General features: G+C 64.2%; 51 protein-coding genes, 2 tRNA genes, 2 pseudogenes and 1 riboswitch (1 of these 56 running past the window's edge). Of the genes and pseudogenes, 35 read left to right on the top strand and 20 right to left on the bottom strand.

The annotated features are described in order from the left end of the window. Positions 1–2985, bottom strand: the 5' portion of a protein-coding gene (locus FCK22_RS08940) for a DUF11 domain-containing protein (RefSeq protein ID WP_248646484.1). The gene continues 426 nt to the left of window position 1, outside the view; the window shows 2985 of its 3411 coding nt (coding positions 1–2985); its start codon is at positions 2983–2985; its stop codon lies off the left edge, out of view. Positions 2986–3113: 128 nt separating this feature from the next. Then, complete coding sequence (locus tag FCK22_RS19290) at positions 3114–4793, bottom strand: hypothetical protein (protein ID WP_136720378.1); 1680 nt, start codon at positions 4791–4793, stop codon at positions 3114–3116. A gap of 271 nt (positions 4794–5064) precedes the next feature. Here FCK22_RS19290 and FCK22_RS08930 point away from each other — a divergent pair. Both FCK22_RS08930 and cueR read left to right on the top strand, forming a co-directional pair. Beyond that, positions 5065–7573 (top strand): annotated as a pseudogene (locus tag FCK22_RS08930) (heavy metal translocating P-type ATPase). Between the two features lie 9 nt (positions 7574–7582). After that, entirely contained in the window at positions 7583–7975 is a 393-nt protein-coding gene (cueR, locus tag FCK22_RS08925; protein ID WP_067260948.1) for a Cu(I)-responsive transcriptional regulator, read from the top strand. A gap of 67 nt (positions 7976–8042) precedes the next feature. Here cueR and choV read toward each other — a convergent pair whose 3' ends face one another. From choV to dctP, 14 genes are all read right to left on the bottom strand, one after another. Continuing rightward, positions 8043–9059 carry a choline ABC transporter ATP-binding protein gene (gene choV, locus FCK22_RS08920; protein ID WP_067260946.1) on the bottom strand — a complete coding sequence of 339 codons (1017 nt, stop codon included), beginning with the start codon at positions 9057–9059 and terminating at the stop codon, positions 8043–8045. Further along, positions 9056–9889 (bottom strand): choline ABC transporter permease subunit, encoded by an 834-nt coding sequence (gene choW, locus FCK22_RS08915; RefSeq protein WP_067260944.1) that lies wholly within the window; start codon positions 9887–9889, stop codon positions 9056–9058. Before choW ends, choV begins: the two co-directional genes overlap by 4 nt. An 86-nt stretch (positions 9890–9975) precedes the next feature. Further along, positions 9976–10896, bottom strand: coding sequence for a choline ABC transporter substrate-binding protein (gene choX / locus FCK22_RS08910; RefSeq protein WP_067260942.1), 921 nt, complete (start codon positions 10894–10896; stop codon positions 9976–9978). 128 nt (positions 10897–11024) lie between these two features. Next, a complete protein-coding gene (locus tag FCK22_RS08905) occupies positions 11025–12641 on the bottom strand; it encodes a caspase family protein (protein ID WP_136720377.1) in 1617 nt (538 codons plus the stop codon). 118 nt (positions 12642–12759) lie between these two features. Then, a complete protein-coding gene (gene mnhG / locus FCK22_RS08900; protein ID WP_067260938.1) occupies positions 12760–13155 on the bottom strand; it encodes a monovalent cation/H(+) antiporter subunit G in 396 nt (131 codons plus the stop codon). Then, positions 13152–13439, bottom strand: coding sequence for a K+/H+ antiporter subunit F (locus tag FCK22_RS08895; protein ID WP_067260936.1), 288 nt, complete (start codon positions 13437–13439; stop codon positions 13152–13154). Before FCK22_RS08895 ends, mnhG begins: the two co-directional genes overlap by 4 nt. Next, complete coding sequence (locus FCK22_RS08890) at positions 13436–13936, bottom strand: Na+/H+ antiporter subunit E (protein WP_067260934.1); 501 nt, start codon at positions 13934–13936, stop codon at positions 13436–13438. The genes FCK22_RS08895 and FCK22_RS08890 overlap by 4 nt, the downstream gene beginning before the upstream one ends. 1 nt (position 13937) lies before the next feature. Continuing rightward, positions 13938–15482 (bottom strand): monovalent cation/H+ antiporter subunit D, encoded by a 1545-nt coding sequence (locus FCK22_RS08885; protein WP_067260933.1) that lies wholly within the window; start codon positions 15480–15482, stop codon positions 13938–13940. Then, positions 15479–15826, bottom strand: coding sequence for a Na+/H+ antiporter subunit C (locus FCK22_RS08880; protein WP_067260931.1), 348 nt, complete (start codon positions 15824–15826; stop codon positions 15479–15481). Before FCK22_RS08880 ends, FCK22_RS08885 begins: the two co-directional genes overlap by 4 nt. Before the next feature lies 1 nt (position 15827). Continuing rightward, on the bottom strand, positions 15828–18686 hold the full coding sequence (locus FCK22_RS08875) for a monovalent cation/H+ antiporter subunit A (RefSeq protein ID WP_067260930.1): 2859 nt from the start codon (positions 18684–18686) through the stop codon (positions 15828–15830). A gap of 174 nt (positions 18687–18860) precedes the next feature. Further along, positions 18861–20378, bottom strand: coding sequence for a malonyl-CoA synthase (locus FCK22_RS08870; RefSeq protein WP_067260928.1), 1518 nt, complete (start codon positions 20376–20378; stop codon positions 18861–18863). Between the two features lie 397 nt (positions 20379–20775). Continuing rightward, positions 20776–22080 (bottom strand): TRAP transporter large permease, encoded by a 1305-nt coding sequence (locus FCK22_RS08865; RefSeq protein ID WP_331710974.1) that lies wholly within the window; start codon positions 22078–22080, stop codon positions 20776–20778. A gap of 13 nt (positions 22081–22093) precedes the next feature. Beyond that, complete coding sequence (locus tag FCK22_RS08860; RefSeq protein ID WP_231886257.1) at positions 22094–22576, bottom strand: TRAP transporter small permease; 483 nt, start codon at positions 22574–22576, stop codon at positions 22094–22096. A gap of 19 nt (positions 22577–22595) precedes the next feature. Continuing rightward, positions 22596–23567, bottom strand: coding sequence for a TRAP transporter substrate-binding protein DctP (gene dctP / locus FCK22_RS08855; protein WP_136720376.1), 972 nt, complete (start codon positions 23565–23567; stop codon positions 22596–22598). A 227-nt stretch (positions 23568–23794) separates the two neighbouring features. On the opposite strand from dctP, the gene FCK22_RS08850 reads away from it, so the two are divergent. Beyond that, positions 23795–25030, top strand: a complete 1236-nt coding sequence (locus tag FCK22_RS08850; protein ID WP_067260920.1) for a putative DNA modification/repair radical SAM protein — start codon at positions 23795–23797, stop codon at positions 25028–25030. Next, on the top strand, positions 25030–26460 hold the full coding sequence (locus tag FCK22_RS08845; protein WP_067260919.1) for a UdgX family uracil-DNA binding protein: 1431 nt from the start codon (positions 25030–25032) through the stop codon (positions 26458–26460). Before FCK22_RS08850 ends, FCK22_RS08845 begins: the two co-directional genes overlap by 1 nt. Here the strand turns inward: FCK22_RS08845 and FCK22_RS08840 are convergent. Continuing rightward, positions 26457–27095, bottom strand: coding sequence for an SOS response-associated peptidase family protein (locus tag FCK22_RS08840; protein ID WP_067260918.1), 639 nt, complete (start codon positions 27093–27095; stop codon positions 26457–26459). The genes FCK22_RS08845 and FCK22_RS08840 overlap by 4 nt on opposite strands. Before the next feature lie 145 nt (positions 27096–27240). Between FCK22_RS08840 and FCK22_RS08835 the strand changes: the two genes are divergently transcribed. The 13 genes and pseudogenes from FCK22_RS08835 to FCK22_RS08775 all read left to right on the top strand — a co-directional run bounded on the left by FCK22_RS08835 (position 27241) and on the right by FCK22_RS08775 (position 40444). Next, a complete protein-coding gene (locus tag FCK22_RS08835; RefSeq protein WP_231886256.1) occupies positions 27241–27975 on the top strand; it encodes a hypothetical protein in 735 nt (244 codons plus the stop codon). After that, positions 27923–29410: a DNA polymerase Y family protein gene (locus tag FCK22_RS08830; RefSeq protein WP_082851918.1), complete on the top strand. Its 1488-nt coding sequence runs from the start codon at positions 27923–27925 to the stop codon at positions 29408–29410. Before FCK22_RS08835 ends, FCK22_RS08830 begins: the two co-directional genes overlap by 53 nt. Continuing rightward, positions 29410–32738: pseudogene (locus FCK22_RS08825) on the top strand (error-prone DNA polymerase). The gene FCK22_RS08830 and the pseudogene FCK22_RS08825 overlap by 1 nt, the downstream one beginning before the upstream one ends. A 111-nt stretch (positions 32739–32849) precedes the next feature. After that, a riboswitch (TPP riboswitch) is annotated at positions 32850–32946 on the top strand. 66 nt (positions 32947–33012) lie between these two features. Next, a complete protein-coding gene (thiD, locus tag FCK22_RS08820; RefSeq protein ID WP_067260913.1) occupies positions 33013–33816 on the top strand; it encodes a bifunctional hydroxymethylpyrimidine kinase/phosphomethylpyrimidine kinase in 804 nt (267 codons plus the stop codon). After that, positions 33809–34789: an FAD-dependent oxidoreductase gene (locus FCK22_RS08815; protein ID WP_067260911.1), complete on the top strand. Its 981-nt coding sequence runs from the start codon at positions 33809–33811 to the stop codon at positions 34787–34789. The genes thiD and FCK22_RS08815 overlap by 8 nt, the downstream gene beginning before the upstream one ends. Then, on the top strand, positions 34779–34976 hold the full coding sequence (gene thiS / locus FCK22_RS08810; RefSeq protein ID WP_067260908.1) for a sulfur carrier protein ThiS: 198 nt from the start codon (positions 34779–34781) through the stop codon (positions 34974–34976). The genes FCK22_RS08815 and thiS overlap by 11 nt, the downstream gene beginning before the upstream one ends. A 3-nt stretch (positions 34977–34979) precedes the next feature. After that, on the top strand, positions 34980–35741 hold the full coding sequence (locus FCK22_RS08805) for a thiazole synthase (protein ID WP_067260906.1): 762 nt from the start codon (positions 34980–34982) through the stop codon (positions 35739–35741). Next, positions 35738–36334 (top strand): thiamine phosphate synthase, encoded by a 597-nt coding sequence (locus FCK22_RS08800; RefSeq protein WP_136720375.1) that lies wholly within the window; start codon positions 35738–35740, stop codon positions 36332–36334. Before FCK22_RS08805 ends, FCK22_RS08800 begins: the two co-directional genes overlap by 4 nt. Continuing rightward, entirely contained in the window at positions 36331–37293 is a 963-nt protein-coding gene (locus FCK22_RS08795) for a HesA/MoeB/ThiF family protein (protein ID WP_067266306.1), read from the top strand. Before FCK22_RS08800 ends, FCK22_RS08795 begins: the two co-directional genes overlap by 4 nt. A 37-nt stretch (positions 37294–37330) precedes the next feature. Then, the gene (locus FCK22_RS08790) at positions 37331–38278 is read left to right on the top strand and encodes an ABC transporter substrate-binding protein (protein ID WP_067266308.1); all 948 of its coding nucleotides are present in this window, start codon (positions 37331–37333) and stop codon (positions 38276–38278) included. Beyond that, positions 38275–38958 (top strand): TenA family protein, encoded by a 684-nt coding sequence (locus FCK22_RS08785; protein ID WP_136720374.1) that lies wholly within the window; start codon positions 38275–38277, stop codon positions 38956–38958. Before FCK22_RS08790 ends, FCK22_RS08785 begins: the two co-directional genes overlap by 4 nt. After that, positions 38955–39692, top strand: coding sequence for an ATP-binding cassette domain-containing protein (locus FCK22_RS08780; RefSeq protein WP_067266313.1), 738 nt, complete (start codon positions 38955–38957; stop codon positions 39690–39692). Before FCK22_RS08785 ends, FCK22_RS08780 begins: the two co-directional genes overlap by 4 nt. 32 nt (positions 39693–39724) lie before the next feature. Further along, on the top strand, positions 39725–40444 hold the full coding sequence (locus FCK22_RS08775; protein ID WP_067266315.1) for an ABC transporter permease: 720 nt from the start codon (positions 39725–39727) through the stop codon (positions 40442–40444). 21 nt (positions 40445–40465) lie between these two features. On the opposite strand, the gene FCK22_RS08770 is transcribed toward FCK22_RS08775, so the two are convergent. Then, a tRNA-Ser gene (locus FCK22_RS08770) sits at positions 40466–40555 on the bottom strand. A 247-nt stretch (positions 40556–40802) separates the two neighbouring features. Between FCK22_RS08770 and FCK22_RS08765 the strand changes: the two genes are divergently transcribed. From FCK22_RS08765 to FCK22_RS08735, 7 genes are all read left to right on the top strand, one after another. Further along, a complete protein-coding gene (locus tag FCK22_RS08765) occupies positions 40803–41696 on the top strand; it encodes an SPOR domain-containing protein (protein WP_067266460.1) in 894 nt (297 codons plus the stop codon). A gap of 22 nt (positions 41697–41718) precedes the next feature. After that, positions 41719–42909: a D-alanyl-D-alanine carboxypeptidase family protein gene (locus FCK22_RS08760; RefSeq protein ID WP_067266316.1), complete on the top strand. Its 1191-nt coding sequence runs from the start codon at positions 41719–41721 to the stop codon at positions 42907–42909. Next, the gene (tmk, locus tag FCK22_RS08755; RefSeq protein WP_067266319.1) at positions 42906–43550 is read left to right on the top strand and encodes a dTMP kinase; all 645 of its coding nucleotides are present in this window, start codon (positions 42906–42908) and stop codon (positions 43548–43550) included. The genes FCK22_RS08760 and tmk overlap by 4 nt, the downstream gene beginning before the upstream one ends. A 52-nt stretch (positions 43551–43602) precedes the next feature. Continuing rightward, positions 43603–44715 carry a DNA polymerase III subunit delta' gene (locus FCK22_RS08750; RefSeq protein ID WP_067266321.1) on the top strand — a complete coding sequence of 371 codons (1113 nt, stop codon included), beginning with the start codon at positions 43603–43605 and terminating at the stop codon, positions 44713–44715. A gap of 13 nt (positions 44716–44728) precedes the next feature. Beyond that, entirely contained in the window at positions 44729–45535 is an 807-nt protein-coding gene (locus FCK22_RS08745; RefSeq protein ID WP_067266324.1) for a TatD family hydrolase, read from the top strand. After that, positions 45535–46344, top strand: a complete 810-nt coding sequence (locus FCK22_RS08740) for an MBL fold metallo-hydrolase (protein ID WP_067266327.1) — start codon at positions 45535–45537, stop codon at positions 46342–46344. Before FCK22_RS08745 ends, FCK22_RS08740 begins: the two co-directional genes overlap by 1 nt. A gap of 63 nt (positions 46345–46407) precedes the next feature. Beyond that, positions 46408–47337, top strand: coding sequence for an AEC family transporter (locus FCK22_RS08735; RefSeq protein ID WP_067266328.1), 930 nt, complete (start codon positions 46408–46410; stop codon positions 47335–47337). A 49-nt stretch (positions 47338–47386) separates the two neighbouring features. Here the strand turns inward: FCK22_RS08735 and FCK22_RS08730 are convergent. Further along, positions 47387–47470: transfer RNA gene (locus tag FCK22_RS08730), tRNA-Leu, on the bottom strand. 134 nt (positions 47471–47604) lie between these two features. Between FCK22_RS08730 and FCK22_RS08725 the strand changes: the two genes are divergently transcribed. Continuing rightward, positions 47605–48126: a Hint domain-containing protein gene (locus FCK22_RS08725; protein ID WP_067266333.1), complete on the top strand. Its 522-nt coding sequence runs from the start codon at positions 47605–47607 to the stop codon at positions 48124–48126. Here FCK22_RS08725 and FCK22_RS08720 read toward each other — a convergent pair. Beyond that, a complete protein-coding gene (locus FCK22_RS08720) occupies positions 48123–48977 on the bottom strand; it encodes an NAD(P)H-hydrate dehydratase (protein ID WP_067266335.1) in 855 nt (284 codons plus the stop codon). The two genes, FCK22_RS08725 and FCK22_RS08720, sit on opposite strands and share 4 nt — an antisense overlap. A gap of 211 nt (positions 48978–49188) precedes the next feature. Between FCK22_RS08720 and FCK22_RS08715 the strand changes: the two genes are divergently transcribed. The 10 genes from FCK22_RS08715 to FCK22_RS08670 form a co-directional block, all read left to right on the top strand. Beyond that, positions 49189–49527, top strand: coding sequence for a P-II family nitrogen regulator (locus tag FCK22_RS08715; protein WP_067266338.1), 339 nt, complete (start codon positions 49189–49191; stop codon positions 49525–49527). 49 nt (positions 49528–49576) lie between these two features. Further along, on the top strand, positions 49577–50983 hold the full coding sequence (gene glnA / locus FCK22_RS08710) for a type I glutamate--ammonia ligase (RefSeq protein ID WP_067266342.1): 1407 nt from the start codon (positions 49577–49579) through the stop codon (positions 50981–50983). 138 nt (positions 50984–51121) lie between these two features. Next, positions 51122–51712, top strand: coding sequence for an exopolysaccharide biosynthesis protein (locus FCK22_RS08705; RefSeq protein WP_067266344.1), 591 nt, complete (start codon positions 51122–51124; stop codon positions 51710–51712). An 82-nt stretch (positions 51713–51794) separates the two neighbouring features. Beyond that, positions 51795–52025, top strand: coding sequence for a hypothetical protein (locus FCK22_RS08700; protein ID WP_067266347.1), 231 nt, complete (start codon positions 51795–51797; stop codon positions 52023–52025). 141 nt (positions 52026–52166) lie between these two features. Further along, a complete protein-coding gene (locus FCK22_RS08695) occupies positions 52167–52922 on the top strand; it encodes a lytic murein transglycosylase (protein WP_197470946.1) in 756 nt (251 codons plus the stop codon). A gap of 285 nt (positions 52923–53207) precedes the next feature. Beyond that, a complete protein-coding gene (locus FCK22_RS08690) occupies positions 53208–53825 on the top strand; it encodes a hypothetical protein (protein WP_067266352.1) in 618 nt (205 codons plus the stop codon). Continuing rightward, a complete protein-coding gene (locus FCK22_RS08685; protein ID WP_067266354.1) occupies positions 53822–54220 on the top strand; it encodes a phage holin family protein in 399 nt (132 codons plus the stop codon). Before FCK22_RS08690 ends, FCK22_RS08685 begins: the two co-directional genes overlap by 4 nt. Then, entirely contained in the window at positions 54210–55481 is a 1272-nt protein-coding gene (locus tag FCK22_RS08680) for a DUF3618 domain-containing protein (protein ID WP_067266356.1), read from the top strand. Before FCK22_RS08685 ends, FCK22_RS08680 begins: the two co-directional genes overlap by 11 nt. Positions 55482–55555: 74 nt before the next feature. Then, the gene (locus FCK22_RS08675; protein WP_067266359.1) at positions 55556–56503 is read left to right on the top strand and encodes a YihY/virulence factor BrkB family protein; all 948 of its coding nucleotides are present in this window, start codon (positions 55556–55558) and stop codon (positions 56501–56503) included. A 10-nt stretch (positions 56504–56513) separates the two neighbouring features. After that, a partial coding sequence (locus FCK22_RS08670; protein WP_136720386.1) for a Ku protein occupies positions 56514–57207 on the top strand: 694 nt, incomplete at its 3' end.

Raw genomic sequence — 57207 nt, 5'->3', positions numbered from 1 at the left:
CACTTGGTAGACGTAAGTACTCCCCTGCCCAGCGCCCGAACCGGCTGACACCCGTGAGACGATACAGATGGTCTGCCCCGTGGTGACGGCGATGGGGCCGGTGATCGGCCCATCGACGCTATCGTCACAGCCGATATCTTGGAACAGCGCCGCGCTGAACGCGCCGGTGGGGGTCGAAGTGGCACCGGCGTAGGAGAAGGTCACCTGCCCGTCTGAGGTGGCGGTATAGATATGCGGCAGGGTCGCAACCTGCCCCTGCGCGACGGTCGTGGTCCGGTCGTTGGTCAGACTGGGCAGTTGCAGCAGACCGATGTCCAGCCCCATGCGATTGCCGAAAGCCTCAGGTGTGAAGGTGAATTCGCCGTCATGCGGGTTGGTGTCGACCAAATCGGGCAGTCCGGTCGTCGCTTCCGAGATCGCCCGGTAATCATTCGCCGGGATCGCGCGGATCGTGATCGGGCCGCTGTAGCTGCCAGAGAGCCCATAGCTCCAAGTGCCATCCGTCGCGAGACCGGGGGTGGCCAGTACCGCACCACCACTGTCGAGGATCTCCAACACCGCCGAAGATGCCCCCCCTTCGCTGCCATTGCGCAGGGCGTCATGGGCGGTGCCGCCGTCTGCCCCGTTGTCGATAAAGACACGGCCCGTTAAAATCCGCTCTCCGGTGACGAGGGTCACGGAATAGGAGGCTTCGTCATCGTCGGGCAGTTGGTCGAACAGGTCATCGGTCAACGGCCCCGTGCTGGGATCGCTGTCGGGATCGGGCAGAGAGCTATAGATGATCTCGGCCTGATTGGTGAAATCACCGCTGCCCAGTACCGTGGTGGTGATCGTCAAGGTCTCGCTCTCTCCGCTCAGCAATTCATCCACGAACCACAAGCCCGTGTCGGGGTCATAGGTATCCCCCGTCGCGGGCGCATCGTCCGAGACATAGGCGAAACCGCTAGGGATCTGGTCGATCACCTTGACCCCCGAGGGCGAGCCGCCGCTGACATTGGTGATGGTGATGATCCAATCGATGGTATCCCCCTCCGATACATTGGTGATCGGTGTCGTCGTCCCTGTAGCGGCGGCGATTTTGCTGAGTTCGAGGTCACTGCCTGCCGGATCGAAGCCAAAGTCTTGGTCACTGGTCACGCTATTGCCAGAGACAGGAACGCCAAGCAGCGGGTTGGAGGTGCCGATGGTCAGGCCCGAAGGCAGATCGGGGTCCGCCTCGTCCAATGCGACACGGTAGGTCGTGTTCACCATCAACTCCCCCACCGCATAGGTGCCATCGGCCAAGGTATCCGTGGTCACCAGAAAGATGTCATCGGCGGTATTGGCCGGGGTGCCATTGTCGGCATAGACCGAAATGCCCACGCCCGCGCCGAAATTGCTCTCCCCATTGTCTTTCACGTCCGAAGCATCCGCGTCTTCATAGATATTGCCCGAGATGCCCCCCAATGGGATCGGTGCAGGCCCCCGGCAGGAGATGCCATCGCTGCGCCCGCCCTCATCGACGGGAATGCCGGATACCAGTTGCGGCACACCTGTCGCCGTTGAAATGACGAAGAGGTTGTTGGTGGTGTTGGAATAGCCATAGAGCCTGCCGTCACGGTCGAACCACAGCGCGTCGAACATGCCCGCATAGACGGCAGGACCGATCGCTTGGGGTGTCACGCTCCCCGGGGTGCCGTTGTTGACCGCTGCGCGGAACAGGAAGCCCGAGTTTCTGTCGATCCCATACATGATGCCATCCACGGGGTTGAAGGCGAGATCTTCGGGATTGACGCCGATGGAGAGGCTGATCTCGCCCAAGGCGATCGGCGTGGCGGGATTGCTCAGATCGACGATCTGCCATGTATTCAGATTCACTTCGTAAATCAGCCGCCCATTCGGCAGAATATCCCCCGCGTTCAACGCATCCCCCGCGCCGGAGATACTGCCGAAATCCGTGATGTCGCCCGCCCCGTCGATCCGGTAGAGCCGCCGACTGTTCTCATCTACGCCGTAGATATAGCCGTCCAGCGCGTTGTAGCCCCAAGCGCCGTCGCGGTTCTGTCCGGTGCTGCCCGAGGTCTCAACCGTTGTGGCATAGCTCCCCCCGCCGTCGCGGAAGGTCATACGCCTCAGCGCTGAGGGGCTGTCGACGATGGCATAGAGCGAGGCATCGCAGACCAGCGGCGGCGGATCGCTTGAGATGGTGAGCGTATAATCCTCCACCTCCCCCTCAAAGGCTGTGACAAGGCCAGTGCTGTCGGTCGACCAGCGAAAGCGGGCATAGGTGGGCAGTGTCGTGGCCCCCGCGGGGACCGCCACTTCGAAAAGGATCGTGCCATTGCTGAGACCATCCTTATCCTGCGGGCCGCCGTCTTGCAGGTTCACCGCCACCTGCTCCCCGGCTTGGTTAAAGGTGCCATCGCCATCGAAGTCGATAAAGGCCTGCAGATAGGACGACCCCGGCGCGGCAATCAGATCACTGACTGTCACCGTGATCTCGGCCAGACCACCACGGTAGAATTGCGGCAGGATCACCCCGTCTTCATCATCCGACCCGTCTGCATCATCCCCCGTGGCCCCGATGGAGTTCTGCGTCAGCAGATCGATATCCGGCGGGGTGCTGCCCAGATAGACCTCAGGCGCGCCCGGGCCTTCGATGATGTGCTGCGGATCGCCATAGCTCGCCGGGGCATCGCCCCGGTCGGCGTCTGGCGGTGTCTTGATGGTGATGCCATAGTCTTCGACCTCCCCATCCGGGGCGGGGGTGATCGCATCGAGCCCCGCGGTCGAGGACCAGCGCAGTCGGACAAAGGTCGGCGTCAGAACGGCGGTAACCGGCACGCTGACGGGGAATGAAATCTCACCATTCACCACCCCGTCGAGGTCTTGCGCCCCGCCGTCTTGGATATCCGTCGCGACCTGATCACCAAGGAAGAGGCCATCGCCGCCGAAATCGACGAAAGCCTGCAAATAGCCGGTGCCGGGGGTGGGTTCGTTGACCACCACGGTCACCGTGCGGGTCAGATCGCCATAGAGCTGGGGAAAGCTCTCTTCGCTTTCGTCATCCTTACCGTCGAGGTCATCGCCGGTGCCATCGACGGAATGCTGCGCCGAGCCATCGCCGTCACCATTCAGCGCGCCGATCCAATATTGCGCGGTGTCCGCATGCTGCGGATCGCCATAGGTGACCGGCGCATCCCCCCGGTCGGGGCCGGAGCCTGCGTAGATCGTCGTGGGATCATCACGCCCTTCGCCCGGCCCGTTCGACGCCACGCCATCCCCGTCACCAGGGTTCTCCGAATCCGACAGGTCCGAGACTGCCGTCCCCCCGGTGTCTCAGCCGTGACCTGCGCTTGGTTGCTGATCGTGGTGTCCAAGTCCTCAGGCACCAGCGTGTAGGTCGCCGTATAGACGGCCTTCTCCCCGACCAGCAGCGTGCCTTCGGGCGACAGCGACGTGGCGGCCTGAAAGGTGATCACCGGGGGCACGCCCTTGCCGCTGAACTGCGTCTCGGCAAGCTGCACATTGGTCAGATCAACATTGCCGAAGTTCTCAGCGGTAAAGACATAGGCGATTGTCTCACCCGGATCGGCATAGCCGTTGAGGTTGGTATCGACCAATTGCGCCAGTTTCAGCAGCCCGACAGAGCCCACATCGATTGAGACCTGCGCGGGCGCGGAATAGGCCCGCGGCTCATTCGGCAGGATGACGGGCGATTGATAGCGATAGCTGATTGGCGTCGGCGCGGCAAAGAAGGCGACGAAGGGGGTGAAGGTCAACTCCCCGGTCAGGTCGTCATAGCTCCATGTGCCCTCCCCCAGAATGTCAAAACCCACCCGATGGCCTTCGGAATCGGTCACGATGTTCTGCGCCCCGGCAGGGGGGATCAGATCGACAGCCTGTCTCGCATATTCGCTGGGCTGGCCCGAATTATTGGCCGGCGCATTGTTGTTTTCCGTCGCGACACTGTCGTTGAACAGGATGTTGACCACCACAGGCTCGCTCAGCACCTGCTCTTTCAGATCGTCCTGCAAAACGGGTGCTTTGAAGTCACCGCATTGCAGGTCATAGGTCTGCGCTTCGTCATAGGTCGGATTGGCCAGCCGGACGAGAAAGCCCCTGTTGGCAGTTCGACCAAAGCGAAAGGTCGAAGTCTGCGGGTAGAAGATTTCAAGCCCAGATACCGGCTGGTTGCTATAGTTGCGGTCCCCGGCGAGATAGAACACCTCTGTCCCAAGGTTCGCATCCGGCCCTTCGATATAGCCGCGATAGGTTGTGGCGCTGCGGTCAATGCGGACATATTCGACCGTGCCGTCGCAGATATTCACATAGACCTGCTCATTCAACGGACCGTCAATGTCATTGATCTGAAAGAAAACATCCGCCACCACCGGCACCCCGCCGGTATTGGTGGTGATGTTATGGGTGCCTGCCTCATAGAGGTAGAAATCCATGAAATGCGGGTCTTGTCCGGTCGAGGTAATCTGGATTTGCCCATTGCCCGAGGCGAAAATATGATCCCGCCCGGCAAAGGCCATTTCACCGACGATATCGACCGACACCCCGCCAACCGTGCCCGCGTTGCGCCACAAGGCCCGCTCGCCCACGCCCGCCCCGACCACGGTGGGCGCGGCCACGGGATTGAGAATTAGCTGCTGCGCCAAGGCGGCTCTGGTCAGCAAAGCCAGCAAGAACAATGTCCAAAACGATGCCGCGATCATCCGAAGCCAAGGCCCCTGCCCTGCCAAGGCCGAAAGGTGGCGCAAGCGCTGCGCCGTGAACGTGCTGAGAAAATAAGTGTAAAAATGCATATCTTTGCTCACAACCTTTTAAGACACAGCCTAGCGACGAAGCGGGTTCTGAGGACTTACGCAGAAAGGTATTAAGATATGCTTCCGGTTATACGGGCGGTGAAGGGATAGGTGGTGGTCGCCCTTGTGCATATGCCTCTGTGCCCTAGCGGGCCGCAAAGCTGCCGCGCCTATGCCGCCGCGCTGCCAAATCAATTTTCCGAAAATGACCTATTGACCCTCCAGCAACTGGAAGCCCCATATTCAACGCAAGACGAATAGAGGGCGTGAAATGGGCAAAGCGGAAAAACTCACTTTTGGCGTGCAGAACATGAGCTGCGCGTCCTGTGTGGGGCGTGTTGAAAAAGCGCTAAACGCGCTGGACGGGATCGGTGAGGCCCGGGTGAATCTTACGGCAGAGACCGTGCGCGTGACGGCACATCCTGAGTTTAACGCGGGCGAGCTCGATGCCGCCTTGGTGCAGGCGGGCTACCCGGCGCGCAAGACCACCCACCGTTTGCGGCTGTCGAACATGAGCTGCGCCTCCTGCGTGGGCCGTGTGGAACGCGCGCTGCTTGCGGTGCCGGGGGTGCTCTCGGCCACGGTGAACCTCGCCAGCGAAGAGGCCCGGGTCGAAACCTTGGAAGACGCCGATCTTTTGCCCGCCCTGCGCGATGCGGCGGCAAAGGCGGGCTATCCCGCCAGCGTCGACGCGCCCGAAGCGCCCCCCCCCCGACGCCGCGACGCGCAAGGAAGCGGAGGCCATCCACCTCAAACGGATGACCCTGCTGGCCGCCGCGCTCACCCTGCCCGTTTTCGTGCTTGAGATGGGCGGCCATCTGGTGCCCGCATTCCACCATTGGATCGCGGCGAGCATTGGGATGGAGACAAGCTGGCTCATCCAGTTCCTCCTCACCACCCTCGTGCTGGCATGGCCGGGGCGGCATTTTTATGGCAATGGCCTGCCTGCGCTGGCGAAGGGTGCGCCGGATATGAACTCTCTCGTGGCACTCGGATCGGGGGCGGCGTGGCTCTACTCGGTCACCGCGCTCTTCGCGCCGGGGCTACTGCCCGAAAGCAGCCGCGTGGTCTATTTCGAAGCCGCCGCCGTGATCGTCACGCTGATCCTGCTGGGCCGCTATCTGGAGGCCCGCGCCAAGGGGCGCACCGGGGCCGCGATTGCCAAGCTCATGGGCCTGCGCGCCACTAGCGCACGGGTGGAGCGGGACGGCGCTATCATCGAACTGCCCTTGGAAAAGATCGAAACCGGCGACATCATCTACCTCCGCCCGGGCGAGAAGATCGCCACCGACGGCATCGTCGTCGATGGGCAATCCTATGTCGATGAAAGCATGATTACCGGTGAGCCTGTGCCGGTGGAAAAGACCGGCGGTGCGGCTCTCGTCGGCGGCACGGTCAATGGCACCGGCAGCCTGACCTAACGCGCCACCAAAGTGGGCGGCGACACGGTTCTGGCGCAGATCATCCGCATGGTCGAAGAGGCCCAAGGCGCGAAACTGCCCATTCAGGACTTGGTCAACCGCATCACCCTGTGGTTCGTCCCCGCGGTGATCGCTGTGGCGCTGGTGACCTTTGGCGGCTGGCTGGCCTTTGGCCCCTCGCTCAGCCACGCGTTGGTGGCGGCGGTGGCGGTGCTGATCATCGCCTGCCCCTGTGCCATGGGGCTGGCCACGCCTACGTCGATCATGGTCGGCACCGGACGCGCGGCGCAATTGGGCGTGCTGTTCCGGCAAGGCGATGCGCTGCAAAGCCTGCAGGGGGTCACGACCGTTGCCTTGGACAAGACCGGCACCCTGACCAAGGGCACCCCCGAACTTACCGACCTCGTGCTGATGAACGACATGACCGAGGAGAGGCTTCTGCCGCTGATCGGCGCGGTCGAGGCGCGCTCGGAACATCCCATCGCCCAAGCCATCCTGCGCCGGGCCGAAGCGGCTGGCCCCGTGCCGCGCGAGGTGAGCGATTTTCAATCCCATACCGGCTACGGCGTCAGCGCATTGGTGGCGGGCCGCCGTGTCACGCTGGGCGCCGACCGGCTGATGACCCGCGAGGGGATTGATCTGGGCAATGCCCAGCGGATCAGCGCGGATCTGGCCAAGGCCGGCAAAACCCCACTTTTCGCCGCGATCGACGGCAAATTGGCGGCGGTCATCGCCGTAGCGGACCCGATCAAACCCGGCACGCCCGAGGCCATCGCGCGGCTGCATGACCTCAACCTCGAAGTGGCGATGATCACCGGCGACAACCGCGGCACGGCAGAGGCCATCGCGGCGCAACTGGGCATCGACCGCGTCGTCGCCGAGGTGCTGCCCGATGGCAAAGTGTCCGCCATTGACGACCTGAGAAAAGGCGACAACCGCATCGCCTACGTGGGCGACGGGATCAACGACGCGCCAGCGCTTGCGCAGGCCGATGTCGGGCTGGCCATCGGCACCGGCACCGATGTGGCGATCGAAGCGGCGGATGTGGTGCTGATGTCGGGCGATCTGCGCGGCGTGGTCAATGCCATCGACGTAAGCCAGCGCAGCATGGCGAATATCCGGCAAAACCTCTTCTGGGCCTTCGGCTATAACGTCCTGCTGATCCCCGTCGCCGCTGGCGCCTTCTACCCGCTGACCGGTTGGCTCTTGTCGCCCGCGCTGGCTGCCGGGGCGATGGCTTTGTCGAGCGTTTTCGTTCTCAGCAATGCCCTGCGCCTGCGCTGGATCGCCGCCCCTCTGAATGAGAGCGCCACCCCATCCCATGGCCCCCGGACCGCCGCCCCCGTAGCCGCAAAATAGGATCGTCCCATGAACATCGGAGAAGTCTCACAACGCACCGGGCTGCCGCCCAAAACCATCCGCTATTACGAGGATATCGGGCTGGTCAAACCGCTGCGCGACGCCAATGGCTACCGTGCCTTCCGCGAAAGCGAGATGCACAAGCTCGCCTTTCTGGGCCGCGCCCGCACGCTGGGGTTCAGCATCGAAGATTGCCGCAACCTGTTGGCGCTTTGGGAGGACAAGAACCGCGCCAGCGCCGATGTGCGCGCCATCGCCAAGGACCATCTGGCCCAGATCGAGGCCAAGATCAGCGGCCTGCAAGAGATGCGCGACACGCTCAGCACGCTGGTCCGCGATTGTGCGGGCGATGACCGGCCGGATTGTCCGATTTTAAAAACACTTGGGACAGCCGCGAACTGACCCTACTAACCACGGAGGGCAGCGCTGCCCTTCGTGAGACAGCGCTGCCGGGCGGGTGGACCCCGCCCTAGCGTTTCAGCCGTTCCACGATGCTATGCGCCGTCACCGTGCCAATCTGCCTGCCCTCTTCCATCACAGCGAAACCCGCCTCCGGGCCGCGCAGACCGTCCATCAGATCCCGCACCGGCGTCTCGGCGCTGGTCTCTGGATGGGCGGCCCCATCGGCTGGCCCCATCACATCGCGGGCGGTCAACACCTCAAGCGGGTTCATATTGGCCACGAATTCCGCCACATAATCCGAAGCGGGGTTCGAGAAAATCTCGCGCGGGGTGCCGATCTGCACGATGCGCCCGCCTTCCATGATGGCAATACGCCCGCCCAGTTTGAACGCCTCATCAAGGTCATGGCTGACGAAAATAATCGTGCGGTTAAGATCGCGTTGCAGATCCAACAACTCATCCTGCAACCGCGTGCGGATCAGCGGATCGAGCGCCGAAAAAGGCTCATCCATCAGCAAGATCGGCGCTTCGGTGGCAAAGGCACGGGCAAGGCCCACACGCTGCTGCATGCCGCCCGAAAGCTCCCCCACCTTGCGGTCGGCCCAATCGCTAAGCCCCACCAGCTTCAACTGCCGCTCGGCCCGCTCCAACCGCTCGCCCTTGGGGACATTGGACAGTTCCAACCCAAGCGCCACGTTGTCACGCACCGTGCGCCAAGGCAGCAGGCCGAACTGTTGGAACACCATCGAGACGCCTTCACGGCGCACCCGGCGCAGCTCTGCCGCATTGCTCTCATGCACATCGCAGGACCAGCCCTCGGCATGGACCCGCACGGTGCCGCGCACCATCGGGTTCAGCCCGTTCACCGCCCGCAATAGCGTTGATTTGCCCGAGCCCGACAGGCCCATCAGCACAAGGATCTCACCATTCTCAACCGTGAGCGAGCAATCATGCACGCCCAGCACCTGCCCCGTCGCCGCTTCGATCTCGGCGCGGCTTTGGCCTTCGTCCATCAGCGGCAGCGCCTTCTCTGGCTTGTCGCCAAAAACGATGGATACGTTATCGAATTCTACTGCTTTCGTCATTTCCGTCCCACCCGCAGGATACGGTCGAGCATGATCGCCACGACAACGATCACCAACCCGGATTCAAATCCCAAGCCAGTGTTGACCTGGTTCAGGGCACGCACCACCGGCACGCCCAAACCGTCTGCGCCCACCAATGCTGCGATCACCACCATCGACAGCGACAGCATGATGGTCTGGTTCAGACCCGTCATGATCTGCGGCAGCGCATAGGGCAGCTCAATCTTCCACAGCGTCTGGCGCGGCTTGGCGCCGAAAGCCTGCGCCGCCTCAAGAAGCGCCTTGGGGGTCGAGGAGATGCCAAGCTGCGTCAGCCGGATCGGCGCGGGCAAAACGAAGATCACCGTGGCGATCAGCCCGGGCACCATGCCAATGCCGAAAAAGACAATCGCAGGGATCAGATAGACGAAAGTCGGCAGCGTCTGCATCAGGTCCAAGACCGGGGCCACCCATGCGTAAAGCCGGGGCCGATGCGCCACGGCGATGCCAATCGGCACGCCCACGCCCATGCAGACCACACAAGCCGAAAGCACGAGCGTCAGGCTCTCCATCGTCTCTTCCCAGTAATCTTGGTTCAGAATGAACAGAAAGCCGAGCACCACAAAGGCCACGGTTTTCCAATTGCGCTGAATGGCCCAAGTGATCGCGGCGAAGACGGCGATCAGGATCAGCGGATGCGGGGTTTGCAGCACCCAGAGGATCGCCTCAATCAGCCGTTCCATCAGGTCCGACAGCCCGTCAAAGAACCACGCCCCGTTCGTTTGCAACCAATCCAGCGCGTCTTCGGCCACATCGGCCACGGGGATCTTGTTTTCTGTCAGCCAGTCCATGTCAGTCCTTCAGGATTGGAGAATTGCGCATGAGAATGACCCGCCCCATCAATCTGGAGCGGGTCTTGTCCATCATAGCGTGAGGATCACTTCAGCGAAGCGACAGCTTCCATCGCATCGCCGCCATCGACGGTGGTCACACCGTCCAGCCATGTGTCGAGCACGTCAGCGTTCGCCTTGATCCAAGCGGCGGCGGCCTCTTCCGGCTTTTCGCCGTCATCGAGGATCGCGCCCATGATCTCATTCTCCATCTCAAGGCTGAATTCGAGGTTCTGGAGGAATTTGCCAAGGTTCGGACATTCTTCGACGAAACCGGCGCGGGTGTTGGTGTAAACCGTCGCGCCGCCCAGATCGGGGCCAAAGTAATCGTCACCACCTTCAAGATAGGTCAGGTCGAAGTTGGCGTTCATCGGGTGCGGCTCCCAACCGAGGAAGACAACAGGCTCTTCCTTGCGGCTGGCGCGCTGCACCTGAGCGAGCATCCCCTGTTCAGAGGATTCGACGACTTCGAAGTCGCCCAGTTCAAAGGCATTCTCGTCGATCATCGACTGGATCAGGCGGTTGCCGTCATTGCCCGGCTCGATGCCGTAGATCTTGCCTTCGAGCGCGTCCGCATTGGCAGCGATGTCGGCGAAGGTCTTGATGCCCATATCGGCGGCGGCCTTGTTCACGGCCAGCGTGTATTTCGCGCCTTCAAGGTTCGCGCGCACGGTGTCGACGCTGCCCTCTTCGCGGTATTTGGCGATATCGCCTTCCATCGTCGGCATCCAGTTGCCCAAGAACACGTCGATGTCGCCCGACGCCATGGAGGTGTAAGTCACCGGCACGGCGAGGATCTTGGTCTCGGTGTCATAGCCGAGCGCGTCGAGCACGACAGAGGCGGCGGCGGTGGTGGCGGTGATGTCGGTCCAGCCGACGTCGGAGAAGGTGACTTCGCTACACTCGGCAGCGGCCAGCGAGGTCGCGGCAACCGTCGCCAAAGCGGATGTCATAAGCAGTTTTTTCATTGGTGTTCTCCCCAGAGAAGTTTTTATTGACTGATGCGCCAATCAAAAGCCATCGGCCGCGATATTGCAACCGGATTAATTTTGCCAACTTACTGGAGTGCAAAATGCAATACTACTTGTTTCAAAACTCACTCCCGCGCGGCCTGTTTGGGACGCAGAACCGGGGTGACATTTTCACCCGCACCGGGCTCTGGCTCGGCGTTGATTTCGGGGGTGTCTTCGGCTTGGGTTGCCGGCTCTTGGTCAAGCTCCTCCTGCGGCGTCTCGGATGTTATCGGAGAGGTTTCCGAGGTCTCGGCCTCCGGCGTTTCCTCAGTCGTTTCAGCGGCTTCGCCCGGAAGCGCGCCAGCCTCCGTCCCAAATGCCGCGCGGATCGCCGTTTGGGTGCCATCGCCATAAAGCCCGTCGATCGCACCGTCATAAAACCCGAAATCCGACAGTTTGCGTTGCAGCGCTTTGCGGGTGTCGCTGTCGAACAGGCGCGGCTCTTCCTGCATCAGCCCCAGCAAGGTGCCATCCCCTGCCCGCAGCGCGCGATAGAGGTAGAGCGCGGCATCCGCCGCCCCGCGCCCCGGCACTTTGTCATCGTCGATCATCGCGGCAAAGTTGAACATCGCAGCAGGGTGTCGCCTGTCGGCTGCACGGCGGAAGTAATCGAGCGCAAGTTCGGGGTCGGCCTCCTGCCCCAATTCGCCCTGCAAATGGATGAAGCCCAGATCGTTCAACGCCCCGGCATGGCCCCGCTCGGCAGCGTCGCGATAAAGCTGCATCGCGCGGTCCTCGTCCTGCTCCACGCCCCGGCCCTCTTCGTAAAGCTGGGCCAGTTGATAGCGCGCCTCGGCTGAGCCGGACTCAATCGCGCGCATGAGCTGCGCCGCCGCATTCTGCGGATCATAGCGTGGATCGTCGGGATCGCTTTGCAAGGCGGCGAGGCCGAGTTGCGAGCGGGTATCGCCCTGCCCCGCCAATTCGGCCAAACGCTGGCCTTGTGTCTCGTTCAAATCGGCCCAGCCCCCCGGGGCCGCCTCCCGGTCACCGCTGCCAAGGAAGAACGGCGTGGGGTTCAGCCGCCCAAAGCGCCGCGCCGAGAGGTTGCCACCGCTGCGGCTGCGCAAAGCCGCGCGGAAATCGTCCAGCATGGCCCCGAGCTCGACCTCTGGCTCGGCCACCACCTCGGCCAGCGTTTCGGCGAAAAGGCCCGCGTTTTCACCGCTCTCGTCACATGCGCCCACCTCGCCAGAAGTCACGACCAAGGTGCCAAGGCGTGGCTCAGGCGGTGGCAAGGGCGCGGTGGCTTGCTGCGGGGCGGCGTGGCAGTTGTCGAGCAGAACAAGCCGTATCTGACGCGCCTTGCCCGCCGCACGCAGCAGCGCAGGCAGGGCCACCCCCTCGCGCCGCAGCGCCGAGGCTGGGGCCAAGGGCGCGTCGACCGGGATCAGATAGCTCTGCCCCCCGGAGGCGACACGGCGGCCTGCGTAGTAAATCAGGGCAATGTCCGCCGTTTCGGCCTGAAAGGCAAAGTCGGATAGCGCTTGTTTGAACGCCGCGCTCTCAGCGTCGATCAGCGTGGTGACGTCGAAGCCCTGCCCCTCCAGCGCCTCAGAGAGCCGCGCCGCATCCGTGCGCGGGCCGTCGAGCGTGGCGGCATCCTCATAGGCGGAGATGCCGATGACCATCGCCACACGGTCTTGCGCCGCTGCGGCGAAGGGCAGAAACAGCATCAGCAGAAGCGCGGTCAGACGCATATGGCAGGATCCTTTCGGTCAGCTTCGGTTGGGCAGCGCCGCCCATTAACCTATGCTGGCAGGAAAAGGTTTCCACCATCGTAACAGTTTGAAATGAATCCGACCTTCGCCCCGCCCCTCAGGCGTTGGGCGAAGTCTCTTCGATCTCGCGGTCTTCTTCCGGCACGTTCAGCGTGGCCCAAGTATCCCCATCCGGCAGTTCGGGCGGATGCGGCAGGCAATCGCGACGATGGATATTCGCCTTGGCCATGAAATTGGCCGAGACCGGCGCGGTGACAAAGATGAATGCCATGATCAGCAGCTCATGCAGCGACCCCGTGCCCGAAAGGAAAGAGTTCACCATGGCCGCCAGCAGATAGGCCCCGATCCCCAGCGTCGCGGCCTTGGTCGGCGCGTGCAGACGCGTCATCGGGTCGTTCAGCTTGAGCAAGCCAATCCCGGCGACCAGCACGAAGAAACTGCCGATCACCAGCAGCGCGATAACGAAGTAAGTGGCGATGATCTCAGGGCTCATTCGATGATATCTCCGCGCAGGACGAAACGGGCATAGGCCACGGTCGAAACGAAACCGAGCATGGCGATGATCAGCGCGGCCTCAAAGTAAATCTGCGTGCCCTGCAAGACGCCCAAAAGCACAATGATGCCGATGGCGTTGATGAACATCGTGTCCAGCGCCAGAATACGGTCCCCGGTGCCGGGGCCGATCCACAGACGAATCATTGCCATGAACTGCGCAATGGCGACGAGGGTCAGCGCCCCATAAAGCGCCAGCGTTAAAAGGTCGGTCGCTTGGGTCATACGAAAATCTCCTTCAAGCGGCGTTCGTAGCGGTCTTTGATCTCATCACGCACGGCGTCGGGGTCGCTCGCGTCCAGCGCGTGTACCAAGAGGTAGCGCCCATTGTCCGACAGGTCCGCCGAGACGGTGCCGGGGGTCAGCGTGATGGTGCCCATCAGGATCGTGATCGCCTCGGGTTCTTTCAGGTCCAGCGGCACGACGACCCAAGCGGGCGACATGCTGGCGTTGGATTTGGTCAGGATGATCCAAGCCACTTGAATATTGGCGATGACGATATCCCAGATCACCAAAAGCACATAGGCCAACGTCCGCAGCGGGCGGATGCCCTGCGCACGGTCGGTCCACCAACGCGCAGTCAGAATCGGGATCACGACGCCAAGGATCAGGCCAAAGACCAACATGCCTGCGCTGAACTTGTTTTGCAGCAGGATCCACACTGCGGTCAGCAGCAGGGTCAGAAACGGGTGCGGCAAAAGCCAACGGATCGGTCGCATCATGTCAATGGGCCTCCTCTTTGCCGTCCGACAGTTTGCCGGGGGTCTCCAACACGGTGGTCAGGTAACGTTCCGGCCCGAACAATTGCTTTGAGATCGCGGTGGCATATTGGGTGGCCGGTCCGGCCAGCAGCGTATGCGCCACCAGCAGGGCCAAGAGCCCGCCCACCGCGACATAGCTCAGCGCCGAGGGGCGCTCGGCCGGGGTCGCCCCCTCCTCTGGCGTGACGCTGCGCGCCTTCCAGAAGACCACGCTGCCCGCGCGGCCAAAGCCCACGAGGCTCAAAAGGCTCGCGCCCAAAATCACGGCCCAGATCCAGACCCAAGCATCGCTGGCGGCGGCGGCATCCATGATCAGCAGCTTGCCCAGAAAGCCCGAAAGCGGCGGCACGCCGACCATGGCAATGGCCGCGACAAAGAACAGGGCCGAGGTCAGCTTGGCCCCCGCCACCTGCGGCTGCGCCGTCAGATCGAGATTGTCGCGCCCGGCCCGCGCCAGATCGGCGATCAGGAACAGCGCGCCCGCGGCCAGTGTCGAATGCACAATATAATAGAGCGCCGCGGCAATCCCCTCGGGCGTGAACAGCGCGATCGAGATCATCACCATGCCCATGGAGCCGATAACGGAAAAGGCCACCATACGGTCCAACTGCTTGGCCGCCAGAACGCCGATCATGCCAAGCGCCAGCGACAGCAGCGCGGCAGGAAGCAGCCATGTGGTGTGCAGATCCGCCGTCACGGCCAGTTCGGGCGGGAAGATCAGCGTATAGACGCGGATGATCGCATAGGCGCCGACCTTGGTCATGATGGCGAAAAGTGCCGCCACCGGGCCGGGCGCTTCGGCATAGCTCGACGGGAGCCAGAAGTGCAGCGGCACGACGGCGGCTTTGACCGCAAAGACCATCAAGAGCAGCACCGCCGCGATGCGGATGCCCACGGTCGCGCCCGCGTCGATCAGGGCAACGCGCTGCGCCAGATCGGCCATGTTGAGCGTTCCCGTCTCAGCATAGATGGCGCCGAGCGCAAAGAGGAACAGCGTCGAGCCCAGCAGGTTATAGAGCACATATTGCACCCCCGCCCGCAGACGCGGCGTGCCACCGGCGTGGATCATCAACCCGTAGGAGGCGATCAGCAGCACTTCGAAAAAGACGAAGAGGTTGAAAAGGTCGCCCGTCAGGAAGGCGCCCATGATCCCCATCAGTTGGAACTGGAACAGCGCATGAAAATGCCGCCCGCGTTCGTCCCATTTGGAGCCGATGACATAGAGCAGCACAAACAGCGCCAGCACCGCCGTCAGCGTGACCATCAGCGTCGACAGGCGGTCGCCCACCAGCACGATGCCAAAGGGCGCGGCCCAATCGCTGAGACGGTAGAGCATGACATTGCCGCTCGCCGCCTCGACCGAGAGGCCAAGCCCCACGACGACCAGCGCAAGCGCGCCAAACAGCGACAGCACCCGCTGGATGGTGATGTGATAGCGTGCGGCCAGAATGATGAAAGGCGCGATAAACGCGGGCAGCACGATGGGCAGGATCAGCCAATGGGTCATGTGCGGTCCTCCGCCTTGGTATCGGTCAGCGGCTCGTCCACATGATCATCCTTATTGCCCAGATAGGCCCCGAGGGCGATCATCACCACCACGGCGGTCATGCCAAAGGAAATCACGATGGCGGTCAGCACCAGCGCTTGGGGCAGCGGATCGGTATAGCGCGCGGCATCACTCAGGATCGGCGGCGCGCCCACGGTCAAACGGCCCGAGGCAAAGAGAAAGACGTTCACCGCATAGGTCAGCAGCGACGTGCCCATGATGACCGGAAAGCTCCGCAAGCGCAGCACGAGGTAGAGGCCAGAGGCCGTCAGGATGCCGATGGCGGATGCGACGAGAAGTTCCATGTTATGCCTCCGCCTTGGTGTTGTCTTCGCGCGATGGGTCGATGTCCATCGGGTGATCGGCCTCGGGCACATGCGCCCGGCGCGCCAGCCGCGAGAAGCTTTCAAGCGACAGCATCACCGCCCCCACCACGGCAAGGAACACGCCCAGATCGAACAGCGCCGCCGTCGCCAGTTCGAACTTGTCGAAGGGCGGGATGCGCACATAGGTGAAGTCCGACGTGAGGAAGGGTTTGGCAAAGAGCCACGAGCCGATCCCCGTCAGCCCCGCGATCAAGACGCCGGTGCCGATGATCCCATGATAAGGATAGCGCAGCCGCGCCGAGGCCCAGGCAAAGCCGCTGGCCATATATTGCATCACCACAGCGATGGAGACGATGAGACCGGCGATGAAACCGCCGCCCGGCTCGTTATGGCCGCGCAGGAAGATGTAGAAACCTACCATCAGCACCACCGGCATGATCACGCGGGTCATCACCACCATCATCATCGGATGCCGGTCGCCCGCGCGCGGCTGGTCAGGTTTGCGGTTCAGCAAACGCGCCCGCACCGGGCCCGAGAGCAGCGTCTCGGTCAACGCGTAGATCAGCAGGGCCGCGATGCCCAGCACGATGATCTCCCCATAGGTGTCGAAGCCCCGGAAATCGACGAGGATCACGTTTACCACATTGGTGCCACCGCCACCCTTGTAGGAGTTGGCGAGGTGGAATTCGGAAATGCTCGGCGCCACGGTGTCGCGCAGCAGGTAGTGATAGGACAGCGCCATGGTCGCCGCCCCCGCCGCGAGGGAGACGACAACGTCCCGCGTCCGGCGCAGCACGCTGCTTTCGATCGGTGTGCGGTTGGGCAAGAAGTTCAGCGCCAAAAGCAGCAGGATGATCGTCACCACCTCGACCGTCAGCTGGGTCATCGCCAAGTCAGGCGCGCTGAAGAAGACGAAACCAGCCGAGACGATCAGCCCGACGATGCCGATCAGGATCAGCGACAACAGGCGGTTGCGGTGCAGGAAGACGAGGCCGCAGGCCGCCGCGACCAGCATCAGCCAGCCCGCGATCTGCACGGCATTCGTCGGTTGCAGCGCGCGGCTCGCCGCGCCCACCGTGCCGGTGGCCCAAGCGTAATAGCCCACGCCCACGACGGTCACCGCCATCACGGCAGCATAGCGCGAGAAAGCCCCATTGTGCAGCCGCAGCGATACCGCCTGCGACAGGCCGACAGAGGCCGCGATGATCCGGTCAAAGATGCGCTTGGCCTCGGGCCGGGGTGAGGCATCCCAGATGCGCAGCAAGGGGGTGAAGAGCGCCAGCAGGATCAGCCCGCCCATGACCGCGATGATCGACATATAAAGCGCCGGACCCAGCCCGTGCCAGATCTTGAAATGCGCAGAAGACATCTCGGCCGCCTCGCCAAGGACAGAGGCGGTCACCAGCTTGACGAAAGGCTCGGCCAGAAACGGCGCGAGGCCGATCACCACCACGGGAATGATCAACAGCGCTGGCGGCAACCAGAGGCCGGGCTTGGGATCATGCGGATGATCGGGATAGTCGTCGCGCTCTTTGCCAAGGAAGGTGTGGCCGATCAGCCGGAAACTATAGGCCGCCGAGAAGAGCGCGCCAAAGGTCGCAAGCGCAGGCACCAGCCACGGCAGATCGAAAAGCGTGGTATGCAGCGTCTCTTCCAGCATCATCTCTTTCGACAGGAAGCCATTGAACAGCGGGATCCCCGCCATCGAAAGCGACGCCAGCGTAGCGATCACAAAGGTCACCGGCATCAGATGCCGCAACCCGCCCAAACGGCGGATGTCGCGCGTATGTACCGCGTGATCCACGATCCCCGCCGACATGAAGAGCGCGGCCTTGAAGGTCGCGTGGTTCAGGATGTGAAACACCGCCGCCAGCGCGCCAAAGGCCGTGCCGGTGCCCAGAAGCATGGTGATCAGGCCAAGGTGGCTGACGGTCGAGAAGGCCAAGAGCGCCTTCAGGTCATGTTTGAACAGCGCGATCACCGCGCCCAGCACCATGGTGATCAGCCCCGCCGTGGTGACGATGACGAACCACTCCGGCGTGCCCGAGAGCACAGGCCACATCCGCGCCATCAGGAAGATCCCCGCCTTCACCATCGTGGCGGAGTGCAGATAGGCCGAGACCGGCGTGGGCGCGGCCATGGCGTGGGGCAGCCAGAAGTGGAAGGGGAACTGCGCCGATTTGGTGAAACAGCCCAGCAGGATCAGGATCAGCGCAGGCAGATAGAGCGGTGAGGCTTGGATCGCCTCGCGGTTTTCCAAAATCACGCTCAGGTCATAGCTGCCGACGATCTGCCCCAGCAGCAGCATGCCACCGATCATCGCAAGCCCGCCCATGCCGGTCACGGTCAGCGCCATCCGCGCGCCTTGGCGGCCTTCGGGCAAATGCTTCCAATAGCCGATCAGCAGGAAGGACGACAGCGAGGTCAGCTCCCAGAAAATCAGCAGGATCAACACGTTATCGCTTAGAACGATGCCGACCATCGCGCCTTGGAAGAGCAATAGATAGGTGAAAAACTCACCCATATGATCGTCGCGCGACAGGTAAGACCGCGCATAGGCGATGATGAGCAGACCGATGCCAAGGATCAGACAGGCAAAGAAAAAGCCAAGACTGTCGAGCATCAAGGTGAGGTTCAGACCAAGCTGCGGGATCCAGTCAACCCGCGCGGTCAGCACCTCTCCGGCCAGCACGGCGGGCAGATGGGTGAGCAGGCCGACAAAGGCCACGAGGGTAACCATGAAGGTGACCCCGGCGCAGGCTTGGCGCCCTGCGGAATTCATCAGCCCGGGTAGCAAAGCACCAAGGAAAGGCAAGGCAACGATAAGGAAGAGGGACACGCGAACTCCTGATCTAGCGGACTGAAAGGTCACCACGTTCTGTAGAAATTTTCCCGGCACCTCAAGCGAAACCGGGCATTAAACGCCAGATTGTCGCAGGTTACGCCCCCACCCTGCCCCGTGCGAGGGGGATGCCCGTGCCTTTGCCCGTCCGACAGTACCCCTCGGGCCGTGTCACTCCGGTTGGAAGAGGTCCCGGTAGTTTTCGCGCAGCACATTCTTTTGCACCTTGCCCATCGTGTTGCGCGGCAGTTCCGGCAGCACGATCAACTTCTGGGGCTGTTTGAACTTGGCCAGCGATCCGGCCACGCCCTCAGCGATCTGCGCCACGTCCAGCTCCACGCCCCGGCGTGCCACCAGCACCGCCACGACGCTTTCGCCGAAATCGGGGTGCGGCACGCCGATCACCGCGCTTTCCAACACGCCTGGTTGGTCGTCGAGCAGCAGTTCGACCTCTTTGGGGTAGATGTTATAGCCGCCTGAAATGATCAGATCCTTGTCGCGGCCCACGATGGTGACATAGCCATCCGCATCGCGCCGCCCCAGATCGCCGGTGATGAAAAACCCGTCTTCGCGCAATTCGGCGGCAGTCTTCTCGGGCATTTGCCAATAGCCCTTGAAGACGTTGGGCCCCCGCACTTCGATGCTGCCGATCTCGCCATCCGGCAGGGTCGCGCCGGTTTCGGGGTCGGTGATCTTCAACTCCACATCCGGCAGCGGCAGGCCCACGGTGCCCGCACGGCGCTCGCCCTCATAGGGGTTACTGGTGTTCATATTGGTCTCGGTCATGCCGTAACGCTCAAGAATACGGTGGCCAGTCCGGGCCTCGAAATCCACATGGGTTTCCGCCAACAGCGGGGCCGAGCCCGAGATGAACAGCCGCATATTTGCCGCCGTCTCGCTGGTAAAACGCGCGTCGTCCAGCAGCCGGGTGTAGAAGGTGGGCACCCCCATCATCGCGGTGGCATGGGGCATCCGGTCGATCAATCGGTCGATGTCGAGCTTGGGCATGAAGATTATCGCACCCCCCGCCACCAGCGTCACATTCGTCGCCACGAAAAGCCCGTGGGTGTGGAAGATCGGCAGCGCATGGAGCAGCACGTCCGCATTGGTGAAGCGCCACAGATCGGCCAGCGTCTGCGCGTTGGACAAAAGGTTCGCCTGCGTCAGCATCGCCCCCTTTGAGCGCCCCGTCGTGCCGGAGGTATAGAGGAAGGCGGCCAGATCATCGGCCCCACGCGCGACGGTCTCGAACTGATCGGGGGCCGAGGCTGCACGATCCGCAAAACTACCATCATTTTCGCTGCCCAGCGTCTCAAGCTGGCAACCCGTATCCTTGGCAAGCGGCGCCATCTCATTGCGCCGCGCAGGCTGGCAGACGAAAGCCACCGCCCCGCTGTCGGTCACGAAATAGCGCACCTCCTCCGCCGTATAGGCCGGGTTCAGCGGCAGAAAGATCACCCCCGCCTGCACGCAAGCGGCATAAAGCGCCAGCGCATCCGCGGATTTGTCGATCTGCACCGCCAGCCGGTCGCCCGGCTTCACCCCCAACCCGGTCAGCACATTGGCAAAGCGGCCCGCCCGGCTCAGAAAGCCCGCATGGGTCAGCGTCACCCCGCCCTCAAGGTGCAAAAAGGCGGTCGTCTTGCCAGCGTGACGGCCAAACAGAGTGTCATAAAGGGGGTTTGCCATCACGGTGCTCCTCACGTGTTGTTCTTGGGAAAGCCGATTGCCTCCTCGCGGAATTACAATCGTATTACGCAGGGTAATGCAAGCGGGTGGAGGGCTGCGGTGAGGGGAAATGTTGAACCGAGGCAATAGCTTGTAGGGCGATGCTGACACGCCCTTGCAGGGCGATGCAGCGATGCGCCCTTGCAGGCGGATGCATAAAAGCGCCCTGGCAGGCGGATGCTCAAATGCGCCCTTGCAGGCGGATGCTCAAATGCGCCCTTGCAGGCGGATGCTCAAATGCGCCCTTGCAGGTGGATGCTTAAATGCGCCCTTGCAGGTGGATGCTTAAATGCGCCCTTGCAGGTGGATGCTTAAATGCGCCCTTGCAGGGCGACGCTCCAACGCGCCGCCCTGCGGATCAACGGCCCATCAAGCCCGGTAACCAAGTGCCAATGCCCGGCAGCCAGACGACCAGCGCCAGCACGAAGAGCTTGATTAACAAAAAGGGCATCACCGAGGCATAGATTTGCGGCATCCGGATCTCCTCGGGGGCCACGCCCCGCATGACGAAGAGGAGCAGCCCGAAGGGCGGTGTCAGCAAGCCGATTTCCATGGTCAGCAGGTAAACCACGCCGAGGGTCAGCTCATTGATCTCCATCGCGCCCGCTAGGGGTACGAAAACCGGGACCGTCACCATCAACATCGACACTTGATCAATGAAACACCCCAGAAAAAGCAGGATCGCAATCATCCCCAAAAGCACCATCAAGGGCGTCGGATCGACCGCGTTGATCGCATTGATCAACCCGTTGGTCGCGCCGGAAAAGCTCAGCACCTGAGCAAAGGTCTGGCTGGCCGCAATGATGAACAGGATCATCACCGACAGTTTCAGCGTCTCCATCAGAGCAAGACCCATCTTCTCCCAACTCAAGGCCCGATAGGCTGCCCCGATGATCACCGCCGTGATACTGCCCAGCGCAGCGCTCTCCGTAGGCGTGGCGATCCCTGCCAGCAGGGAGCCGATCACCACCGCGAAAAGAACCGTCAGCGGCAAGACGTAGATTGCGAAGGGCGTCCACCGGTCGCGCAGCGGCATATCCTCGTAAACATCGGGCGGCGCGACCTTTGGGTCCAATATACTGCGCCCCACCACATAGGCCACGAAAAGCACCGCCAGCAGCAGGGCCGGAAGCACCCCCGCGATCAGCAGCCCCGCGATGGAAATACCGGCAAGCGAACCCACCAGCACCGCCAGCGCCGAGGGCGGGATCAGCATCGCAATCGCGCCCGAAGCCATGATCGGCCCCATGGCCATCGAGGGGTGGTAGCCGCGTTTCAGCATCCCCGGCAGCAGCGTGCCGCCCAGCATCGCGGTATTGGCGATGGTCGAGCCTGAGAGTGCCGCAAAGATCGTGCCGCCAAAGATCGTCACCACTGACATGCGGCCCGGGATGCGCGTCACCACCCGCTCAATGGCGTCGATGGCGCGGTGCGCCACCCCGGTCTGGAAGAGGATCTCCCCCATCAGGATGAACAGGGGTATCGGGGCAAGCTGGAAATTCGCCACCGACTGCGCCGAGTTGCGCGCCAGTTGCAGAATGCCGCGCTCGCCCCCCAGCACGAAGTATGCGCCCACGGTGGTCACGGCGATAAAGGCAAAGGCGACTGGCAAGCCGATCAGCAAAAGCACGGCGAGGCTGCCCAGCATGAACGTCAGGATCAAAGCCCAATCCATCTCAAAGACCACTCAGACTACGCTCGGCCGTTTCCGGATAGAAAAGGCGGCGAATGAAAATAACCGTGCAAAGCGCCAATGACAGCGGCACAAAGGCCAGCATCCACCATTCCGGGATGACGAATGACGTGCGGATCATCGACCCGCGCGCGGCGGAGGCCAGCACCGCTTGTAACCCGTACCACCCCAGCACCCCCGCCGTAACAGCGCCGATAGCGCTGGTGAGACGGGTGAGCTGATGGGCCGTGCGTGGCGCAAGATTGCTGGTGATCAGATCGACCTTCACATGCCCCCCAATCGACAACACCCATGGCGCGCCTAGGAAAGTGGCGATCATCAGCGCATATTGGATCGCATCCAACGCGCCATAGACCACCGGCAGGCCAAGATTGCGCAGCACAACATTGAGAGCGATGAACACCGCGATCACCCCGAGGATACCAGCCGAAAAGACGGCCAGCCCCCGGAGTGTCCGGTCAAACATTCTAGAGATCATTGGAGGATCACTTGGTCATGCAGGCGCGCATCTGCTGCGCAAGATCGGCATCGACCTCTTCCACCGCGGCCCAACCGGCATCGCGGGCGGCAGCGATCCAAGTCTCGGCATCGGCCTCGCCAAAGGTGATCGTCTCGATACCCGCCTCGGCCTGCGCCGCATATTCCGAGGCGTTCCGATCCGCGTTGTCGTTGTTCAGCTCTTCCATCCAAGCGGCACCTTCCGCCAACTTGGCGCGCTGCGCCTCCGTCAGCCCGTTCCAAGTATCAAGGTTCACGAGAACGTTAACATCGACGTTGTAAAAGCTCGGGTCGACACGGTACTTCGTCTGCTCGTCCCAACCAAGGTCCAGCACCCCCTGCGAGGGCCAGCCGTAGCCGTCAATCGCACCACGCTCCAGCGCGCTGTAGACCTCGCCCGGCGCGGTCCGCACGAGGGTGGCACCAAGCTGCGTAAACATCGCTTGGTAAACCGGCGTGGTGCGGATGGTCAGACCGCTCAGATCCGGCCCCTCGACCGGTTTGGTGAGATAAAGGTGATAGCCGATTCCGTCGCCCGCATGGGCGAGGTATTTCACATTCATCTGCTCTTGATGGATACGGTCGACCAGTTCATAGCAGCCGTTGGCGCGCTGGTCCTGAATGGTGTTCTCGGCCAAATGCAGTGCGTCGCCGGTGGGCAGCAGGTTGGGGTAATAGGCCGTGGTGTTGTTGGCGATGTCGACGACGCCGGACTGCACCGCATTGCCCAGTTCAAATGGCGGCACGGCCTCAGGACCGCCGACCAGATTGATCTGCACGACCCCCTTGCCGTTCTCGTTGATCCACTCGACAAAGGACTCGAACTCGCGGCTGAAAGCGGTGCCGAGGGTGAAGGCCGAAACGGCCCGCAGGGTCACTTCTTCGGCCTGAGCGATGCTGCCGGAGGCAAATGTGCTGACGGCAAAGACCGCCGCGCTAAGCGTGGTTGTTGTTTTCATGGTCGTCTCCCAGTTGTGATCAAAAGCCCGCGATCTTTGCCCCGGTGCTCTCGCATGCAAATGCATAATATGTATCTGCATGTAATTGGTAGCGACTAGATTTCGCTACGTCAATTTAATCTCGGCGCCACGGGCCCACCCCACCCCCTCAGCAGCCCCACGCGCAAATTGTCGCGGCATTAAGATAGATTAATGACGCCGCCCCGTTGAGAACATATATAGAACGCATGACCAAACAGACCCTCGATCAGAAACTGGCGATTCTCAGCGACGCGGCGAAATACGACGCCTCCTGCGCCTCCTCGGGCTCCACCAAGCGCGACTCGCGCGATGGCAAGGGTCTGGGCTCCAACGAAGGCAGCGGCATCTGCCACGCCTATGCCCCGGACGGGCGGTGCATCAGCCTGCTCAAGATCCTGATGACGAATTTCTGCATCTACGATTGCAGCTATTGCATCAACCGCGTCTCCTCGAACGTGGAGCGCGCGCGCTTCAGCGTGGACGAGGTGGTAAAACTCACCATCGAGTTCTACCGCCGCAATTATATCGAGGGGCTGTTCCTGTCCTCGGGCGTGATCCGCTCACCCGATGCCACGATGTCCGACATGGTGCAGATCGCCCGCAAGCTGCGCCACGAGGAGAACTTCCGCGGCTACATCCACCTCAAGGCGATCCCCGACGCCTCGCCCGAGTTGATCGAGGAAGCGGGTCGTCTGGCGGACCGTCTGTCGATCAACGTGGAGCTGCCCACCGACACGGCGGTGCAGCAATATGCGCCCGAGAAAAAGCCCGAGCAGATCCGCCGCGCCATGGCGAACGTGCGCATGACTAAGGAGGCGAGCAAGGAGAAGTCCTTCTCCGGCAAACGCCCGCCGCGCTTTGCGCCCGCGGGCCAGTCGACGCAGATGATCATCGGCGCGGATGGGTCGAACGACGCCACCGTGCTGGGGCAATCGACGCGGCTCTATTCCAGCTACAAGCTGAAGCGGGTCTATTACTCCGCCTTCTCGCCCATCCCCGACAGTTCGTCGAAACTGCCGCTGATCCGCCCGCCTCTGCAACGTGAGCACCGGCTTTATCAGGCCGACTGGCTGCTGCGGTTCTACGACTTCCAACTGGACGAGATCACCTCCGTCACCCGCGACGGCAACCTCGATCTGGAGATCGACCCCAAGCTTGCCTGGGCGTTGGTGCACCGCGAGCACTTCCCGCTCGACGTCAACCGCGCCAGCCGCGAGATGCTGCTGCGGGTGCCGGGGTTCGGAGTGAAGACGGTAAACCGCATCCTCGCTGCGCGTCGCCATCGCGCGTTGCGCTACGAAGACCTGACCCGCATGGGCGCCTCGATGAAAAAGGCCCGCGCCTTCGTCACCGCGGGGGGCTGGACCCCCGGCGGCCTCACCGACAGCGCCAACCTGCGCGCGCGTTTCGCGCCGCCGCCTGAGCAATTGACCCTGTTCTGATGCACCGCGTCTCCCTGCCCCCCATCGGCACCGCCAAGGCATGGCGCGAGGCGGCGCGTGGCTTTCTGGCCGCGGGCGTGCCGCCCGAGCAGATCCTCTGGGGCGATCATGCCGCCGCGCCTGACCTTTTCGGCGCGGAGGCCGCACCGGCCGCCTCGGGCCGCACCGCAGTGCCGCGCAGCTTCGTGTCGATGGCCGAGACGGCGGTCTGGCACAGCGACCCGGAACGTTTCGCGCGGCTTTATGCCTTCCTCTGGCGCCTGAAGGACGCGCCGCATCTGATGTCAGACCGCGGCGATGCCGACCTCGCCGTCTTGCGGGGGATGGAGAAGAACGTCCGCCGCTGCCAGCACAAGATGAAAGCCTTCGTCCGCTTCCGCGAGATCGGTGATCCGAACGCCCCGCGCCGCAGCTTCGCCGCATGGTTCGAGCCCACGCATCACACGGTGGAGCCTACGGCGGATTTCTTCGTGCGGCGGTTTTCCGACATGGACTGGCGCATTCTCACGCCCGATGTCTCGGCTATCTTCGAGGGCGGCAAGCTCAGCTTTCAGGAAGGCCACACCAAGCCCGACCTGCCCGAGGACGCGGGCGAGCAGTTGTGGATCACCTACTTCCAGAACATCTTCAATCCCGCCCGCCTGATGGTGAAGGCGATGCAATCGGAGATGCCCAAGAAATACTGGAAGAACATGCCTGAGGCCGCTTTCATCCCCCAGATGATCGCCGAGGCCCCGGCCCGCGCCCGCGCCATGGCCGAAGCCGCCCCGACCCTGCCGCCGGCGCGGATGGACCGGGTGCAGGCGCAGCTTTCGGCCTTTGATTCCGCTTGGGACGGCCCGGCCGAAGAGCTTCCGTCCGCGATCCGCGCCTGCACCCGCTGCCCGCTGCATTGCCACGCCACGCAGGCCGTGCCGGGCGAAGGGCCACGAGATGCCGATCTGATGGTTGTGGGCGAACAGCCCGGCGATCAAGAAGACCTCGCGGGCCGCCCCTTCGTCGGACCGGCGGGGCAGATGTTCGACCGCATTGCCGGGGAAGCGGGCCTCGACCGAGACGCCGCCTTCGTCACCAATGCGGTTAAACACTTCAAATTCACCGCCCGCGGCAAACGCCGCATCCATCAGCGCCCCGAGACGCCGGAGATCGACCAGTGCCGCTGGTGGATGAACGCCGAGGTGGCGCAGGTGCAGCCGAAACTCATCCTCGCCATGGGCGCCACCGCGGCGCAGAGCCTGACCGGCAAGGGCGCGGGCATCTTGAAACGCCGCGGCACGATAGAGGCGGGGCCGGAGGGCATTCCGGTGTTGATCACCCTGCACCCCTCCTACCTCTTGCGCGTCCCCGACCCCGCGGCGCGCGAGGAGGCCGAGGCGCAGTTCCGCTCCGACCTCGCGATGGCGGCGCGGATGATGGCCGAGGCGGCTTAATCCTCGGGGTCAATGACCTGAAGGGCGCCGTCGGGCAGCGGACGTTGCAGCCTTGGCAGGTCGGCGGTCTCGGCGCTGAGCCACGTCAGCACCTCATCGGGCGTGGTCAGGATCACCGGCATCGCCTTGGGGTGCACGGCACCGACCTCGGCATTGGGCTCGGTCGTCAGGAAGCCATAGAGGTTGTCGGTAGTCTCCCCGTCCTTCAGTTTTCGCACGGAGGTCCACTGCGTCCAGACCCCGGCGAAGAAGGCCAGCGGGCGGTCCTCGCCAAGCGCGAACCAGACCGGGCGCGAGCGTTCGCCGGGGCGGTTCAGCGGCTCGGAAAAGGCGGTGAAGGGCACGACGCAGCGATGCTCCCGCACCAGCCAGCGCCGCCAATGCGGTGAGGCGATGTTGCGGATGTTGGTGACGCCGCGGTCAGTCTTCTTGCCCTTGAGCGCAAAGGCCGGGGACGGCATCCCCCACCGCATCATCTCAAGCACCGGGCCGGTGTCGCCGTGGCGCACTACCGGGGCGGGGTAATCGGGGTAGATGCCAGGCATGGGCGGCAGATTGCCTGCATTGTCCTCGATCCCGTCGAACCAGCCGCGGATCGCGTCCTGCCCTTTGGTGAGGGAGTAGAGATTGCACATTTTCGCCTCCTGTCGCCGCCCTTGAGCCCAGTAGATGCGGTTTTTCCGCGCCCCGGCAAGGGCTTCGCGGCGCCGCTCAAATCTTTGACAGCAGCGCAGTTCATCGTTTATGAATAGAACAAAATATGAACATATGGAGTCGTGCATGACAACCGATTCTACATATGGGCAGGTCCTTACCCTGCCACGGCGACGGCCGTCGACACCGCCCGAACCGGGGGTTCTGGCCACCCATGCGCCGCTGACGGATGTCTTTCCGCAGGCCTTCGCCAGTGCTTCGGCCAGTGGCTTCGTCCTGTCGCTCTTGCCGCGCGGCAAGGGGCCGGTGCTTTGGGTGCAGGACTTCCTGTCGCGGCGCGAGAACGGCGCGCCCTATACGCCGAGCCTTGCAGCCTTCGGGCTGGAGCAGCCGGTGCTTCTGGTCACCGCCAGCCACCCGCGCGACGTGCTTTGGACGATGGAGGAAGGCGCGGCCTGCGCGGGGCTTTCAGCCGTGGTGGGGGAGGTGCATGGCGGGCCGGAGGTGCTGGATTTCACCGCCACCAAACGGCTGTCGCTGCGGGCCGAGGCTTCGGGCGTGCCGCTCTACCTCATCCGCAGCGGCGACCCCGGGGGCCTGAGCGCGGCGCGGATGCGCTGGCGCATCGCCTCCCTGCCCGCACAGGCGCATCCCGACGATCCGCAGGCCCCGGGCGCGGCCCGCTGGGATCTGGAGCTGTTTCGCGCGCGCGGCCATGCGCCGGGGCGTTGGGTGGCCGATCATGAGCCCGACAAACGCCACAGCCCCCGCGCCGCGGATCGTCTCCGTCTGGTTCCCCGATCTGACGATGGAGCGCTGGCGCCGGGTGATCAGCCAATACCGCAGCGTTCCGGGGGATGAGGTGCCGGTGGTCCTGTCGTGCGACGGGACGCACGGGCCGGTGGTCCATGGGCTGAGCGCCGCCGCCCGCGCCCGCGGCATCGAGACGGGCGCGCGGGTGGTCGACGTGCAGGCGATCCATCCCGATCTGCATGTCGAGCCTGCCGATCTGGAGGGCGACGCCGCGCTGGTCAAACGGCTGGTGCATTGGGCGCGGCGCTGGTGCCCCTGGACGGCGCGGGACGTCGATCACGGTCTGCTGCTCGATGTGACTGGCTGCACGCATCTGTTTGGCGGCGAGGCGGCGATGCTGCGCGACATCCGCAGCCGCTTCGCGCTGCAGGGGCTGACCGCGCGCTGCGCCATGGCCCCCACCCCCGGGGCCGCGCAGGCGCTGGCGCGTTTCGGCTCCGGCGCGCAGATCTGCGGGGCCGAGGACGTGGGCGCCGCCCTCGCCCCCCTGCCCGTCGCCGCCCTGCGGCTGGATACGCAGACCACGCGGCTGCTGGACCGGCTCGGCCTCAAGACCATCGGCGCGCTGAGCGATCTGCCCCGCGCCGCACTGATGCGCCGCTTCGCCAGCCTGAAGCCCGAGCGCAACCCGCTGATCCTGCTCGACAAAGCGCTCGGCAAGGCCGCCGACCCGCTGAACGCCCCGCCCGACCACCGTCACTTCATGGCCCGCAGCCGCCTGGCTGAGCCGGTGCTCGACCCCGCCCCGCATCTGCCCGCGCTGGTCGAGGACCTCTGCGCGCAACTGGCCCGGGCGGAACTGGGTGCGCGGCGGCTGCGGCTGACGGTCTACCGCATCGACGGCGACTGGCGCGGCCTCGACACAGCCACCGCCCGCGCCAGCCGGGACGCCGCCCATCTGCGCCGCCTTTTCGACGGCAAGCTCGAGAACATCGACAGCGGCTTTGGCTTCGACCTCATGACGCTGGAGGCGCTGGCGAGCGAGCCGCTGCCGCTGATGCAGGACCACCTCGACGGCAAGCGCGACCCTTCGGCGGACGTGGCCGGGCTCTTGGACCGTCTGGTCGCCAAGCTCGGCCCCGAAAAGGTGAGCTGGCCGCAGTGGCGCGAGACCCACAAGCCCGAGGCGGTGGAAGAACGCGCCCCGGCCCTCCAGACCAACCCCACCGCCGCGCCATTGCTGCTGCGCGAGCGCCCGCTGCGCCTGCTCACTCCGCCCGAGGAGGTGCGCGTGATCTACGCCGTGCCCGAAGGCCCGCCCTCGCAGTTCAACTGGCGCCGCGTCACCTACAAGACCACCCGCCACGCCGGGCCCGAGCGCATCGCGCCGGAATGGTGGCGCGACCGCCCCGGCACCCGTCTGCGCGATTATTACAAGGTGGAGGTGGCGGGCGGCCAGCGCTTCTGGCTCTACCGCGAAGGCGTGATCCACGACGGCCGCGGGGCCGAGCCGCGCTGGTTCCTGCACGGGATGTTCGCCTGATGCCGCAGCAAGAGGGACATAAGCGCCGCACCTTGGGCGAGGACGGGCTCAGCGCCCCACCGCGAGCGGACTACGTCGAGTTCGGGCTGGCCAGTTGTTTTTCCTTCCTGCGCGCCGCCTCGGACGCCGTCGATCTGGTCGAGACGGCGCATCACCACGGCTACGACAGCCTCGGCATCGCGGATCACAACACGCTGGCGGGCGTGGTGCGGCTGCATGTGGAGGCGGAAAAGGCCCATATCCGCCCCCTGATCGGCGCGCGTCTGGTGCTGCTCTGCGGGACCGAGATCCTCGCCTACCCGCAGGACCGCGCCGCCTATGCGCGGCTCTCGACGCTGCTCTCGGCGGGCAAGATGCAATCGGTCGACGGCGAATGGCAGCAAAAGGGCGAGACCCATCTGACGTTAGAAATGCTGCAAGGCCATGCCGAAGGGCTGCACCTCATCGTCATGCCGCCCGAGAACCTCGACCTCTTCGCCGCGGGCCTGCCGCGGCTGCTGAAGGCGCTGCCGGGGATGCGCCATATCGGCGCGAGTTTCCTCTACCGGGGCGATGATCGCGCGCGGATCAACCGGCTGGATGCGCTGGCCCGCGCCCATGGGCTGAGGCTGCTTGCCACCAACGACGTGCTCTACCACGCCCGCCACCGGCGGCCCTTGCAGGACGTGATGGTGGCGATCCGCGAAGGCGTGATCGTGCCCAAGGCAGGCTATCTGCTGGCCGCCAATGCCGAGCGACACCTGAAATCCCCCGCGGCGATGATCCGCCTCTTCGCCGACTGGCCCCATGCCATCGCCGAGACCCGCAAGCTGGCGGATAAGATCACCTTCCGCCTCACCGATCTGGCCTATGAATACCCGCATGAGATCGTCCCCGAGGGCCGCAGCCCGATGGAGGAACTGGCCCGCCTGACATGGGAGGGCGCGGCCCGGCGCTACCCCGAAGGCGTGCCCGAAGCGGTGAAAAAGACCATCGAGAAGGAATTCGCCCTGATCTCCTCCAAGAAGATCGCGCGTTATTTCCTGACCATCTACGACATCGTCCGCTTCGCCCGCGAGGAGGCCGAGCCGCCGATCCTCTGCCAGGGGCGCGGCTCGGCGGCCAATTCCGCCGTCTGTTTTTGTCTCGGCATCACCTCGGTCGACCCGGCGGTGCATGACCTGCTCTTCGAGCGGTTCCTCAGCGAGGAACGCGACGAGCCGCCCGACATCGACGTCGATTTCGAGCATGAGCGGCGCGAGGAAGTCATCCAGTACATGTACGGCAAATACGGCCGCCACCGCGCCGGGCTCTGCGCCACGGTGATCCACTACCGCCCGCGCTCGGCCATTCGCGAGGTCGGCAAGGCGATGGGGATTTCCGAAGACGTGACCTCGAAACTCGCCGGCACCGTCTGGGGCAGTTTCGAGGGTGAGATGGACGACGCCCGCGCCCGCGAGGCCGGACTGGACCTCTCGGACCCCTACCTGCGCATGGTGCTGAAGCTCGCCTCCCAGATGATCGGCATGCCACGGCACCTGAGCCAGCACGTCGGCGGCTTCATCCTGACCGAACGCCCCCTGACCGAGATCGTGCCCATCGGCAACGGCGCCATGCCCGAGCGCAGTTTCATCGAGTGGGACAAGGACGACATCGACGCCTTGCAGATCTTCAAGGTCGATATCCTCGCGCTCGGCATGCTCACCTGCATCGCCAAATGCTTCGACCTGATCGAGGCGCATTACGACCGCCCGCTGGAACTGGCCACGGTGCCGGTGGAAGATCACGAGGACGACGCCACCGGGCGGCCCACCTACGACATGCTCTGCCGGGGCGACAGCCTTGGCGTGTTTCAGGTCGAAAGCCGGGCGCAGATGGCGATGCTGCCGAAACTGCGGCCCCGCGTCTTCTACGATCTGGTGATCGAGGTCGCCATCGTCCGCCCCGGCCCGATCCAAGGCGACATGGTCCACCCCTACCTGCGCCGCCGTCAGGGGCTCGAGAGCGTCGTCTACCCCGCCCCCGGCCCGGCCTATCCGCAGGACGAGTTGTTCAGCATCCTCAGCCGGACTTTGGGCGTGCCGATCTTTCAGGAACAGGCGATGAAGATCTCCATCGACGCGGCGCGCTTCTCGCCCGCCGAGGCCAATGAGCTGCGCAAGGCCATGGCCACCTTCCGCTCGCGCGGGACGATTGAGAAGCTGCAGGACAAGATGGTGGGCCGCATGACCAAACGCGGCTACGATCCGGTCTTCGCGCAGCGCTGTTTCGACCAGATCAAGGGCTTTGGCGAATACGGTTTCCCCGAAAGCCATGCGGCGAGTTTCGCCAAGCTGGTCTATGTCTCGTCATGGATGAAATGCCACTACCCGGCGGCCTTTGCCTGCGCGCTCTTGAACTCCCAGCCGATGGGGTTTTACGCGCCGGCGCAGATCGTGCGCGATGCGCGTGAACATCAGGTCGAGGTGCGCGATGTGGATGTGAACCTCTCGGACTGGAACTGCACGCTGGAGCCTCGTGGGGACGGTTTCGCCCTGCGGCTGGGGCTGCGCATGGTCGACGGGCTGCAGGAAAAGGCCGGCGCGCGGATCATGGACCGGCGCGACGCGCCTTACGCCGATGTCGAAGATCTCAAGTCCCGCGCGGTCTCGATGCCAAGGCGATCCGCCAGCTCGCCGCCGCCGATACGATGCGCAGCATGGGGATCGATCGGCGCCAAGCGCTCTGGCAGGCCCAAGGGCTGCGCGACGCGCCCGCCTTGCCGATCTTCGACCATGCCGAGGCTTCGGCCCGCGGCCCGGAACCGGAGGTGCATCTGCCGGTGATGCCAAAGGCGGAACAGGTCGTGGCCGACTATCAGACGATGCGCCTGTCGCTGAAGGCGCATCCGATGTCCTTCTACCGCGGGAGCCTTGCGGCGCAGGGGTTCGCCTCGGCGCGAGACCTTTCGCGCATGGGCCACGGGCGGCGGGTGAAGCTGGCGGGGCTGGTGCTGGTGCGCCAGAAACCCGGCAGCGCCAAGGGGGTGTGCTTCATCACGCTGGAGGATGAGTTTGGCGTCGCCAACCTCGTGATCTGGCCAAACATGTTCAAGCTCTACCGCCCCACGATCATGTCGTCGCGGCTTCTGGTCGTGGAGGGGCGCGTGCAGACCGACGGGCGGGTGATCCATGTGGTGGCCGAGCGGCTCGAAAACCGCTCCGACCGGCTGGCGGCGCTGTCGGACGCGCCGATGCCCGGCATCACGACGCCGGGCGATCACCCGACCCATCCGCTGCCCGGTCAGGTGGCCATGCACGGCCACCCGCGTGATGCCAAGGTGATCCCCAAATCGCGGGATTTTCATTAACGATTCCTCATGCAATGCATGAGGTGCGCACCGCAACTAACTGATATAAAACGAAACGCAATAATTAACCGATCCCCTGTTGACCCTATGAACGCCCCTCGCTAGCCTGCCGGAAATCCGTTGGGGTGCCGCAGGGCTGAGAGGTGAAAACCGACCCATCGAACCTGATCCGGGTCGTACCGGCGTAGGGAACGGAAGCAAGCATCAGCCCCATCCGGGCGGTCGTTTACCCCGTATCTCCATGCCCTTGGCCCATCTAACGAATGGGGGCCGAATGGCGTTTCAAGCACTGACAATCGCGGGCTCCGACAGCGGCGGCGGGGCGGGGATTCAAGCCGATCTCAAGACCTTTAGCGCGCTCGGCGTCTATGGGGCCAGCGTGCTCACCGCCGTCACCGCGCAGAACACCCGCGCCGTCACCGCGGTCGCCATGATCGCGCCTGCGATGATCCGCGCGCAGATGGCGGCGGTCTTTGACGATCTGGCCATCGGCGCGGTCAAGATTGGCATGTTGGGCGACCCGGCCACGATCTCCGCCGTGGCCGAGGGGCTGGCCGACTGCCCCGCACCCGTTGTGCTCGACCCGGTGATGGTGGCGAAATCCGGCGATGCGCTGCTCTCTGCCGAAGCGGTCAAAACCCTGCGCGACCGGATGCTGCCCCGCGCCCATGTGCTGACGCCGAACCTGCCCGAGGCCGCACGGCTGCTGGACACAGAAGAAGCCACCGACGAGGCCACCATGCTCGCGCAGGGCCGCGCGCTGCTGTCGCTCGGCCCCCGCGCGGTGCTGATGAAGGGCGGCCATGGCAAGGGCGAAACCTGCGTCGACCTGCTGATTTCCGAGGCCGAGACCCTGCGCCTTTCCGCGCCCCGCCAGCAGACGGCGAACACCCATGGCACCGGCTGCACGCTCTCTGCCGCCATTGCCGCCGGTCTGGCGCGGGGCCAGCCTCTGCCGGGGGCGGTGGAGGCCGCCCATAGCTATCTGCAACGCGCCATTGCCGCGGCGGACGCCCTCAACATCGGCCATGGCCACGGGCCGGTGCATCATTTCCACGGCGTTTGGCCCCATGAATGATGTCACCATCATCGGCGCGGGCGTGGCAGGGCTCTGGGCCGCGCGGGCCTGTCTGGCGCAGGGGCTGCGGCCCCGGCTCGTTGACCGCAAAGGCCCGCCCGGGCCGCACGGCTGTTCGTGGTGGGCGGGCGGCATGCTCGCCCCCTTTTGCGAAGGCGCGCTGAGCGAGCCTGCGGTGGTGACCCACGGGCGGCGTGCTGCGACGCTATGGGGGGAGGTCACGGAGGTCACCCATAGGGGCACGCTGGTCCTCGCCCCCGAGCGGGACCGCGCGGAATTGCAGCGTTTTGCCGCCCGCACCGAGGGCCACAGCGACTGCGACGCCGAAGCCATCGCGACCTGCGAGCCGGACCTCGCCGGGCGCCATCGCCGCGGGTTGTTCTTTGCCGAGGAGGCGCATCTGAACCCGCGCCAAGCGCTGCATGATCTATCCCAAACCCTTATCGCCCAAGGGGTAAAGGTCGAGACCACGGCCCTCACCCCTTCGGAGGTCACAGGCCCGGTGATCGACTGCCGCGGCATGGTGGCCTGCGACGCTCTGCCCGGTCTGCGTGCCGTGCGCGGGGAGATGATCCTGCTGCGCGCGCCCGAGATCACCCTCACCCGCCCGATCCGCCTGCTACACCCGCGCCACCCGCTCTACGTCGTACCGCGCGGGCAAGGCATCTACATGCTGGGCGCGACCCAGATCGAAAGCGCCAGCCGCAGCGGCATGACCGCCCGCTCGGCGCTGGAACTGCTCTCAGCCGCCTATGCGCTCGACCCGCGCTTTGCCGAGGGCGAGATCATCGAGATGGGCGCCGACCTGCGCCCGGCCTTCGCCGACAATCTGCCCGGCATCGTGCAGCGCGGGGCGGTGCTGCATCTGAACGGATTGTTCCGGCACGGCTTTCTCATGGCGCCCGCCTTGGCCGAACAGGCTGCGGGCTTTCTGGCAACAGCGATAACGGGGGATTTATTCCGTGAAGATTGAAGTGAACGGCGAGACGCGAGAGGTCACCGCCGCGCAGCTTGACGCGGCATTGGCAGAACTGGGCTGGGGCGAAGCGAAAGTCGCCACCGCCCTCAACGGCAGTTTCGTTCCCGCAGGCGCGCGGGGCGAGACCATGCTGAGCGACGGCGACCGGCTCGAAGTGCTCAGCGCCATGCAGGGGGGCTGAGCGATGCGCGATTTTTACGGCACCGCCCTGCCCCTGCCGCTGATGCTGGGCACCGCGCGCTACCCCTCGCCCGCAGTGATGGAGGCCGCCTTTCGCCAAAGCGCCGCGCCGGTCGCCACGGTTTCGCTGCGCCGCGAGCAAGGCGCGGGACAGGCGTTTTGGGACATGGTGCGCGGCTTGGGCGTGCATCTGCTGCCCAACACCGCCGGCTGCCATTCGGCGCGCGAGGCGATCACCACGGCGCAGATGGCGCGGGAGTATTTTGGCACCAATTGGATCAAGCTGGAGGTCATCGGCCATGCCGACACCTTGCAACCTGACCCCTTCGGGCTGGTCGAGGCTGCCGAGGCGCTCTGCGCCGATGGGTTCGAGGTCTTCCCCTATACCACCGAGGATCAGGTGCTGGCCGCGCGGCTGGTCGATGCAGGCTGCCGGGTGCTGATGCCTTGGGGTGCGCCGATCGGCTCGGGGCTGGGGCTGAACAACCTGCACGGGCTGCGCAGTCTGCGGGCAGCATTTCCCGATGTGGCCATGGTGATCGACGCGGGCCTCGGCCTGCCCAGCCATGCCGCGCAAGCGCTGGAGATGGGGTTCGACGCGGTGCTTTTGAACACCGCCGTGGCCGAGGCCCGCGACCCCGCCGCCATGGCCGAAGCCTTTGCGCTGGCCTGCCGCGCGGGCGCGCTTGCAGCCGCTTCCGGCCCCATGGGCCAGCGCGACATGGCCGTGCCCTCCACCCCCGTCATCGGAAAGGCTTGGCTATGAGCTTGCCGCGTTTCTACCCCGTCTTCGATAGTGCCGCATGGGTCGCGCGGGCCGTGCCCTTGGGTGTGAAGCTGGTGCAACTGCGCATCAAGGACGCGCCGGAAGAGGTGCTGCGCGCCGAGATCACCACCGCGCTCGACCTCTGCCGCCAGCACGGCGCGCTGCTGGTAGTGAATGACCATTGGCAACTGGCGATTGAACTGGGGGCCGATTGGCTGCATCTGGGGCAAGAGGATTTGGACAGTGCCGACATCCCCGCGATCCGCGCCGCCGGGCTGAAGCTGGGCCTGTCGACCCATGACCATGCCGAGCTTGACCGCGCGCTGGCCCTCGCCCCTGATTACATCGCCCTGGGCCCCGTCTATCCGACCATTCTGAAAAAGATGAAATGGACCGAACAGGGGCTCGACCGGCTGACGGAATGGAAGGCGCGGATCGGGGATATCCCGCTTTGCGCCATTGGCGGCATGTCTGTCGCCCGCGCGCCGGGGGCCTTTGCCGCCGGGGCCGATACGGTGGCGGCGGTCACGGATATCACGCTGAACGCAGACCCCGAAGCGCGGATGCGCGAATGGCTTGAGGTGACGGCATGAGCCGCTACGCCCGCCAGACGGTTCTGCCGCAGGTCGGTGCCGAGGGGCAAGCGCGGCTCACGGCGGCGCATGTGCTGGTCGTCGGGGCCGGAGCGCTGGCGGTGCCCGTGCTGCAATATCTCGTCGGGGCCGGTGTCGGGCGGATCACATTGGTGGACGGCGATCAGGTGGCCTTGAGCAATCTGCACCGCCAACCGCTCTACCGGATGGACGATATCGGCAGGCCCAAGGTCCGTGCTGCCGCCGAGGCGATGGCGGCGCTGAACCCCGAGGTGACGCTTGCCCCGCGTGCCGAATGGCTCACCCCCGCCAATGCGCCCGCCCTGCTGGCGGACTGCGATATCGCCCTCGACTGCGCCGACACTTTCGCCGCCAGCCTGACCCTGTCGGACGAAGCCCGGGCGCAGGGCAAACCGCTGATTTCAGCCTCGGCCCTTGGGCTTTCCGGCTATGTCGGCGGTTTCTGCGGGGGTGCCCCCTCGCTGCGCGCTGTTTTCCCTGACCTGCCGCAGACAGCAGCGACCTGTGACACGGCGGGCGTCTTGGGGCCCGTGGTCGGGATGATCGGCGCGGCACAGGCGCAGATGGCGCTCTCGGTCCTGCTGGGTCTCGCGCCCTCCCCGCTGGGGCAACTCATGATCTGGGACGCCGCGCAATGGCGCATGTCGGGCTTTCGTTTCGACAGCGCGCCCGAACCTGCGCGCGCCGCAGGTTTCATCGCCGAAAGCCAGATCGCCCCGCGCGATATGGTCATCGACCTGCGCGCCGAAGCGCCCGCGCCTTTCTCAGCCCAAGCGCGTCATGTCCCGCCCGAGGCGCTGCCGGACCTGCCGTTGCCAGCCGATGCACCGCGCATCGTGCTCGCCTGCCGCACCGGCCTGCGCGCGCATCACGCGGCCAAAACCCTCCGCCCCCGCTGGCCGGGCGAGATCGCCCTGCTCGCCCTCCCGGGCGCCTGACCCTCTTCCCGCATAAACGATATACTGGAGACCCTTCGTGAAAAACATCCTCGCCCCCCTTGCCCTGACGCTGATCGCGGCCCCCGCCTTGGCCCAAGACAAGATGACCGTCATGCTCGACTGGTTCGTGAACCCTGACCACGGGCCGATCATTCTGGCGCAGGAAAAGGGCTATTTCACCGATGCGGGGCTAGAGGTCGAACTCGTCTCTCCCGCCGACCCGAATGAGCCGCCGCGCATGGTGGCGGCGGGCCGGGTCGATCTTGCGGTCTCTTACCAGCCGGAACTGCATCTCGCCCAGCGCGAGGGCTTGGACCTGCGTCGCGTGGGCACGCTGGTCGAAACCCCTCTCACCTGCCTCGTCGTCCGCGCCGACGGGCCGGTGCAGGAGATGGCGGACCTGAAGGGCCGAAAGGTGGGTTTCGCCGTGGCGGGCGTGCAAGAGATGCTGCTGAATGCGATGCTGAGCCACAATGGCGTGGCGCCTGCCGAGGTCGAGCAAATCAACATCGGTTGGTCGATCTCGCCCGCGCTAATGTCGGGCCAAGTCGACGGGGTGATCGGCGCGTTCCGCAATTTCGAGCTGAACCAGATGCAAATCGAAGGCCATGAGGGCCGTTGCTTTTACCCCGAAGCCGAGGGCGTGCCCGCCTATGACGAGTTGATCTACGTCGCCCATGCCGAAGAGATGGACCGCGACATGATCGCCCGCTTCCTGCGTGCCACCGAACGGGCCGCCGCCGATATCGTGAATGATCCGGCCACCAGCGGAGAGGTCTTCTTTGCCTCCGACGCCGAGCTGCGCAACGAGTTGAACACCCGCGCATGGGAAGACACTTGGCCCCGTTTCGCCACCCGCCCCGCCGCGGTGGACCACGGGCGCTATGACCGGTTCGAGACCTTCATGCAGGAAAGCGGCGTGGTGGACGCCGTGATCCCCGCCGCCGATCTAGTGGTCGACGTCACAGCGCAGGCGAAACCATGACGGCGCCCGATTACGGCAAGGCCTTCGCCGCTTGGCGCGATGGTGCCGGAGAGACATGGCGGGCCTATACCCGCCATGACTTTGTCGAACAGCTGGGCGACGGCAGTCTGCCACAGGCCAGCTATCTGCATTACCTGCGGCAGGACTATGTTTTCCTGATTCACTTCGCCCGCGCTTGGGCTCTTGCTGCGGCCAAGGCGGAAACGCTGGATGAAATGGCCGCCGCGAGTGCCACGGTCCATGCGCTCGTGCATGTGGAGATGCCCCTCCACTTGGAAACCTGCGCAGGCCATGGCATCGACCGCACCTCGCTTGAGGCCACGGCAGAGGCTCCCGGCAACCTCGCCTATACGCGCTATGTTTTGGAGGCGGGCTATTCCGGGGACTTCCTTGACCTGATGGCCGCCCTCGCCCCCTGCGTTCTGGGCTATGGTGAGATCGGGTTGGCCCTGCGGGGCAATGACGGCCCCTATGCCGATTGGTGCTCGGTCTATGGCGGCGAGGAGTATCAAGCATTGTGCCGCGATGTCGGCGCGCTGATCGACGGGGGGCTAGAGCGGCGTCTGGGTGCAAACTGGCAAACCCTGCCACGGACCAAGACCTTGCAAGAGCGTTTCAACACGGCCACAGCGCTTGAGGTCGGCTTTTGGGACATGGCGCTGTCGCCCGCGGCAGCATGACCGCCCCTACGGTGCATCTATCGGGCGCGCTTCACGGCGCCGCTGGCCCCTTGATCGACCATTTTGATCTTACCCTCAAGGCCGGGCAATGGAACGTCTTGCTCGGCCCCTCGGGTGTGGGGAAAACTTCGCTGCTGCGTCTGCTTGCGGGTCTGCCCACTGTGGCCCGGCTGGAGGGCCGTATTGCTACGGATGACGACCGTCCCATCGCCCCACGTGTTGCGATGATGGCGCAGGACGATCAACTGCTGCCTTGGGCGAATGCGGTTGAGAATGTCACCATCCCCGCCCGGCTGCGCGGAGAACGGACGGACCCTGACCGCGCCGCAGCACTTTTGGCCGAGGTCGGGCTTCGTGCGGAGCTGCGCCGCAAACCTGCCCAGCTTTCCGCCGGTCAGCGCCAGCGCGTCACCCTTGCCCGCACGCTTTACGAAGACCGCCCCGTGGTCTTGCTGGACGAACCGTTCTCGGCCCTCGATGTGGTGACCCGCCTTAAAATGCAGGATCTAGTGGCGCGGCTGCTTTGCGGGCGAACCGTTCTGCTGATCACCCATGACCCGGCTGAGGCCCTAAGGCTCGCCGATCACGCTTGGATCGTGAGCCGCCATGGGGTCGCCCCCTGCCCCCTGCCCAAAGCGCCGCCGCCGCGCCGGATCGACGCCCCCGAGACCCTCGCCGCTCAAGCCGATCTGCTGCGCCGCATGGGGCTGGCCTCGCCCGCGCAGGTCGCCTGATGGTATCTACGTTGCATAAATTATGGCGTGGCATGGTCTGCTTCGCCCTCGCCGTCGCGATCTGGCAGCTTGTCGTCACCCTCAGCGGCGTGCCGCGTTTCATCCTGCCGGGGCCTTGGCTTGTCTTGCAAGCGCTGGGCGGGAATGCCGCGCTGCTCTGGCAGAATGCGCTGTGGTCGGCGGGCAATCTTGCGCTGGGCTTGAGTTTGGGCATTTTCCTCGGCATCGAAACGGCGCTGTTGCTGACGCTCTCGCGCCGCGCGCGCTGGCTGCTGCGCCCGATGCTGGTGGTGGCTCAGGCCGTGCCTGTCTTCGCCCTCGCCCCGGTCATCACCCTTTGGCTTGGCTACGGGATGCCCTCCAAGATCGTGACCATCGCGCTGGTCACCTATTTTCCCATCGCCTCGGCCCTCTTCGACCGGCTAATGGCGCTGCCCCCGGGCCTGCGCGATCTGGCGCATCTTTCCGGCGCCAACCGCTGGCGCGAAACACTGCTGCTGCGCCTGCCCCACGCCGTGCCCGGCCTGATCTCGGGCCTGCGTCTGGCGGTGGTCTATGGCCCCCTCGCGGTACTGATCGGCGAATGGGTCGGCTCCTCCCGCGGGCTGGGGCATCTGATGCTGATGGCCAATGGCCGCGGCCAAACCGCGCTCATGTTCGCGGCCCTGATCGTGCTCGCGGCGCTGTCGCTGCTGCTCTGGTCCGCGGTCGAAGCGCTCGCCCGCTGGACGGCACGGCGGTTTTATATGTGAGGGGCTGGGCGGTGGGTGTGCTGGCGGAGGAGGTGGGATTCGAACCCACGGTACGCTCTCACGCACGCCGGTTTTCAAGACCGGTGCATTCGACCACTCTGCCACTCCTCCGCAGTACGCTCCTCCTAGAGCGCCGGGATCGATTCGGCAAACGCACATTTTCGCGGCCAGCCCCCCGCACCCCTTTGGGGAAATTCGCCGATCTGCCCTGCGCGGTCTTTTCAAGCGCCGCCCGGTCGGGTTACTCTGCGCCAAAGCCCCTTTCAGAGGGGCGCAGGGCGTGCCGATCCAACGGCGCGACATTCTCGCGGGACATGGGTCGCGGCGCGCGACGACAGCAGGCAAGGACATCAAGGGCATGAGCAGGGACAATCAACCGTTGCGCATCAAGAAAAGCCGCGCGGCGGGCTTGGGCGTGGGCATTCTGGCAGTTGGTTTGCTGGCCGGTTGCGAGGGTGGCGATTTCAAACTCCCCTTCGGTGCAAACGAAGGTGCCAGCGCGCCGCGCAGCACCTCGACCAAATTGGTGGAGCGTGATGTCGAAGCGCCCGAGGTTTTCTCAGCCACGGATGAGGGTCTTTGGGACGGGCGCCCCTCGCTCGGCGGGGTCTGGGTGGCGCATCCGGACGTCACCGAACCTGAACGCGTGATCGTGCGCAATGAGGCGAACGGCAAATTCGTCATCGGTGCCCTGTTCAGGCGCGAGCGGGAGTTGCCCGGACCCAAACTGCAAATCTCTTCGGATGCCGCCGCCGCGCTTGGCATTCTGGCGGGCGCCCCGACGCCGCTGAACGTGACCGCCCTGCGCCGCGAGGAAAGCGCCGCCCCGGAAGAGAGCTTTGAGGCCGAGAATAGCGGTGACGCTGCAGCCACTCTTGCCAGCCCCGCCCCTGTTACCGCCACGGCGCTGGCCCCTGCGCCGACGGCCAGCACCGCTGCCACTGCCACCGCCAAACCGGCGGCCAAACCGCCCGCCCCCGCGGCCCCGAAACCGGCGCGCCCGGCGGCTGGTGCGAAACTGTCCAAACCCTACGTGCAACTGGGCATTTTCAGCGTGGAGGCCAATGCCACCCGCACCGCCAAACAGATGCGCGGCGCGGGCATGGTGCCCACCGTCAAGCAAAGCGCGATCAATAACAAACCCTTCTGGCGCGTGGTGATCGGCCCCGCCACCAGCAAATCCGAACTCGATACCCTTCTCAAGAAGGTCAAGGCCGAGGGCTTTACCGACGCCTACGCCGTGTCGAACTGACAAACCGGAGGAAATGCTTCCTATGATCCGCCTTTTTGCCGCCGCCGTGGCACTGGTGCTGACGCTCCAGCCCGCCGCCGCTTTCGATACCCGCGCCACCGCCGCCTATGTGTTGGACCAGACCACCGGCACCGTGCTGCTGGCCAAGAACGCGGATGAGCCGCTGCCGCCCGCCTCCATGTCCAAGCTGATGACGCTCTACATGGCCTTCGAGGCCGTGGAGCGTGGCAAGCAGAACGGCGGGCTCGATTTGGTTGAGAAACTGCCCGTCTCGGAGCACGCCATGTCCTATGGCGGCTCGACCATGTTCCTCGACACCACCGACCGTGTCTCGGTCGAAGACCTGATCCGCGGCATCATCGTGCTGTCGGGCAATGACGCCAGCGCCGTGATTGCCGAAGCGCTGAGCCCCGATGGCACCGAATACGGCTTTGCCCGGCTGATGACACAGCGCGCGCAGCAGATGGGGATGACCAATTCCACCTTCGCCAATTCCAATGGCTGGCCGCAGGCGGGGCATCTGATGTCGGTGCGCGATCTGGGGCTGCTGGCCAACCGGATCATCACCGATTTCCCGCAGTTCTACCCGCTTTTCGCCGAACGGGAGTTCGCCTTTGATGGCCGCGCGCCGCAGAACAAGACCAACCGCAACCCGCTTTTGGGTCTGGGCATCGGCGCGGATGGCCTGAAAACCGGGCACACCAATGAAGCGGGCTATGGGCTTGTCGGTTCGGCCAAACAGGGCGACCGCCGGGTGATCTTTGTGCTTTCCGGCCTCGACAGCGCCGCCGCCCGCGCGCAGGAGGCTGAATCGGTGGTCAACTGGGCCTTCCGCCAGTTCACGCAGCGTGATCTGGGCGAAGCGGGCACCCGCATTGCCGAAGCCCCCGTGGCCCTTGGCACGACCCAATCGGTCGGGCTTGAGCTGAAAGACGATCTGTCGATGCTGGTGCCTGTCACCGGCGGGGATGAGATCGAGGCCGAGGTGATCTACACCGGCCCGTTCCAAGCGCCGATCAGCAAGGGGGACGAATTGGGCGAACTGGTGGTCGACCGGGGCGATTTGCCCGCGATGCGCGTGCCGCTGGTGGCCTCAACCTCCATCGCGCCGGGCGGGTTCATGGTCAAGATGACCGCCGCCGCCCTGCATCTGATGAACCGCCTCAACGCAGGCCCGCAGGCGGCCCCCACCGTGGAAGCGGAAACTTCGTGACCAGCGCAGAGAAGGCCCGCGCGCCGGGCCTCTTCGTCACTTTCGAAGGCATTGATGGCTCTGGCAAATCCACCCAAGCGCGACTTCTGGCGGATCATCTGACGGCACAGGGCCATGACGTGGTGCTGACCCGCGAACCGGGCGGCAGCCCGGGGGCCGAGGAAATTCGTGCGCTTGTCTTGCAGGGTGATCCCGACCGCTGGTCGGCGCAGACGGAAATCCTGCTCTTCACCGCCGCCCGCCGCGATCATCTTGAACGCACCATTCGCCCCGCGCTCGACGCCGGGAAGGTCGTAATCTGCGACCGATTTGCCGATAGCACGCGGATGTATCAGGGGCTGTCGCGCGGCGATCTGCGGCAGATGGTCGATGACCTGCACGCGCTGATGATCGGGGTGGAGCCTGACCTGACCCTCTTGATCGACATGGATCCGGCCCATGGCCTTGAACGCGCCCTCTCGCGCCAGACGGCAGAGGAGCGGTTCGAGGATTTCGGCGTGGAACTCCAAGCCAAGATGCGCGCCGGTTTTCTGAGCCTTGCCGAGGAGTTCAGCGACCGCTTCCATGTGATCGACGGGGGCCGCGACATCGACAGCGTGGCTCAAGAGGTGACCGCCTGCGTGACCGCGCGTTTGGGCTGATCCACGCGCCCTGCCCGCTTCCCTCTGCGGCGAAACATGCTAGACCGAGGCCATGACAGACGACGCCCCCCAGCCAGACCGTGTGGAAGGTGCCCGCCACCCGCGCGACACGCCGAAACTGATCGGCCAAAGCGCCGCCGAGGCTGCCTTTCTCGACGCTTTCAACAGCGGAAAATTGCATCACGCATGGATGCTGACCGGCCCGCGCGGTGTGGGCAAGGCGACGCTGGCATGGCGCATCGCGCGGTTTCTTCTGGCGACCCCCGACCCCGATGGCGGGATGTTCGACCTGCCCCCGGCCGAGACGCTTGAGATCGACCCCGACCACCCGGTCGCCCGCCGCGTCGCCGCCGGGGCCGAGGCGGGGCTGAAGTCCGTCACCCGCACGCTGAACCCCGACACCAAGAAGATGCGCAAGCAGATCGTCGTCGATGACATCCGCGCGCTGAACGGTTTCTTCCAGATGTCCGCCACCGATGGGGGCCGCCGCGTGGTCATCATCGACGACGCGGATGAGATGAACCCCAACGCCGCCAACGCGCTGCTGAAGATGCTGGAGGAACCGCCGGAGCGCGCCGTTCTGCTGCTGCTCAGCCACCAGCCCTCCAGCCTTTTGCCCACCATCCGCTCGCGCTGCCGCACCCTACGCCTCGGCACGCTCGACGCGGCTCAGATGGCCGAGGCGCTGGACGGCTCGGGTGTGGAAGTCGAGGACGATCCCGCCGCGCTGGCCGAGCTTTCCGGCGGGTCGGTCGGCGGGGCGCTGCGCCTGTCGCTGATGGGCGGGGTGAAAACCTATGCCGATCTCGTCGGGCTGCTCTCTTCGCTGCCGCAACTTGACCGGGGCCGCGCCATCAAACTGGCCGAAGCCGCAGCACAGCGCGGGGGGGAGGCGAAACTCGACCTGCTCTTTACTCTGCTGGACCTGCTGCTGGTGCGTCTGGCCCGCACCGGGGCCACCGGTGCGCCGCCCGCGCAGCCCGCCTGCGCCGATGAGATTGCCGTGCTGCAACGCCTTTCGCCCAGCCCCGCACAGGGGCGCGCATGGGCCGACGCGGCGCAGCAGATATCCGACCGCGCCCGTCACGGGCTGGCGGTGAACCTTGACCCTGCCGCGCTGGTCCTAGATACCCTGCGGCAGATAGGCCAGACGGCGCCAAGATAGCCGAAAGGACAGCATGACCGACACGCCCCAGATCACCGACAGCCACTGCCACCTCGATTTCGAGAGCCTGCAAGAAGACCTGCCCCGCGTCATCGCCCGCGCGGCGGAGGCTGGCGTCACGCGCATGGTCACCATCTGCACCCGGCTAAAGAATGAGCCGAGCGTGCGGGCCATCGCCGAGGCGCATGAGCCGGTGTTCTACGCCGCAGGCACCCACCCGATGTCTGCCGCGGAAGAGCCGATGGCTTCGGTCGACGAACTTCTCGCCCTGACCCAGCACCCCAAGATGGTCGGCATCGGTGAGACGGGCCTCGACTACCACTACACCGCAGAGAGCGCCAAGGTGCAAAAGACCTCCCTGCGCATCCATATCGCCGCGGCGCGGGAAAGTGGCTTACCGCTGATCATCCATGCCCGCGATGCGGATGACGACATGGCCCGCATCCTGCGCGAAGAACATGCGAATGGCGCTTATAGCTGCGTCATGCATTGCTTCTCCTCCTCCGCTGAACTGGCCCGTGCCGCGCTCGATCTGGGGTTCTACCTGTCGATGTCCGGCATCACCGCCTTCCCCAAATCGCAGGCGCTGCGCGATATTTTCGCCGCCGCCCCGCTCGACCGTATTCTGGTGGAAACCGACGCGCCCTATCTCGCCCCGCCGCCGCATCGCGGCAAACCGAATGAGCCTGCCTTTACCGCCCATACCGCCCGCCGCGCGGCAGAGACCTTTGGCCTCGACTACGCCGATTTCGCGGCCCGCACGCAGGAGAATTTTGAGCGTCTCTTCGCGAAAGCCGCCGCTTGGGAGCCTGCGCGCTGATGACCGACCTGCGGGTGACCATATTGGGCTGCGGCTCCTCCGGCGGGGTTCCGCGGATCGGCGGCCACTGGGGCGCTTGCGACCCGAATGAGCCCAAGAACACCCGCCGCCGCTGCTCGATCCTTGTGGAGCGGGTGACGGAGGCAGGCACGACCACCGTCTTGATCGACACCTCCCCCGACATGCGCAGCCAGCTGTTGGACGCAGGCATCGGGCGGCTCGATGCGGTGATCTATACCCATTCCCACGCGGATCACGTTCACGGACTGGACGATTTGCGCATGGTGGTGATGAACATGCGCGCGCGGCTGCCGGTCTGGGCCGATGCGCCCACCCGGGACGCGCTGATCGAACGGTTCGGCTATGCCTTCGTGCAGCCGGAATGGTCGAGCTACCCGCCCATCCTCGACATGCATGAGATCACCGGCGAGGTCAGCATCGACGGCCCGGGTGGCACGCTGAAATTCAACCCCTTCACCGTCACCCATGGCAATATCGACGCGCTCGGTTTTCGCTTTGATGATATCGTCTATCTGCCCGATGTCTCGGCCATCCCTGAGGCGTGCTGGCCGATGATGGACAACCTGCGCTGCTGGATCGTCGACGCCCTGCGCCGGGAGCCGCATCCGACCCATAGCCATCTGGCGCAGACCCTTAGCTGGATCGACCGCGTGGCGCCCGAAACGGCGGTCCTGACCAATATGCACAACGACCTTGATTACCACACCGTCGCCGCAGAGACGCCGGATTACATTCAACCGGCCTATGACGGGCTGACCCTTCATTTCCCCCTTCCCCATTCAGACTAGGCAGCGCCGGGCGCGGGCCTGAGGGTCGGCGCCCCCGCCGCACCCCCATAAGGCCCCTATCAAGTGCAAACTCTTTTAGACGTCATCCTGCCGGTCTTTCTGGTCATCGGCTTTGGTTATGTTGCGGTCTGGCGTGGGCTCTTCCCCGTCTCGGGCATCGACGGGGTGATGAAATTCACCCAGAACTTCGCGATCCCCTGTCTGCTGTTCCAAGCCATCGCCCGCATTGATCTGTCGAGCAGCTATGACCCGCGCCTTCTGGGCAGTTTCTACGGAGGCGCGGCGCTGTGTTTTGCGCTTGGCATCCTTGGCGCGCGGCTCTTGTTCCGCCGCGACTGGGAAGACAGCGTGGCGATCGGATTTTGCTGCCTGTTCTCGAATTCGATCCTGCTGGGCCTGCCGATCACCGAACGCGCTTACGGGCCCGAGGCGCTGGCCGGGAACTATGCGATCCTGTCGTTCCACGCGCCCTTTTGCTACGGTTTGGGCATCACGGTGATGGAATTCGTGCGCAACCGCGGGCAATCGGGCCTGTCGCTGCTGCGCAATGTCAGCCGGGCGATGTTTCGCAACGCGCTGGTTCTGGCGATCCTCGGCGGCTTTGCCGTCAACCTCAGCGGTCTGCCGATCCCCGGTGTGGTGGATGACGCGCTGTCGCTCATTGTCCGCGCCGCCCTGCCTGCCGCGCTCTTCGCGCTTGGCGGCGTGCTGCTGCAATACAAGCCCGAAGGCGACATGAAGGCGATCCTCATGGTCTGCGCCATTGCCCTTTTGGTGCATCCCGCGCTGGTCTGGAGCTTTGGCACCATGCTGTCGCTGCCGCAGGCCGGTTTCCGGTCCGGCGTGCTGACGGCGGCGATGGCACCGGGGTTCAACGCCTATATTTTCGCCAATATGTACGGCCGCGCGCGCCGTGTGGCGGCCAGCTCCGTGCTGATCGCGACGGGCAGCTCGATCCTGACGGTATGGCTGTGGCTCACGGTGCTGGGCTGAGCGGGCCGTGCGCGAAAAGCCCGCGATCTCTGTGATTTACCGGGGAAAGTGGTGCGGGTGAAGGGACTCGAACCCCCACGCCAAAGGCGCCAGAACCTAAATCTGGTGCGTCTACCAATTCCGCCACACCCGCACTGCACCAACCGGTGCCCGCGCTGATTAGCAAACCCGCGCGGCAGATGCGAGAGCAAAAAAGCACAAGACATTAACCGGATGTTTGCATATGGTTGGTGATACCTGAGGCAGGTACAATAGAAAGAGACGCCCATGAAACCGAATACGGTCGGGTGCGTAGGCGGCAAAGATCGCCATGGGGGGCAGTTTTCCCCATTCGCTGCGCTGGACACCGGTCTTGTGCAGGGCGCCCTTATTTTGACGCTGGATGGTGAAATCCCGGTTGAGTATCTCTCGGTCGGGGATCGGGTCATTACGCGTGACAGTGGCTTTGCAAAAATCCTTCATATTCAACGCACGACCCGCAGCGTGCGGCGCATCGCGCTGGCGGCGGGATCGCTGGGCCACACGCGGCCCGAGCGCGACGTCGCCCTCGCCGGGGATCAGATGGTGCTGGTGCGGGATTGGCGCGCGCGGGCGCTTTTCAATTCCGAACGCGCCTTGGTCGCGGCGCGGGCCTTGGTCGACGATGAATTCATCACCGATTTGGGGGAGGAAGAGACGACCCTGATCCAGATATTTTGCGACGGCCCGCATGTGATCTACGCCGATGGGCTGGAGCTTGGCACCGCCGATGCCGCCCGCGCCCGCGGCGCGGTGTTGCACGCGGCCTAAACCCCCAAGTCCCGCAGCACTTGCGGCATCAGATCGGGCAGGTCCTCGGCGATCAGCCCCGGCCCATGCAGCAGCGCTGCCTCGGCATGTATCCACGCCGCGGTGGAGGCTGCTTCGACCGGGGCGATCTCCCGCGCGAGCAGCCCGGTGATAAGCCCCGCCAAGACATCACCCGCCCCAGCGGTGGCCAGCCAAGGAGTTGCCCGGTCTTGGATCGCGCTATGCCGCCGGACCTCTCCACCGGGCGTGGCGATGATCGTTTCCGGCCCTTTCAATAAGATCACGCAGCCGAACCGCGCGGCAGCCTCGCGCGCGGCCTGCGCCTTGGCCCCCTCCTCCTCGGCTTTCGTTGCCTCGGCCAGATCTGGGGCCAGCCGGGCGAACTCCCCCATATGCGGGGTCAAAACGCAGCCTTCATGAAGCGCGTCGCGCAGGTCGGCCTCTTGCGACAGCAGGGTGATCGCATCGGCGTCCAACACGACATGCGGCGCGGCGAGGGCTGCTTTGACAAGCCCCGCTGCGCGCGCGCCCAATCCCAAGGCGGGCCCGAGGCAGAGCGCGTTGATCCGGCTGTCTTCGAGCGTTTCGGACAGGGCCGCGCCATCCGGTATCCGTTGCAGCATGACCGCCGTGAGTTGCATCGCCGCTTCAAGCTGCGCGACGGGCGGCACGCCCAAGGTCACGGCCCCTGCCCCGATCCGCAGCGCCCCGCGCGCCGCCATACGCGCGGCCCCGGTCTGGCCCGGCCCGCCAGATAGGACGAGCGCATGACCGTGGTCATATTTATGCCCCGGCTCTTTGCGCAGTAAATCGACGTTCAGGCTCTCGCGGGTGATCTCGGGAATACGCATGCGAAGGGATCTAGCAACTGCCGCCAAAAGGTACAGCCCGGAGCCGATTCACGAATGCTTATTTTTTAGGCGCGTTGCGCAAATTCTCAGCGACCCTTGGCAAATGCATCCGCCGCGCCATGTTACCCCCTGCCCGGCGCTGGACGTTACGCGGGCGGGATGCTCTGTCGAAACCAGAGCATAAATGCGCGGGAATTGTCAGGGGATTACCATGAAAAAGATCGAAGCCATCATCAAGCCGTTCAAACTCGACGAAGTCAAAGAAGCCCTTCAAGACGTGGGCGTTCAAGGTCTGAGTGTGATTGAAGTGAAAGGCTTCGGCCGCCAGAAAGGCCACACCGAGCTCTATCGCGGTGCGGAATATGTTGTAGATTTCCTTCCCAAAGTGAAGGTCGAAGTGGTATTGGATGACGACCAGGTCGATGCCGCTATCGAGGCCATCGTCGACGCCGCCAAGACGGAGAAAATCGGTGACGGCAAAATCTTCGTTTCCCCTGTTGAACAAACAATTCGCATCCGTACCGGTGAATCCGGTTCAGACGCGCTTTGACAACGGCCCTCGGGCCCAGACTACGAATAGACCATAAAGGACCTACACGATGGATACCCAGGAATTCCTGAGCAAAATCAAAGATGAAGGCATCGAATATGTCGACATCCGCTTTACCGACACCCGCGGCGCCTTGCAGCACGTTACCATCGTGAGCGATCTGGTCGACGAAGACTTCCTCGAAGAAGGCTTCATGTTCGACGGCTCCTCCATCGCAGGTTGGAAAAGCATCGAAGCCTCCGACATGAAGCTGATGCCCGACGTCAGCACCGCCTATGTCGACCCCTTCTATGCCGAAACCACGATCTGCATGCACTGCTCCATCGTTGAGCCCGACACCGGCGAAAGCTATGAGCGTGACCCCCGTGGCACCGCGGAAAAGGCCGAAGCCTATCTGCGTTCCTCGGGCATTGGCGACAACGCCTACTTTGGCCCCGAGGCTGAGTTCTTCCTCTTTGACAACGTCAAATTCTCGAACGAAGTCAACAAGGTATCTTACGAAGTTGACGCATCCGACGGCTCGTGGAACACCGACACCGACTATGAGATGGGCAACATGGGCCACCGCCCGGGCCTCAAAGGCGGCTACTTCCCGGTGAACCCGGTGGACGAAGCGCAAGACCTGCGCGCCGAGATGCTCTCGACCATGAAGCGCCTTGGCATGAAGGTCGACAAGCATCACCACGAGGTTGCCTCCTGCCAGCACGAGCTGGGTCTGATTTTTGGTGAGCTGACCAAACAGGCGGATGAAATCCAGAAGTACAAATACGTGATCCACAACGTGGCCCACGCCTATGGCAAATCGGCGACCTTCATGCCGAAGCCGGTCTTTGGCGACAACGGCTCGGGCATGCACGTGAACATGTCGATCTGGAAAGACGGCAAGCCGCTGTTTGCGGGCGACAAATACGCCGATCTCAGCCAAGAGGCACTGTGGTTCATCGGCGGCATTCTGGCCCACGCCAAATCGCTCAATGCCTTCACCAACCCGACGACCAACAGCTACAAGCGTCTGATCCCGGGTTTCGAAGCGCCGGTTCTGCGCGCCTACTCCGCGCGTAACCGTTCGGGCTGCGTGCGTATCCCGTGGACCGAAAGCCCCAAGGCCAAGCGCGTTGAGGCCCGTTTCCCCGATCCGGCGGCGAACCCCTATCTGGCGTTCTCGGCCCTCTTGATGGCCGGCCTTGACGGCATCAAGAACAAGATCGACCCGGGCGAGGCGATGGACAAGAACCTCTATGACCTCCCCGCGGAAGAGCTGGCAGACATCCCGACAGTGGCCGGTTCGCTGCGCGAAGCGCTGGACGAGCTGTCCAACGACATGGACTATCTGCTGGCCGGTGACGTGTTCACCCGCGACCAGATCGAAGGCTATATCGCGCTGAAGACGGAAGAGGTTCTGAAATTCGAACAGACCCCGCACCCCGTTGAATTCGGCATGTACTACAGCTGCTGATCAGCCACCCGCCCCGCGGGGCGCGAGAGAAAGTCGAAAGGGCGCGGTTCATTCCGCGCCCTTTTGCATGGCACCCCCCGGAACAGAGCCTGCCTTGCCGCGTTGGCTTGGCAGAGCAGCAAAGAAGGAGTGCGCATCATGGCCGATGATTCAACGGCGCTGACGGATGTTGTCGATGAGTTGAAAGACGCATCCGAGGGGAAAGAGACCGTTGAAGTTGGCCAATTAATCGACGCGCTCGACCAGCGCGGCTATGGTCCCGCCCTTGCCGTACTGCCGCTGATGGAGCTTACCCCCCTCGGCGGCATCCCCGGCTTTCCCACTGCGCTGGCCCTTCTGGTGGGGCTGCTCGCCCTGCGGATGCTACTGGGGTATGAGCATTTCTGGGCCCCGAACTGGCTGCGCAAGCGCACATTGGATACCGACAAGGTGCTGAAATCCGTCGAATGGCTGCGGCCCGTCTCGCAATGGATCGACGATAAGCTACAGGCCCGGCTGTCGCGCATTGCAGGCGCCACCGGTCAAAAGGTCGCCTGTGTCGTCATCCTTTGCCTGTGCTTTTCCGTCCCCCCGCTTGAGGTGGTGCCCTTCGCCACCTCCGCGCCGATGATCGTGATTTCCATCTTCGGGCTGGCGCTGCTTTATCGCGACGGGCTGCTCATGCTGCTGGGCTTTATCGGCGCCGGGATCGCGGCTTTTGCAGGTGCCTCCTATTTTCTGGGCGGCTGACCGCCCCGCGCCCCACCATCGCCTTAAAAGAGCCACAGCGCTTAAGCACTCTTTACCAAGACCCGGCTAAGGAAGCGGATAGATGGCGATTTCTACGACGACCTTTAACGAGCGGCTGCACCGCATTGAACAGCGCGCAAAACAGGCGCGCGGCAGGCAGCGCCGCGCCAAGCGCAGCCGCAAAGGGCTGGTCTTTCTGGTGACCATCGGCCTGCTCTTTGGTGGAGCAAGCTTCGCCCAAGACAGCGCGCCGCAGGTCAATCTCTGGGCCGGCACCGCCCTTGAATACATCCGCGCCCTACTGCCCCGCTGAGGGCCAAAGATTTTCCCTTTCGGTCGCCAAGTGAGTTGAACCGTTGCCCATATGGGCTAACCTTTGCTCGGCACACAGACGCAGAGGGTCAATCTCATGTTCAGAACACTTTTCACCACCACCGCGGCCATCTGCACCTTCATGGCCGCGCCGACTTTGGCCGCGCAATGCGGCAATACGGCCAATGGCTTTGAGGCATGGAAAGGCGCTTTCGCCCAAGAGGCCCGCGCCGCAGGCGTCGGCCAGCGCGGCTTGGACGCATTGGCAAGCGCGCGCTACGCCAATGGCACCATCGCCGCCGACCGGAACCAGAAATCCTTCAAATACTCCCTGTCCAAGTTCATGCAGGTGCGCGGCGCGGATACGATCGTGGCCCAAGGCCGTAAACGCAAAGCGCGCAACGCCGGGCTCTATAGCGCGCTTGAGCAGCGCTATGGCGTGCCTGCGGGGGTCTTGCTGGCGATCCACGGGATGGAGACGGGCTTTGGCGGTTTCATGGGCAATAGCGCTGTCGTCTCGGCCATCACCACGCTGGCCTATGATTGCCGCCGCTCCGACTTTTTCGTGCCCCATGCCATTGGCGCGCTGAAACTGGTCGACCGCGGGGCCATCACCTCTAACACCCAAGGCGCGAAACATGGTGAGTTGGGCCACACGCAATTCCTGCCCGGCAACGCGCTGCGCTATGGGGTTGACGGCAATGGCGACGGTCGGGTCGATTTCTACAATCAGGTCGACGCACTGGCCTCCACCGCCAATTTCCTGCGGCAGAAAGGCTGGCAGCCGGGGGCGGGCTATCAAGAGGGGCAGCCGAACTTCCGCGTGATCCAAGCTTGGAACGCGGCGGGCGTGTACCAAAAGGCCATCGCCATCATGGCCAGCCGCATCGACGGCTAACAGCCCATTTATCCTAAGTTAAGCGGCGGCGCGTCCCCACCCGGGGCGCGCCGTTTGCATTTGGCGCGCAGCGCCCCCCGCAGCCCATTTAATTTCGGCCTGCCAAAGGGTTCCTTGCAATCTTTTGCCCCCCGGGGGGAACCCCCCGCGGCGTCAGTCGTTGGACTGTAGATAAGATAATTGCTGCAGACGAATGGAGGGACCCATGCACGGAATTTTCTACCTCATCGGCCTGATCGTGGTCGTTCTCGCGATCCTGAATCTCGTATTTTAAAGGAGGTCACCATGCCCGACAACAACACCACACAGACCCAAAGCGCCGCCGCCAAAGAGCAGGCGACCGCTGCAAAAGACAAAGCCGCCGCTGCCGCGAGCAACGCCGCTGAATCCGCCAAGGCGCAGGCCCGCGACGTCGCCGACACCGTGTCCGCCGAAGCGACCAACTATGCCTACCAAGCGCGCGACACCGCCGCTGACGAGGTCAAAGGCGTGGCCTCTGCCCTGCGCACCGCGGCAGATGAATTGCGCAGCGGCTCTCCGCAGGAGCGTAGCTTTAGCCAGTTGGCCGATGGTCTCGCCGATGTCTCTGACACCATGCGCGACAAGGATCTGGGCGAGATGATGGGCGACCTGAACGGTTTCGCCAAGCGCAACCCGCTGGTCTTCCTCGGTGGCGCGGCCCTTCTGGGCTTCGTGGCGACCCGTTTCGCCAAAGCCTCCAGCGATCGGCCTCAGGGCGGCTACGGCGGCACCGGCGTCGAATATGACGACGACGACCGCATCGACCGTCCGATGACCGGCACGCCGCCCACCGGTGCTGCCAGCACCGTGCCCGGCCGCACCGCCGCTCAGCCGACAACTCAGCCTGCCGCGCCCAACGTCGTTACAGGAGATAAAGTATGACCACCGAAAGCAATAAATCCGCCGGGAGCCTGCTGACCGAAGCACTCTCCCACGTCAGTTCGCTGATGCGCAAAGAGGTCGATCTGGCCCGCGCCGAAGTGAATGAGAACCTGAAACATGCGGGCGTGGCCATTGGCCTGATCGTCGGCGCCGTGGTTGTGGCCCTCACCGCCCTGAACGTGTTGAGCGCCGCCCTCGTGGCCGCCCTGACCGAAGCTGGCATCGCCGCCGGTTGGTCCGCCGTGATCGTGGGCGTTCTTCTGGCCATCGTCGCCTATGTGATGATCCAGAAAGGCACCAATGATCTGAAGCTCAGCAGCCTTGCACCGAGCCGCACCGCCAAAAACGTCAAGCGTGACGCAGAGACCATGAAGGAGGTCTACGATGACAAATGACTCCAGAAACCCCGAAGAAATTGAACGCGAAATCGAGCGGGAGCGTGCCGGTCTGGCCGATACGCTGGACGATCTGCAAGACCGCTTTTCGGTCGAAGGCATTGCGCGTCAGTTCTCTGACCAGTTCCGCGAGCATGGCGGCGACTGGGGTCGCTCCATCTCTGACGCGGCCAAGCGCAACCCGGTCGCATTGGCGCTGACAGGAGCGGGCCTTGCGTGGATGATGTTCGGCAGCGGCAACAGCCGTGACCGCCGCGGCTACGAAGGTTTGGACCGCGACCGCGCACATCCCGTGCCGGTACCGGTGACAAACACCGAAAACCGCCCCGCCGTGCGCGGCGCGCGTCGTTCCTCTGCCCCCGCAAGCGCCTATGCCACCAGCTATGGCTCCGAACGCGGCGCTGCCGATGATGTGCCCGCATGGGCCCGTGACGTGCATCACGACGACGATGATGGCCGCGGCTTCGGCGATCGTGCCCGCTCTGCCGCAGGCAGCGTGAAAGGGGCCGCAGGCTCCGCCGCGAGCGGTGTCTCCGGTGCCGCAGGCTCTGCCGCTGGCAGCGTCAAGGGCGCTGCAAGCTCGGCTGCCGGGCGTGCCCGCTCCGCCGGTTCCTCGGTCGCCAGCGGCGCCCGCTATGCCCGTGACCGCGCGTCCTATGGCACGCGTTCCGCCGTGGACAGCATCCGCAGCACCGCCAGCGGCGCGGCCCACAGCGTACGCGACAGCGCCAATGCCGCCAATGAGCGCGCCCATGCCCTGCGGGACCGTCTGTCAGAAGGCACCGAAAACATGACCGCCGAAGCGCGTGAGCGTATCGTGATGGCCCGTGCCCGCGCCGTGGATGCGTGGAACGCCGGCGGTCGCTATGCCCGTCAGGGCGGTGAGCGTGCCTCGGACATGTTCGAAGAGCATCCGATGGTCGCCGGTGCGCTGGCCCTCGCAGTGGGTGCCGCAATCGGCGCCGCCCTGCCCCGCAGCCGCACCGAAGACGCCTATATGGGCGAGCACAGCGATGCGCTCTTTAACGAGGCCGAGCGTATCTACGCGGAAGAGCGTGACAAGCTGGGCAAGGTCGCCAAGGCCGCGACGGATGAGGCAGGCAAGGTCTTGAAAGAGACCAAAGACAATGCCGATGCCGCTGCCGACGAAGAGACCGCCGCCGATGCCGCCGTGAAAAAGGCAAAGGAAAGCGGTCAGCGCGTCGCGGACGCGGCTAAAAGCGAAGCCGACAAGCAAAAGCTCGGCGACGTGAAGAGCTAAGCCAAGCCACGCCCGCTCCCGACCTCGGGGGCGGGCATATTTTACGATACGAAATTAACGTCAAAGGACCAGATATGGCGCGCGGACGGAAAGCGGAAACGCCGATGGAGATACCGGCCCCCGGATGGAAAGACATCCTATTGCGGGTCAAGGATGAGATCGCCGCCGATCATGTGTCGCTTGTCGCCGCCGGTGTCGCCTTTTACGCGCTGCTGGCGATTTTCCCTGCCGTGACCGCTCTGATGGCGCTCGCCGGATTGGTAATGGAGCCCGCTCAGGTCACCGCGCAGCTTGAATCCCTGACCAACCTCATTCCCGAAGAAGCCGCCAATATCATCCTCGGCCAAGCCGTCGCCGTGACGGGGTCGGAAGAGACGGGTCTGGGCTGGGCCTTCTTGATCGGTCTGGCCCTCGCGCTCTACTCCGCGTCCAAGGGCGTGGGCAGTCTGATGGAAGGTCTGAACGTCGCCTATGACGAGGATGAGACCCGTGGTTTTGTCTCCAAACTGATCTGGACGCTTGGCCTCACCCTCATGTTGATCGGCGTGCTGCTCTTGGGCCTTGCGGCCACGTTGGCTGTGCCTGCTGTGGTCGCCTTTCTCGCCCTGCCCGATTGGGTCGAGACGCTGCTCACCTACGGCAGTTGGGTGCTGCTTGCCGCACTTACCGCGCTCGCGCTGGCCGTGCTCTACCGCTACGGCCCTGCCCGTGACGATGCGGAGTGGAAATGGCTCACCCCCGGCTCCATCATCGCCTGCATCTTGTGGATCGTCGCCTCTATCGGGTTTTCGATCTACGTCAGCAACTTCGGCAGCTACAACGAAAGTTTCGGCAGCATGGCCGGGGCGATCATCCTGCTGATGTGGCTTTGGATCTCAGCCTTCATCGTGCTTCTGGGGGCTGAGTTCAACTCCGAGATGGAGGCCCAGACCCGCAAGGACAGCACCACCGGCCCGGATGAGCCGATGGGCCAACGCGACGCGGTCAAGGCCGATAAGCTGGGCCGCGCGAAGGGCAAATAGGAGAATTCTCATGGCACCGCGCGCACTTTGGAAAGGTCAACTTCGCCTCTCGCTGGTGTCGATTCCGGTCGAGATATTCTCGGCCACCAAGACCAGTTCCAAAGTCTCTTTTCGGCAAATTCACAAACCCTCGGGCAAGCGGGTCCGCTATGAGAAATCCGTGCCCGGCATCGGCCCGGTCAAGGCCGAGGATATCGTCAAAGGCTATGAGGTCGGCAGCGACGAATATATCCTGCTCGACCCCGATGAGGTGGATGAGATCAAGCTAGAGACGAAAAAGACCTTTGAGTTGGTCCAATTCGTCGATGCCTGCGAAATCTCTCCGCTCTATTTCGACAAACCCTATTACATCACCGCTTCCGACGATCTCGCCCAAGACGCCTACCGCGTGGTGCGCGATGCGCTGCGCCAGTCTGGCAAGGTTGGTTTGGGGCAGGTCACCATGCGCGGCAAGGAATATCTGGCCTGCGTCAAACCCTGCGGCGACGGGCTGTTGATGGAGACGCTGCACTATGCCGATGAGCTGCGCGAGGCGGATCAGATCTTCACCGATATCGAGGACGACAAGACCGACAAGGAATTGCTCGATGTCGCGACTTCGCTCATCGACAAGAAAACCGCGCCCTTCGACGCCTCCGCCTATACCGACAAATATGCCGAGGCGATGCAAAAGCTGTTGGATGCGAAGGTGAAGAACAAAAAGA

It is taken from the genome of Sulfitobacter sp. 15WGC (genome assembly GCF_005068605.1).
Lineage (GTDB): Bacteria > Pseudomonadota > Alphaproteobacteria > Rhodobacterales > Rhodobacteraceae > Sulfitobacter > Sulfitobacter faviae.
This window is presented reverse-complemented; position numbering and strand designations above follow the sequence as displayed.

Bases quoted from the DNA above. Each gene is read 5' to 3' on its own strand.
- FCK22_RS08890 (WP_067260934.1), bottom strand. From the start codon at position 13,936: ATGATGCGACCGATCCGTTGGCTTTTGCCGCACCCGTTTCTGACCCTG.
- FCK22_RS08800 (WP_136720375.1), top strand. From the start codon at position 35,738: ATGAGCTTGCCGCGTTTCTACCCCGTCTTCGATAGTGCCGCATGGGTC.
- FCK22_RS08740 (WP_067266327.1), top strand. From the start codon at position 45,535: ATGACCGACCTGCGGGTGACCATATTGGGCTGCGGCTCCTCCGGCGGG.
- FCK22_RS08815 (WP_067260911.1), top strand. From the start codon at position 33,809: ATGAATGATGTCACCATCATCGGCGCGGGCGTGGCAGGGCTCTGGGCC.
- FCK22_RS08725 (WP_067266333.1), top strand. From the start codon at position 47,605: ATGAAACCGAATACGGTCGGGTGCGTAGGCGGCAAAGATCGCCATGGG.
- FCK22_RS08880 (WP_067260931.1), bottom strand. From the start codon at position 15,826: ATGGAACTTCTCGTCGCATCCGCCATCGGCATCCTGACGGCCTCTGGC.
- FCK22_RS08720 (WP_067266335.1), bottom strand. From the start codon at position 48,977: ATGCGTATTCCCGAGATCACCCGCGAGAGCCTGAACGTCGATTTACTG.
- cueR (WP_067260948.1), top strand. From the start codon at position 7,583: ATGAACATCGGAGAAGTCTCACAACGCACCGGGCTGCCGCCCAAAACC.
- FCK22_RS08680 (WP_067266356.1), top strand. From the start codon at position 54,210: ATGACAAATGACTCCAGAAACCCCGAAGAAATTGAACGCGAAATCGAG.
- FCK22_RS19290 (WP_136720378.1), bottom strand. From the start codon at position 4,793: ATGCATTTTTACACTTATTTTCTCAGCACGTTCACGGCGCAGCGCTTG.
- glnA (WP_067266342.1), top strand. From the start codon at position 49,577: ATGGATACCCAGGAATTCCTGAGCAAAATCAAAGATGAAGGCATCGAA.
- FCK22_RS08835 (WP_231886256.1), top strand. From the start codon at position 27,241: ATGACAACCGATTCTACATATGGGCAGGTCCTTACCCTGCCACGGCGA.
- FCK22_RS08870 (WP_067260928.1), bottom strand. From the start codon at position 20,378: ATGGCAAACCCCCTTTATGACACTCTGTTTGGCCGTCACGCTGGCAAG.
- mnhG (WP_067260938.1), bottom strand. From the start codon at position 13,155: ATGAGCCCTGAGATCATCGCCACTTACTTCGTTATCGCGCTGCTGGTG.
- FCK22_RS08785 (WP_136720374.1), top strand. From the start codon at position 38,275: ATGACGGCGCCCGATTACGGCAAGGCCTTCGCCGCTTGGCGCGATGGT.
- FCK22_RS08760 (WP_067266316.1), top strand. From the start codon at position 41,719: ATGATCCGCCTTTTTGCCGCCGCCGTGGCACTGGTGCTGACGCTCCAG.
- choW (WP_067260944.1), bottom strand. From the start codon at position 9,889: ATGGACTGGCTGACAGAAAACAAGATCCCCGTGGCCGATGTGGCCGAA.
- FCK22_RS08845 (WP_067260919.1), top strand. From the start codon at position 25,030: ATGCACCGCGTCTCCCTGCCCCCCATCGGCACCGCCAAGGCATGGCGC.
- FCK22_RS08830 (WP_082851918.1), top strand. From the start codon at position 27,923: ATGGAGCGCTGGCGCCGGGTGATCAGCCAATACCGCAGCGTTCCGGGG.
- FCK22_RS08695 (WP_197470946.1), top strand. From the start codon at position 52,167: ATGGCCGCGCCGACTTTGGCCGCGCAATGCGGCAATACGGCCAATGGC.
- FCK22_RS08750 (WP_067266321.1), top strand. From the start codon at position 43,603: ATGACAGACGACGCCCCCCAGCCAGACCGTGTGGAAGGTGCCCGCCAC.
- FCK22_RS08780 (WP_067266313.1), top strand. From the start codon at position 38,955: ATGACCGCCCCTACGGTGCATCTATCGGGCGCGCTTCACGGCGCCGCT.
- FCK22_RS08700 (WP_067266347.1), top strand. From the start codon at position 51,795: ATGGCGATTTCTACGACGACCTTTAACGAGCGGCTGCACCGCATTGAA.
- FCK22_RS08745 (WP_067266324.1), top strand. From the start codon at position 44,729: ATGACCGACACGCCCCAGATCACCGACAGCCACTGCCACCTCGATTTC.
- dctP (WP_136720376.1), bottom strand. From the start codon at position 23,567: ATGAAAACAACAACCACGCTTAGCGCGGCGGTCTTTGCCGTCAGCACA.
- FCK22_RS08850 (WP_067260920.1), top strand. From the start codon at position 23,795: ATGACCAAACAGACCCTCGATCAGAAACTGGCGATTCTCAGCGACGCG.
- FCK22_RS08840 (WP_067260918.1), bottom strand. From the start codon at position 27,095: ATGTGCAATCTCTACTCCCTCACCAAAGGGCAGGACGCGATCCGCGGC.
- choV (WP_067260946.1), bottom strand. From the start codon at position 9,059: ATGACGAAAGCAGTAGAATTCGATAACGTATCCATCGTTTTTGGCGAC.
- FCK22_RS08795 (WP_067266306.1), top strand. From the start codon at position 36,331: ATGAGCCGCTACGCCCGCCAGACGGTTCTGCCGCAGGTCGGTGCCGAG.
- FCK22_RS08705 (WP_067266344.1), top strand. From the start codon at position 51,122: ATGGCCGATGATTCAACGGCGCTGACGGATGTTGTCGATGAGTTGAAA.
- choX (WP_067260942.1), bottom strand. From the start codon at position 10,896: ATGAAAAAACTGCTTATGACATCCGCTTTGGCGACGGTTGCCGCGACC.
- FCK22_RS08805 (WP_067260906.1), top strand. From the start codon at position 34,980: ATGCGCGATTTTTACGGCACCGCCCTGCCCCTGCCGCTGATGCTGGGC.
- FCK22_RS08860 (WP_231886257.1), bottom strand. From the start codon at position 22,576: ATGTTTGACCGGACACTCCGGGGGCTGGCCGTCTTTTCGGCTGGTATC.
- FCK22_RS08690 (WP_067266352.1), top strand. From the start codon at position 53,208: ATGCCCGACAACAACACCACACAGACCCAAAGCGCCGCCGCCAAAGAG.
- FCK22_RS08675 (WP_067266359.1), top strand. From the start codon at position 55,556: ATGGCGCGCGGACGGAAAGCGGAAACGCCGATGGAGATACCGGCCCCC.
- FCK22_RS08895 (WP_067260936.1), bottom strand. From the start codon at position 13,439: ATGACCCAAGCGACCGACCTTTTAACGCTGGCGCTTTATGGGGCGCTG.
- FCK22_RS08885 (WP_067260933.1), bottom strand. From the start codon at position 15,482: ATGACCCATTGGCTGATCCTGCCCATCGTGCTGCCCGCGTTTATCGCG.
- FCK22_RS08775 (WP_067266315.1), top strand. From the start codon at position 39,725: ATGGTCTGCTTCGCCCTCGCCGTCGCGATCTGGCAGCTTGTCGTCACC.
- FCK22_RS08715 (WP_067266338.1), top strand. From the start codon at position 49,189: ATGAAAAAGATCGAAGCCATCATCAAGCCGTTCAAACTCGACGAAGTC.
- FCK22_RS08685 (WP_067266354.1), top strand. From the start codon at position 53,822: ATGACCACCGAAAGCAATAAATCCGCCGGGAGCCTGCTGACCGAAGCA.
- FCK22_RS08905 (WP_136720377.1), bottom strand. From the start codon at position 12,641: ATGCGTCTGACCGCGCTTCTGCTGATGCTGTTTCTGCCCTTCGCCGCA.
- FCK22_RS08765 (WP_067266460.1), top strand. From the start codon at position 40,803: ATGAGCAGGGACAATCAACCGTTGCGCATCAAGAAAAGCCGCGCGGCG.
- thiD (WP_067260913.1), top strand. From the start codon at position 33,013: ATGGCGTTTCAAGCACTGACAATCGCGGGCTCCGACAGCGGCGGCGGG.